The 56685-nt window shown below is 63.3% G+C and carries 56 protein-coding genes and 6 pseudogenes (2 of these 62 running past the window's edge); 24 read left to right on the top strand and 38 right to left on the bottom strand.

The genetic code is table 11. The features are described from left to right. Nucleotides 1–381, top strand: the final stretch of a protein-coding gene (mbtM, locus tag AC3A6P_RS03750) for a long-chain-fatty acid--ACP ligase MbtM (protein WP_487688552.1). Its footprint begins 1206 nt before the window's first position; the window shows 381 of its 1587 coding nt (coding positions 1207–1587); the start codon falls outside the window, past its left edge; its stop codon occupies nucleotides 379–381. After that, nucleotides 378–1553 carry a mycobactin biosynthesis acyl-ACP dehydrogenase MbtN gene (gene mbtN, locus AC3A6P_RS03745; protein WP_487688550.1) on the top strand — a complete coding sequence of 392 codons (1176 nt, stop codon included), beginning with the start codon at nucleotides 378–380 and terminating at the stop codon, nucleotides 1551–1553. Before mbtM ends, mbtN begins: the two co-directional genes overlap by 4 nt. A gap of 2 nt (nucleotides 1554–1555) precedes the next feature. Here the strand turns inward: mbtN and AC3A6P_RS03740 are convergent, their stop codons facing one another. Genes AC3A6P_RS03740 through AC3A6P_RS03730 form a run of 3 tightly spaced genes read right to left on the bottom strand, consistent with a single transcriptional unit; the run spans nucleotide 1556 to nucleotide 2944 of the window. Further along, entirely contained in the window at nucleotides 1556–2155 is a 600-nt protein-coding gene (locus AC3A6P_RS03740) for a GNAT family N-acetyltransferase (protein WP_487688547.1), read from the bottom strand. Nucleotides 2156–2197: 42 nt separating this feature from the next. After that, nucleotides 2198–2554, bottom strand: coding sequence for a cupin domain-containing protein (locus AC3A6P_RS03735; protein ID WP_487688544.1), 357 nt, complete (start codon nucleotides 2552–2554; stop codon nucleotides 2198–2200). 27 nt (nucleotides 2555–2581) lie between these two features. Beyond that, a complete protein-coding gene (locus AC3A6P_RS03730; protein ID WP_487689366.1) occupies nucleotides 2582–2944 on the bottom strand; it encodes a hypothetical protein in 363 nt (120 codons plus the stop codon). A 152-nt stretch (nucleotides 2945–3096) separates the two neighbouring features. On the opposite strand from AC3A6P_RS03730, the gene AC3A6P_RS03725 reads away from it, so the two are divergent. Further along, nucleotides 3097–3291, top strand: coding sequence for a hypothetical protein (locus AC3A6P_RS03725; RefSeq protein WP_487688542.1), 195 nt, complete (start codon nucleotides 3097–3099; stop codon nucleotides 3289–3291). A gap of 85 nt (nucleotides 3292–3376) precedes the next feature. Then, the gene (locus tag AC3A6P_RS03720) at nucleotides 3377–4474 is read left to right on the top strand and encodes a GGDEF domain-containing protein (protein ID WP_487688539.1); all 1098 of its coding nucleotides are present in this window, start codon (nucleotides 3377–3379) and stop codon (nucleotides 4472–4474) included. Between the two features lie 39 nt (nucleotides 4475–4513). Here the strand turns inward: AC3A6P_RS03720 and AC3A6P_RS03715 are convergent, their stop codons facing one another. Further along, nucleotides 4514–5071 carry a DUF998 domain-containing protein gene (locus AC3A6P_RS03715; protein ID WP_487688536.1) on the bottom strand — a complete coding sequence of 186 codons (558 nt, stop codon included), beginning with the start codon at nucleotides 5069–5071 and terminating at the stop codon, nucleotides 4514–4516. A 121-nt stretch (nucleotides 5072–5192) separates the two neighbouring features. On the opposite strand from AC3A6P_RS03715, the gene crtI reads away from it, so the two are divergent. The 3 genes from crtI to AC3A6P_RS03700 are packed head-to-tail and all read left to right on the top strand — an operon-like array spanning nucleotide 5193 to nucleotide 8694. Beyond that, nucleotides 5193–6692 (top strand): phytoene desaturase family protein, encoded by a 1500-nt coding sequence (gene crtI, locus AC3A6P_RS03710; protein WP_487688534.1) that lies wholly within the window; start codon nucleotides 5193–5195, stop codon nucleotides 6690–6692. After that, nucleotides 6692–7639, top strand: coding sequence for a phytoene/squalene synthase family protein (locus AC3A6P_RS03705; RefSeq protein WP_487688531.1), 948 nt, complete (start codon nucleotides 6692–6694; stop codon nucleotides 7637–7639). The genes crtI and AC3A6P_RS03705 overlap by 1 nt, the downstream gene beginning before the upstream one ends. Nucleotides 7640–7683: 44 nt before the next feature. Then, complete coding sequence (locus AC3A6P_RS03700; RefSeq protein WP_487688529.1) at nucleotides 7684–8694, top strand: Rieske (2Fe-2S) protein; 1011 nt, start codon at nucleotides 7684–7686, stop codon at nucleotides 8692–8694. A gap of 402 nt (nucleotides 8695–9096) precedes the next feature. Here AC3A6P_RS03700 and AC3A6P_RS03695 read toward each other — a convergent pair whose 3' ends face one another. Continuing rightward, complete coding sequence (locus tag AC3A6P_RS03695) at nucleotides 9097–9306, bottom strand: hypothetical protein (protein WP_487688526.1); 210 nt, start codon at nucleotides 9304–9306, stop codon at nucleotides 9097–9099. A 389-nt stretch (nucleotides 9307–9695) separates the two neighbouring features. On the opposite strand from AC3A6P_RS03695, the gene AC3A6P_RS03690 reads away from it, so the two are divergent. Then, complete coding sequence (locus tag AC3A6P_RS03690; RefSeq protein WP_487688525.1) at nucleotides 9696–10226, top strand: transposase; 531 nt, start codon at nucleotides 9696–9698, stop codon at nucleotides 10224–10226. Between the two features lie 21 nt (nucleotides 10227–10247). On the opposite strand, the gene AC3A6P_RS03685 is transcribed toward AC3A6P_RS03690, so the two are convergent. The 5 genes from AC3A6P_RS03685 to AC3A6P_RS03665 all read right to left on the bottom strand — a co-directional run bounded on the left by AC3A6P_RS03685 (nucleotide 10248) and on the right by AC3A6P_RS03665 (nucleotide 15499). After that, nucleotides 10248–10529 carry a nitroreductase family protein gene (locus tag AC3A6P_RS03685; RefSeq protein ID WP_487688522.1) on the bottom strand — a complete coding sequence of 94 codons (282 nt, stop codon included), beginning with the start codon at nucleotides 10527–10529 and terminating at the stop codon, nucleotides 10248–10250. Between the two features lie 448 nt (nucleotides 10530–10977). Beyond that, nucleotides 10978–11469, bottom strand: a complete 492-nt coding sequence (locus AC3A6P_RS03680; protein WP_487688520.1) for a GntR family transcriptional regulator — start codon at nucleotides 11467–11469, stop codon at nucleotides 10978–10980. 35 nt (nucleotides 11470–11504) lie between these two features. Then, nucleotides 11505–12566, bottom strand: a complete 1062-nt coding sequence (locus AC3A6P_RS03675; RefSeq protein WP_487688518.1) for an NtaA/DmoA family FMN-dependent monooxygenase — start codon at nucleotides 12564–12566, stop codon at nucleotides 11505–11507. Nucleotides 12567–12749: 183 nt separating this feature from the next. Beyond that, nucleotides 12750–13526, bottom strand: coding sequence for an SDR family NAD(P)-dependent oxidoreductase (locus tag AC3A6P_RS03670; protein ID WP_487688516.1), 777 nt, complete (start codon nucleotides 13524–13526; stop codon nucleotides 12750–12752). A gap of 728 nt (nucleotides 13527–14254) precedes the next feature. Beyond that, complete coding sequence (locus tag AC3A6P_RS03665; RefSeq protein WP_487689364.1) at nucleotides 14255–15499, bottom strand: MFS transporter; 1245 nt, start codon at nucleotides 15497–15499, stop codon at nucleotides 14255–14257. A gap of 230 nt (nucleotides 15500–15729) precedes the next feature. Here AC3A6P_RS03665 and AC3A6P_RS03660 point away from each other — a divergent pair, with 230 nt between their 5' ends. From AC3A6P_RS03660 to AC3A6P_RS03630, 7 genes are all read left to right on the top strand, one after another. Next, a complete protein-coding gene (locus AC3A6P_RS03660; protein WP_487688514.1) occupies nucleotides 15730–16476 on the top strand; it encodes an RraA family protein in 747 nt (248 codons plus the stop codon). Continuing rightward, entirely contained in the window at nucleotides 16476–17129 is a 654-nt protein-coding gene (locus AC3A6P_RS03655) for a bifunctional 4-hydroxy-2-oxoglutarate aldolase/2-dehydro-3-deoxy-phosphogluconate aldolase (protein WP_487688512.1), read from the top strand. The genes AC3A6P_RS03660 and AC3A6P_RS03655 overlap by 1 nt, the downstream gene beginning before the upstream one ends. After that, nucleotides 17126–18121 (top strand): sugar kinase, encoded by a 996-nt coding sequence (locus tag AC3A6P_RS03650; protein WP_487688510.1) that lies wholly within the window; start codon nucleotides 17126–17128, stop codon nucleotides 18119–18121. Before AC3A6P_RS03655 ends, AC3A6P_RS03650 begins: the two co-directional genes overlap by 4 nt. A gap of 543 nt (nucleotides 18122–18664) precedes the next feature. Beyond that, on the top strand, nucleotides 18665–19801 hold the full coding sequence (locus tag AC3A6P_RS03645) for an ABC transporter ATP-binding protein (RefSeq protein WP_487688508.1): 1137 nt from the start codon (nucleotides 18665–18667) through the stop codon (nucleotides 19799–19801). A 251-nt stretch (nucleotides 19802–20052) separates the two neighbouring features. After that, the gene (locus tag AC3A6P_RS03640; protein WP_487688505.1) at nucleotides 20053–21327 is read left to right on the top strand and encodes an ABC transporter substrate-binding protein; all 1275 of its coding nucleotides are present in this window, start codon (nucleotides 20053–20055) and stop codon (nucleotides 21325–21327) included. A 164-nt stretch (nucleotides 21328–21491) separates the two neighbouring features. Further along, nucleotides 21492–22331: a carbohydrate ABC transporter permease gene (locus AC3A6P_RS03635; RefSeq protein WP_487688503.1), complete on the top strand. Its 840-nt coding sequence runs from the start codon at nucleotides 21492–21494 to the stop codon at nucleotides 22329–22331. Continuing rightward, nucleotides 22328–23152 carry a carbohydrate ABC transporter permease gene (locus AC3A6P_RS03630; protein ID WP_487688500.1) on the top strand — a complete coding sequence of 275 codons (825 nt, stop codon included), beginning with the start codon at nucleotides 22328–22330 and terminating at the stop codon, nucleotides 23150–23152. Before AC3A6P_RS03635 ends, AC3A6P_RS03630 begins: the two co-directional genes overlap by 4 nt. Nucleotides 23153–24062: 910 nt before the next feature. On the opposite strand, the pseudogene AC3A6P_RS03625 reads toward AC3A6P_RS03630, so the two are convergent. Together AC3A6P_RS03625 and AC3A6P_RS03620 are read right to left on the bottom strand one after the other, a co-directional pair. Beyond that, nucleotides 24063–25133, bottom strand: a pseudogene (locus tag AC3A6P_RS03625) (IS110 family RNA-guided transposase); the annotation flags it as partial. A 114-nt stretch (nucleotides 25134–25247) separates the two neighbouring features. Next, nucleotides 25248–26687, bottom strand: a complete 1440-nt coding sequence (locus AC3A6P_RS03620) for a flavin monoamine oxidase family protein (protein WP_487688498.1) — start codon at nucleotides 26685–26687, stop codon at nucleotides 25248–25250. Nucleotides 26688–26829: 142 nt separating this feature from the next. Here AC3A6P_RS03620 and AC3A6P_RS03615 point away from each other — a divergent pair, with 142 nt between their 5' ends. Continuing rightward, entirely contained in the window at nucleotides 26830–27876 is a 1047-nt protein-coding gene (locus AC3A6P_RS03615) for a LacI family DNA-binding transcriptional regulator (RefSeq protein WP_487688496.1), read from the top strand. 262 nt (nucleotides 27877–28138) lie between these two features. Beyond that, a complete protein-coding gene (locus tag AC3A6P_RS03610) occupies nucleotides 28139–28294 on the top strand; it encodes a hypothetical protein (RefSeq protein ID WP_487688494.1) in 156 nt (51 codons plus the stop codon). Nucleotides 28295–28540: 246 nt separating this feature from the next. Here the strand turns inward: AC3A6P_RS03610 and AC3A6P_RS03605 are convergent. The 7 genes and pseudogenes from AC3A6P_RS03605 to AC3A6P_RS03575 form a co-directional block, all read right to left on the bottom strand. Beyond that, nucleotides 28541–29481 (bottom strand): annotated as a pseudogene (locus AC3A6P_RS03605) (TIGR03621 family F420-dependent LLM class oxidoreductase). Nucleotides 29482–29726: 245 nt separating this feature from the next. Further along, nucleotides 29727–30533: a PHP domain-containing protein gene (locus AC3A6P_RS03600; protein ID WP_487688491.1), complete on the bottom strand. Its 807-nt coding sequence runs from the start codon at nucleotides 30531–30533 to the stop codon at nucleotides 29727–29729. Further along, nucleotides 30530–31687 carry a Gfo/Idh/MocA family protein gene (locus AC3A6P_RS03595; protein ID WP_487688488.1) on the bottom strand — a complete coding sequence of 386 codons (1158 nt, stop codon included), beginning with the start codon at nucleotides 31685–31687 and terminating at the stop codon, nucleotides 30530–30532. The genes AC3A6P_RS03600 and AC3A6P_RS03595 overlap by 4 nt, the downstream gene beginning before the upstream one ends. Further along, complete coding sequence (locus AC3A6P_RS03590) at nucleotides 31684–32718, bottom strand: Gfo/Idh/MocA family protein (protein ID WP_487688485.1); 1035 nt, start codon at nucleotides 32716–32718, stop codon at nucleotides 31684–31686. Before AC3A6P_RS03590 ends, AC3A6P_RS03595 begins: the two co-directional genes overlap by 4 nt. Next, nucleotides 32715–33710 carry a sugar phosphate isomerase/epimerase family protein gene (locus AC3A6P_RS03585; RefSeq protein WP_487688483.1) on the bottom strand — a complete coding sequence of 332 codons (996 nt, stop codon included), beginning with the start codon at nucleotides 33708–33710 and terminating at the stop codon, nucleotides 32715–32717. Before AC3A6P_RS03585 ends, AC3A6P_RS03590 begins: the two co-directional genes overlap by 4 nt. A 79-nt stretch (nucleotides 33711–33789) precedes the next feature. Beyond that, a complete protein-coding gene (locus AC3A6P_RS03580; RefSeq protein WP_487688480.1) occupies nucleotides 33790–34686 on the bottom strand; it encodes a phosphotransferase in 897 nt (298 codons plus the stop codon). A 282-nt stretch (nucleotides 34687–34968) separates the two neighbouring features. After that, entirely contained in the window at nucleotides 34969–35703 is a 735-nt protein-coding gene (locus AC3A6P_RS03575; protein ID WP_487688477.1) for a FadR/GntR family transcriptional regulator, read from the bottom strand. Between the two features lie 194 nt (nucleotides 35704–35897). Between AC3A6P_RS03575 and AC3A6P_RS03570 the strand changes: the two genes are divergently transcribed. Beyond that, nucleotides 35898–37391, top strand: a complete 1494-nt coding sequence (locus AC3A6P_RS03570) for a M81 family metallopeptidase (protein ID WP_487688475.1) — start codon at nucleotides 35898–35900, stop codon at nucleotides 37389–37391. 289 nt (nucleotides 37392–37680) lie between these two features. Here AC3A6P_RS03570 and AC3A6P_RS03565 read toward each other — a convergent pair whose 3' ends face one another. The 8 genes from AC3A6P_RS03565 to AC3A6P_RS03530 form a co-directional block, all read right to left on the bottom strand. Next, nucleotides 37681–38442, bottom strand: coding sequence for an IclR family transcriptional regulator (locus tag AC3A6P_RS03565; RefSeq protein ID WP_487688472.1), 762 nt, complete (start codon nucleotides 38440–38442; stop codon nucleotides 37681–37683). 96 nt (nucleotides 38443–38538) lie between these two features. Next, entirely contained in the window at nucleotides 38539–40308 is a 1770-nt protein-coding gene (locus AC3A6P_RS03560; protein ID WP_487688469.1) for a dihydroxy-acid dehydratase, read from the bottom strand. Nucleotides 40309–40327: 19 nt separating this feature from the next. After that, nucleotides 40328–41116 carry an SDR family NAD(P)-dependent oxidoreductase gene (locus AC3A6P_RS03555; RefSeq protein WP_487688467.1) on the bottom strand — a complete coding sequence of 263 codons (789 nt, stop codon included), beginning with the start codon at nucleotides 41114–41116 and terminating at the stop codon, nucleotides 40328–40330. Next, nucleotides 41113–42042, bottom strand: a complete 930-nt coding sequence (locus AC3A6P_RS03550) for an SMP-30/gluconolactonase/LRE family protein (RefSeq protein ID WP_487688464.1) — start codon at nucleotides 42040–42042, stop codon at nucleotides 41113–41115. Before AC3A6P_RS03550 ends, AC3A6P_RS03555 begins: the two co-directional genes overlap by 4 nt. A gap of 79 nt (nucleotides 42043–42121) precedes the next feature. Next, nucleotides 42122–43201, bottom strand: a complete 1080-nt coding sequence (locus AC3A6P_RS03545) for an aldose epimerase family protein (protein ID WP_487688461.1) — start codon at nucleotides 43199–43201, stop codon at nucleotides 42122–42124. Nucleotides 43202–43799: 598 nt separating this feature from the next. Continuing rightward, entirely contained in the window at nucleotides 43800–44240 is a 441-nt protein-coding gene (locus AC3A6P_RS03540; protein ID WP_487689362.1) for an IS30 family transposase, read from the bottom strand. A 126-nt stretch (nucleotides 44241–44366) separates the two neighbouring features. Continuing rightward, nucleotides 44367–44807, bottom strand: coding sequence for a Mu transposase domain-containing protein (locus AC3A6P_RS03535; RefSeq protein ID WP_487688457.1), 441 nt, complete (start codon nucleotides 44805–44807; stop codon nucleotides 44367–44369). A gap of 207 nt (nucleotides 44808–45014) precedes the next feature. Then, nucleotides 45015–45329, bottom strand: a complete 315-nt coding sequence (locus AC3A6P_RS03530; protein WP_487688455.1) for a helix-turn-helix domain-containing protein — start codon at nucleotides 45327–45329, stop codon at nucleotides 45015–45017. A gap of 263 nt (nucleotides 45330–45592) precedes the next feature. On the opposite strand from AC3A6P_RS03530, the pseudogene AC3A6P_RS03525 reads away from it, so the two are divergent. Beyond that, nucleotides 45593–46284: pseudogene (locus tag AC3A6P_RS03525) on the top strand (helix-turn-helix domain-containing protein); the annotation flags it as partial. A 139-nt stretch (nucleotides 46285–46423) separates the two neighbouring features. Here the strand turns inward: AC3A6P_RS03525 and AC3A6P_RS03520 are convergent. Beyond that, nucleotides 46424–46927 carry a ClbS/DfsB family four-helix bundle protein gene (locus AC3A6P_RS03520; RefSeq protein ID WP_487688452.1) on the bottom strand — a complete coding sequence of 168 codons (504 nt, stop codon included), beginning with the start codon at nucleotides 46925–46927 and terminating at the stop codon, nucleotides 46424–46426. A 129-nt stretch (nucleotides 46928–47056) separates the two neighbouring features. After that, a complete protein-coding gene (locus AC3A6P_RS03515; protein ID WP_487688450.1) occupies nucleotides 47057–47749 on the bottom strand; it encodes a HEAT repeat domain-containing protein in 693 nt (230 codons plus the stop codon). A gap of 360 nt (nucleotides 47750–48109) precedes the next feature. Here AC3A6P_RS03515 and AC3A6P_RS03510 point away from each other — a divergent pair, with 360 nt between their 5' ends. The 4 genes and pseudogenes from AC3A6P_RS03510 (at nucleotide 48110) to AC3A6P_RS03495 (ending at nucleotide 50733) form a co-directional block, all read left to right on the top strand. Continuing rightward, nucleotides 48110–48562, top strand: coding sequence for an STAS domain-containing protein (locus tag AC3A6P_RS03510; protein WP_487688448.1), 453 nt, complete (start codon nucleotides 48110–48112; stop codon nucleotides 48560–48562). A 379-nt stretch (nucleotides 48563–48941) separates the two neighbouring features. Then, a pseudogene (locus AC3A6P_RS03505) lies at nucleotides 48942–49436 on the top strand (NAD(P)/FAD-dependent oxidoreductase); the annotation flags it as partial. Between the two features lie 56 nt (nucleotides 49437–49492). After that, nucleotides 49493–49936: an FAD-dependent oxidoreductase gene (locus AC3A6P_RS03500; protein WP_487688446.1), complete on the top strand. Its 444-nt coding sequence runs from the start codon at nucleotides 49493–49495 to the stop codon at nucleotides 49934–49936. 173 nt (nucleotides 49937–50109) lie between these two features. After that, the gene (locus AC3A6P_RS03495; RefSeq protein WP_487688443.1) at nucleotides 50110–50733 is read left to right on the top strand and encodes a DUF3887 domain-containing protein; all 624 of its coding nucleotides are present in this window, start codon (nucleotides 50110–50112) and stop codon (nucleotides 50731–50733) included. A 105-nt stretch (nucleotides 50734–50838) separates the two neighbouring features. Here the strand turns inward: AC3A6P_RS03495 and AC3A6P_RS03490 are convergent, their stop codons facing one another. The 9 genes and pseudogenes from AC3A6P_RS03490 to AC3A6P_RS03450 form a co-directional block, all read right to left on the bottom strand. After that, on the bottom strand, nucleotides 50839–51054 hold the full coding sequence (locus tag AC3A6P_RS03490; RefSeq protein ID WP_487688440.1) for a hypothetical protein: 216 nt from the start codon (nucleotides 51052–51054) through the stop codon (nucleotides 50839–50841). Continuing rightward, a complete protein-coding gene (locus tag AC3A6P_RS03485; RefSeq protein ID WP_487689360.1) occupies nucleotides 51023–51589 on the bottom strand; it encodes a class I SAM-dependent methyltransferase in 567 nt (188 codons plus the stop codon). Before AC3A6P_RS03485 ends, AC3A6P_RS03490 begins: the two co-directional genes overlap by 32 nt. A gap of 12 nt (nucleotides 51590–51601) precedes the next feature. Continuing rightward, nucleotides 51602–52577 (bottom strand): annotated as a pseudogene (locus AC3A6P_RS03480) (IS481 family transposase). 152 nt (nucleotides 52578–52729) lie between these two features. Next, the gene (locus tag AC3A6P_RS03475; RefSeq protein ID WP_487688438.1) at nucleotides 52730–53410 is read right to left on the bottom strand and encodes a CPBP family intramembrane glutamic endopeptidase; all 681 of its coding nucleotides are present in this window, start codon (nucleotides 53408–53410) and stop codon (nucleotides 52730–52732) included. Nucleotides 53411–53505: 95 nt separating this feature from the next. Continuing rightward, nucleotides 53506–54165 carry a MerR family transcriptional regulator gene (locus AC3A6P_RS03470; RefSeq protein ID WP_487688436.1) on the bottom strand — a complete coding sequence of 220 codons (660 nt, stop codon included), beginning with the start codon at nucleotides 54163–54165 and terminating at the stop codon, nucleotides 53506–53508. After that, nucleotides 54165–54344 (bottom strand): annotated as a pseudogene (locus tag AC3A6P_RS03465) (IS30 family transposase); the annotation flags it as partial. The pseudogene AC3A6P_RS03465 and the gene AC3A6P_RS03470, both read right to left, overlap by 1 nt. A 378-nt stretch (nucleotides 54345–54722) precedes the next feature. After that, nucleotides 54723–55043 carry a hypothetical protein gene (locus AC3A6P_RS03460; RefSeq protein WP_487688434.1) on the bottom strand — a complete coding sequence of 107 codons (321 nt, stop codon included), beginning with the start codon at nucleotides 55041–55043 and terminating at the stop codon, nucleotides 54723–54725. Then, the gene (locus AC3A6P_RS03455) at nucleotides 55043–55468 is read right to left on the bottom strand and encodes a hypothetical protein (RefSeq protein ID WP_487688432.1); all 426 of its coding nucleotides are present in this window, start codon (nucleotides 55466–55468) and stop codon (nucleotides 55043–55045) included. Before AC3A6P_RS03455 ends, AC3A6P_RS03460 begins: the two co-directional genes overlap by 1 nt. A 587-nt stretch (nucleotides 55469–56055) precedes the next feature. After that, on the bottom strand, nucleotides 56056–56289 hold the full coding sequence (locus AC3A6P_RS03450) for a hypothetical protein (RefSeq protein ID WP_487688429.1): 234 nt from the start codon (nucleotides 56287–56289) through the stop codon (nucleotides 56056–56058). On the opposite strand from AC3A6P_RS03450, the gene AC3A6P_RS03445 reads away from it, so the two are divergent. After that, a protein-coding gene (locus AC3A6P_RS03445) for a LysR substrate-binding domain-containing protein (protein WP_487688426.1) crosses the window boundary here: on the top strand, nucleotides 56276–56685 show its 5' portion. It continues 61 nt past the right edge of the window; only the first 410 of its 471 coding nucleotides appear in the window; the start codon lies at nucleotides 56276–56278; its stop codon lies beyond the right edge, outside the window. The two genes, AC3A6P_RS03450 and AC3A6P_RS03445, sit on opposite strands and share 14 nt — an antisense overlap.

Below are 56685 nucleotides of genomic sequence, written 5' to 3'. Positions count from 1 at the left end.
ACTGGGGATCTCGGTTACCTCACCGATTCCGGCCTGGTGGTGTGCGGCCGGGTCAAGGAACTCATCACGGTGGCGGGCCGCAACATCTTCCCCAGCGAGGTCGAGAGCGTCGCCGCACAGGTACGCGGTGTCCGCGAAGGCGCGGTCGCGGCGGTGGCCGCCGACGGCGACTCCGCCAGGCCCGGGCTGATCATCGTCGCGGAGTTCCGTGGACCCGACGAGTCCGGCGCCAGAAGCGATCTCGTGCAGCGGGTGGCCTCGCAGTGCGGCGTGGTACCCGCCGACGTGGTGTTCCTGGCGCCCGGGTCCCTGCCGCGGACGTCATCGGGAAAGCTGCGGCGCCTGGAGATCAAGCAGAACCTGGAGGCAGTACGCGTATGACCGTGGCCGTCAACGCCGGCGATATCAACGCCTTCCGCGCACTCCTCGATGAGGTGTTCGACGACAAGATCGTCACGTGGACTGCGGAAGCCGAGGCTTCCGAGCGCTTCCCGCGCAAACTGATCGAACACCTGGGCACCAGCGGGGTGTTCCGCAGCAAGTGGGGCCCCGCGGGTGAACAGCATCCCGATGTGGCGAAATTGAACGAACTGGCCTTCAAGCTGGGCCATCTCGGTTCCGCCGGTATCGGTGTCGGGGTCAGCCTGCACGACTCGGCGATCGCACTGTTGCGCCGCTTCGGCAGGTCCGACCACCTCAAGTCCATCTGCGAACAGGCCATCGACGGTGAGGCGGTGCTGTGCATCGCGGCCTCCGAGGAATCGGGCGGCTCCGACCTGCAGATCGTCGAGACCGAGGTCCGTTCGGCGCGTGACGGTTACGAGATCCGCGGTGTCAAGAAGTTCGTCTCACTGTCCCCCATCGCCGACCACATCATGGTGGTCGCCCGCAGCGTCGATCACGACGCGACGAGCAGGCACGGCAACGTGTTGGTGATCGCGGTGCCCACCACGCAGGTGGAGGTCCAGGAACCGTGGCGCAAGGTGGGTGCCGGCCCGCTGGACACGGCGGCGGTGCATATCGACACCTGGGTGCCCGCCGACCATCTGGTCGCGCGGGCGGGAACCGGGCTGGCGGCCATCTCGTGGGGGCTGGCGCATGAACGCATGTCCGTGGCGGGACAGGTCGCCTCGTCGTGCCAACGGGTTCTCGGTGTGACCCATGCCCGCATGGTGCAACGCCGCCAGTTCGGCGCCACCCTGTTCGAGCACCAGGCCCTGCGGCTGCGGATGGCAGATCTGCAGGCCCGGGTGGACCTGTTGCGCCACGGGCTCAATGGCATTGCGGCACAAGGGCGGCTGGATCTTCGGGCCGCGGCCGCGGTGAAGGTGACGGCGGCCCGGCTCGGTGAGGAAGTGCTCTCGGAGTGCATGCACATCTTCGGCGGCTCGGGGTATCTGGTCGACGAGACCCCGCTGGGCCGGTGGTGGCGCGACATGAAGCTGGCGCGCGTAGGTGGCGGCACCGATGAGGTGTTGTGGGAGCTGGTGGCCGCGGCCATGAAACCGGACTTCGACGGCTACCACGAAATGATCGGCGGCGCAGCCCCGTAACGTCAGGCCGGACGGTTCATCGCGTAGAGCGCCATGCGCCGGTTCGACATCTGGTGCTCACCCAGGAAATCGCATTTCGCGAACTCGCACAGCCGCCGTGCGCCGCTGTTGCGGTGGTCGGGGTCGAACATGATGCGCCGGCACTGCGGCTCGATCTTGAACAGGCTTGCCGCCAAGCGCGGCAACAGGATCGGGCCGAATCCACGGTTGACGACGTTCAGATCCGCGATCGCCGCGTGCAGACCCAGATCCCAGGGGTCGGCGTCGTAGCGCGGGGCGATGGAATCCTTGGCCGCGCGGTAGACCTCGACGTAACCGTGGTCCTCGCCTTTGAAGCTGCCGATCAACGGTCGTGAGTACTCGCCGGCCAACTGCGCGCGCAGGTAGCCGTGCCACCAGTGCACCGGCCGGTCGTACTCCCATGCCTCCGCCAGATGGGGGCGGTTCATCCACTCCGAGATCATGGCGGCGTCGCGGTCAGGATCGACGAGCCGGATCGAGTAGGGCTCGGGCAGTTCCGGAATCGGTGGCGGCGGTACCGCACGAACCGCGTCTGAGATGTCCGTGAGCTCACGGGGCAGGATCGGCAGCACGTCAGTCATGGTGACCGCAGAGCCTACCGGAGCTGGTGAGGCTAGGGTTACCTAAACCCGGGCGTCAACCGCTTTGTCACGGTCGGCGAGCACCGTCAGCAGCACCACGGAATCCTCGTCGGCCGACAGCGCATGCCGCGCCGGCGGGATCACCACGAAATCGCCGGCCACGCCTTCACAACTGGTGTCGCCGACCCGCAGCCGGACACGCCCCTGCAGTACCTGCAGGGTGGCTTCACCGGGACTCTCGTGCTCACCCAGTTCCCGGCCCTGGATCAGCGCGATGACCGTCTGCCTCAGAAAGTGTTCCTGCCCGCCGTGGATCGTGCGCGCCGCGCGGCCCGATCCGGTACTGCGCGCAGCGGCCAGCAGTTCGTCGATGACGAGGTTGAGCGGTATCGACTGCATAGCGCCTCCTTGATTCGGGTGCTTGATCTACGTCGCTTCTGCCAGCAACAGGATGCCCGCTAGGAGCAGGGCTACCACCTTCACCACCTCGACACCGACGTAGCCGTGGTGGGCGCGGGAGCGGGGGCGTTCACCTCCGGCCAGGACGACATCCGACCTGCGCGTGAGCGCGGGCCGGATGAACACCAGCTGAACCGCCAGCGCTGCGGCGGCGACCAGCACCGGCACGGAGTTCGCCCGCGTCGCCGCCAGCACCAGCACTGCCAGAACCACCTCGCACCCATTGAGCGCGCGGAACACCAACCGCCCGATGCCCAGCCCCAGCGCCAGTGTCACCCCCGGCGCCCGGAACTTCAGCGGTGCTTCCAGGAACGAGATCGCCAGCACCATGCCCACCCACACGAACACGGCCGCGACAGCTACCGCCCACGCTGTGTCCACGGCGCCAGTCCAGCACCGGCCCGCATCCCGCGGCAAGGGCCCTCGGTCACCGTCGAAAAGGAAGGTCGTCCCCGTCGTGAGCAGCGGGTGACACTGTTTGCATGACCGATGACGCGGTGGCGACATTGCAACGCTGGCAGGACTGCGGCGGTGTGTGGCGGGTCCTCGACCGGAGCGGCGACCGGGTGACCGTAGGGCTGTACCGATGTGACGGGGGCGAGGAGATGGACCGGGTGATCTCCTCGGACCCGACGTTGCTCGAGTTCCTCGGTGGTCGAAATGGCAGTGATCTGTGACCTGAGCAAACGGATACACAGTTTGCGCAAACTGTTGATAGCCTGACCCCGGGAGCCACAGACTCGAGAAAGCGGGGACGTCTTGGTGCCCTTGATCCGCCGGTGGTGGAATCAGCCCGACCACTACGGATGGTTGTCCACCTACCTGACCGGCCTCGGCGCGCTTCCTGCCGCGCGGGTGGTCATGGTTCTCACCGTCGTGAGCCTGGGCGCGCTGCCGGTGACGCTGACGCTGAGCCCAGCCGGGCCACAGGGCGCCGTGAGCCGGGTGACCGCGGTAGCCATCGCGGTGTGCTGCGCGGCCCTGGCGTCGTTGTGGGTGACGCGCACCTGGCCGAGCAAACGCAGGTCCTCGCTGTTCGTCATCGTGTCGGCGTTGTGCATCTCGGCGGCGTGCCTGATCGTGGCCCCGCAGCCCGGGCTCACGTCGTGCACGGTGTTCGCCGCCATCGGCGGTTACATCGCCTTCTTCCACACCGCGCGGGTGATGATGGTCAACTTCCTGGTGGCGTTCGCGACGGCCGCGGTACTGGCCGCGCGCCTGGCCGGCACCGATGCGGTACTGGCCGTCGCGATGCTGGTGCTGGTCCTCGTCGCCAACATCTCGGTGCCGTTCACCTGCCAGGCCCTGATCCAGGTGCTGGGCATCGACGCGCTCAACTCACGTACCGATCCGCTGACCGGGCTGCTCAATCGCCGCGCGTTCTACCGGCAGGCCGGTGAGTTGGTGGATCACACGTCTGCCGGCGACACCCGGTTCCTGATGATCGCGATGGTCGATCTGGACAAGTTCAAAGTCCTCAACGACACCAAGGGCCACGCCGTGGGCGACCGCGCTCTGGTCTCGGTGGGCCGTGCGCTGCGTGACAGCACCCGCCGCTCGGCTGTGGTGGCCCGCGCCGGTGGTGAGGAATTCCTGATCGCCGATCTCATCACCGACGCCGACGCGGCGGCGCTGGCCGAACGGCTGCGGTTGGCAGTGGTGCGCACACCGTGGCGTCTGTCGGCGAGTATCGGCACGGTCACCGTCGCGGCGGCAGAGGTGCCGGCGCACGCGAGACCGGACGCGCTGGACAACCTGATCGCGGTCGCAGACGACGCGATGTACGAAGCCAAGCGCGCGGGGGGAAATCAGAGCCGCCACCGGACACTGGACGACATCGCCGAGGCGGATGTCGCCTGACCCCGCGCGGCCATCCCCTGGCGCTTCCCGGACAACCCCTCACCTTCGGCCGCAGCGCAGCAGCATCACGGCGCTGACGAACTGCCAGGCGATGATCGGGTACACCGACGCCCGCTCGACGAGACCCACGGGCTGGACTCCGCCGCCCACCGCGGCCAGACAGGCGATGCCCACCGCTCCCAACACCACACTCGTCCATCGGTACCCGCGGTGACAGGTCGAACGTCCCCCGAGAATGACGGCGGCATTTCCGCCGAGGATCGCCAGCGCGGCGCCGATCCCATGCCACGGCACCGCGGTGTGGAGGTGGCTGGGAAAGACGGCGATCATCACGTTGCCCACGGCGTTGACAGCGGCCGCGGCGACGAAGCCTCGCGAAGGCAGCGCCTCCCGGCCGGCGAACACCGCACCGAGCAGGAACAGCATCCCGTGAACCGCGAAGGCGCCGATGTTCATGACGGCGGCGGTGCCGAGGTCGCTGATGTAGTTCCCGGTATAGCTGTAGCCCGGCGAACGGGCGGCCGCCACCGCCTCACACACCAGGTACACGGTGGCGCCGACAAGCCAGCTGACGGCGGCGGCGCGTGCGGATGTCACCCACGTCTGGTACCCCATGAGCACCGTGGTTTCGTCATGACGAAAATGGGAACAGTCCCCGCACAGCCTGCACCATCGAAGGGATCCGTGTGACTCAGTCCGCCCGCCAGACCGGTTCACTGTGAGCAGCCGCCATCCCGACAAAGTAGTGGTGGTGGGCGCCGGCTTGTCCGGTTTGTCGGCAGCCATGCACCTGGCCGGCCGCGGCGTCGACGTCACCGTCGTCGAACGCGGCGACCATCCCGGCGGGCGGATGGGCCGCGCCGACATCAAGGGGTACCGGATCGACACGGGCCCGACAGTGCTCACCATGCCGGAGATCCTCGACGACGCCTTCGCCGCGCTGGGCGAGTCCACCGCCGACAGACTCGACTTGATGCGGGTGGCGCCCGCCTACCGAGCCTCGTTCGCCGACGGCACCGAACTCGACGTCCACAGCGACGCGCGTGCCATGACAGCCGAGATCGAGCGCTTCGCCGGTCACCGCGAAGCACAGGGTTATCTGCAGCTGCGTGAGTGGCTGACCCGGCTCTACCGCGTGGAGTTCGACGGGTTCATCGGCTCCAACTTCGAATCGCCGTTGTCCCTGGTGAACACGGATCTTGCTCGCCTGCTCGCCATCGGGGGATTCCGGCGCTGGGACAGCGTGGTCCGCCGGTTCATCGCCGACGAGCGCCTGCAGCGGGTGTTCACCTTCCAGGCGCTCTACGCGGGGGTGCCTCCTCAGCGCGCGCTGGCCGTCTACGCGGTGATCGCCTACATGGACACCGTGGCCGGGGTGTACTTCCCCCGCGGCGGCATGCGGGCGGTTCCCGACGCCATGGCGGCGGCGGCCACCGAAGCCGGGGTGAAGTTCCGCTACGGCGCCGCGGTGACGACACTGGCGCGGCACGGCGGCACGGTGACCTCGGTGGGCACCGACGACGGCGACCAGATCCCCGCGGACGCGGTGGTGCTGACCACGGAGCTGCCGGACACCTACCGGCTGCTCGGGCGCACACCGCGGCGGGTGCTGCCGCTGCGACCTGCGCCATCCGCGGTGGTGGCGCACATCGGTTGTCGCGCAAGCGATTCGACGCTGCCCCATCACAACATCCTGTTCGGTGGCGCATGGCGGAACACCTTCCGCGAGATCATCGAAGACGGACGCGTGATGTCCGACCCGTCGTTGCTGGTGACCCGCCCCACCGTCGGCGATCCGACACTGGCCCCGGAAGGTCGCGACCTGCTCTACGTCCTGGCGCCGGCACCCAATACCGAGGTCGGCACCGTCGACTGGGCCAAGATCGGCCCGTCCTACACCGAGCAGATGCTCGAGAAGGTGGCCGCTCGCCTGCCCGAGCTCGCCGACGACACCGAGGTCCTCGACGTCGTCGACCCCACCGACTGGGCTCGGCAGGGCATGGCAGCGGGGACGCCGTTCGCGCTGGCCCACACTTTCAGCCAGACGGGCCCGTTCCGGCCGGCCAACCGGGTGCGTGGTGTCGACAACGTGGTGCTGGCCGGATCATCGACGGTTCCCGGCGTTGGCGTGCCGACTGCCGTCATCTCTGGCAGGCTGGCTGCAGAACGCCTCACCGGCGCCCCCGTGCGCCGCAGACACACGGTGGTGGTGCGCTGATGATCGGTTCCGAACTCGACGCCGCCGGCGTCCGAGACCCGGTGCTGCGTGACGCCTACCGGTCGTGTCGCACCCTCAACGCCGAGCACGGTCGCACCTTCTTCCTCGCCACCCGGCTGCTGGCACCCGATCAGCGCCCCGCGGTACACGCGCTGTACGGCTTCGCCCGCCGCGCCGACGACATCCTCGACGATCTGGACTCACCGCTGAGTGTCGCCGAACGCGAAGACCGCCTGGAAAGCTTGCGATCTCAACTGTTCAACCGGCTGGTCAATGACGAGGCAGACGGCGACGACCCCGCTCTGTCGGCGGTGGTGCACTGCGCGCGCCGGTACCGCATCGGCTGGGACCTGTTCGACGATTTCCTCACCTCGATGAGGATGGACCTGACGATCACCGACTATCCGGACCGGCCTGCGCTCAAGCGCTACATGTACGGCTCCGCCGAGGTCATTGGTCTGCAGATGCTGCCGGTGCTCGGCACCGTCGGCCCGCGCGAGGAGGCCGCGCCCTACGCCGCCGCCCTCGGCGAAGCGTTCCAGCTCACCAATTTCATCCGCGATGTCGATGAAGACCTCGAGCGCGGGCGGGTTTACCTGCCCGCCGACGAACTCGCCGCCCACGGTGTGGACCGCGACCTGCTGCAGTGGTGTCACGACAACCGCGTCACGGACCCGCGGGTCCGGCGCGCGCTGGTGGAACAACTCGCGACCACCCGGGCGGTCTATGCCAAGGCCCGCGCCGGAATTCCGTTGTTGGCGGCCCGTTCTCGTCCCTGCATCACGGCGGCGCTGACGCTGTACTCGGAGATCTTGGACCGGGTGGAACAGCTGGATTTCACGGTCTTCAGTCAACGCGCCACGGTCGGCAACCGCAGACGTCTGCAGGTTGCGGGCGTGGGGCTACTCGACGCATGGCGGAGCCGGCGGCGCACCGGAAAGGTGTGAGCGAAGGTGCTGCATCGTATTGCTGGCGAAAGGCGGCAACCATCGTGAAACCTCGCACCAGCCTGCTCCGTCGCGCCTCCAAAGTGACGCCGTTCCAAGTACTTCCGCGTGCACGGTGGGCCGAGCAGCGGGCAACGTGGCGCGAAGCCGACCCGGCCCTCATCGACTCGGCACTGCAACGGGCGTTGCGCCGGCCCAGCGGCAACTGGTACGTGCTGGCGGCCAGCGCCGACATCCGGAACCGGCCGTTCAGCGCGACCGTCGGCGGGCGCGAACTCGTCGCGTGGCGCGATGATCACCAGCAGCTCCACGTCGCACCCGCGGCCTGTCCTCACCTCGGTGCCGACCTGTGCACCGCCGCCGTCGACCGCGGTGCACTGGTGTGCCCGTGGCACGGGTTACGGCTCACCGGTCACGCCCGGCCGGGCTGGACTCCGTATCCCGCACACGACGACGGTGTGCTCACCTGGGTCCGGCTCGATGATGTGGGTGGCGAAACCCCTACCGATGCACCGATTCTGCCGACGCGGCCGGCCGAACCCCGGATCTCTGCGGTCACGCGGCTCACCGGGGTGTGCGAACCGCGGGACGTGATCAGCAACCGTCTGGACCCGTGGCACGGGTCGTGGTTCCACCCGTATTCGTTCGCGGCGCTGGAGGTGCTCGACGCTCCCCCCGCCGAGGAGGACGTCGCCGAACATCTCGACCGCTTCGTCGTCTCGGTGACGTTCCACATCGGCCGGGTCGGTGTTCCGGTGATCGCTGAATTCACCTGTCCGGAGCCGCGCACCATCGTCATGCACATCGTCGAGGGCGAAGGCACCGGCAGCGTCGTGGAAACCCACGCCACGCCATTGGGCCCGGCCCCAGACGGGCGACCCCGCACCGCCGTCATCGAGGCCGTAATCGCGCACTCCGACCGGTCCGGATTCAAATACGCGCCCAAGGCATCGGCGGTCATGACGCCGTTCATGCGCTTGGCGGCCAACCGATTGTGGCGCGACGACCTGGTGTACGCCGAACGGGTGTACGCGTTGCGCACCCGCACCACCTGAGCGTCACCCGATCAGCGCCCCCTCCTCCAGAGCCCACGTCGCCGGCCCACACCATCAGAGAATCGCACGACTTGGCAAGAGCCGACCGGCCTGCTCTGCGGCCCACTTATCGGTATCCAGACTACCTACCTACTCTGGCTCTACCTCGCCCTCTACGCCCCCCTTATCCTCGCCCAACCCGCCTTCGCACTCACACTTTCCCCCCGCACCCGCTCCTTCGCCAACGGCCTCCTCGCCGCCGCGGCCGGCGCCACCACCCTCCTCACCGCCTACTACGTGTTGCTCAGCATCTTCGGTTAAACCACCACCACTCCCACCACCGCGACGCACCCCAAAACATCAACGGGGCCACCCACACGGCCCAACGAATCCAACTACCGCACAACACATCAACCCGCTCCATCACTTCACCCCGACACCGCCAAACCCACCACAGCGACCGAATCCAACCGACACCGCACCTTGGGACACCAAACCCACGAGGTACTCGACCTCACCCAGATCCCGACCACGCCGCCACCCGGACGACAGCCCGCCACGCAACCACACCACCATCACGATCACCACTGAACCCACTGCGAGCACCGAGACACGCACCAAAACGCGCCGCACCCGCAGCACCAATCCACCGTGGGCCCGGCTAAACGCAGCACGGCGGCCACAAACCGCATCCCCTACGCCTTCCCAACGGTCCCAACGCATCACACCTCACGCAGCACCCCTAGACACCCACAACGCAGCCTGACTACCGACCTATCTGCCGCCCCTTGATGCAGGCTGCATCAACGCCTTCGACACCCCCGCCATACATACGCCCCTGAGCGTCACCTCGCCGTTGGCACACGACGTCAAGAGTTCTCATCGTCGAGGTTGCTGCCGCGTCGTGTGGTCCCGGCGGTGGCGATCTGCAAACCTCGAATCCCCAATCGGCAGGCCGCCGTTCCGGGCGACGACAGCGACTGCACCGAGCAGTCGGACCGAACCGCCGACCTCCCAGTTAGATGACGCACAGCAGCAGCCCCCTGCAAAGCGCGGCCGCCGTCACTCGGGACGCCAGGCCGCAACGGACTACCGCAATCGCGTATCACCACCGACAATTGGCGCCGATCCCAACTGGCGGCACCGCCGTCGAAGCCATCAAACCGACTTACACCGCGGTCAACGCCGAAGCTGCCGCGGCGGCGTTGGATGCCTTCGAGGCCGAGTGGGGCAACCGGTATCCGGCTGCAATTCGGTTGTGGCGCAACGCCTGGAGCGTGTTCATCCCGTTCCTGGACTACGACACCGAGATCAGGAAGGTGATCTGTTCGACTAACGCTATCGAATCATTGAACGCCCGCTACCGCCCCGCGATCCGTGCTCGCGGGCACTTTCCCACCGAACAGGCCGCTCTGAAGTGCCTATACTTGGTCACCCGGTCGCTAGACCCGACCGGGACCGGCCAGAAGCGATGGACGATGCGCTGGAAACCAGCACTGAATGCCTTCGCGATCACCTTCGCCGACCGCATGCCGGGCAGCGCAACCATCTAGTCGAAGACGCCGCTGACACCGTTAATCGGGCAGTCCCTCGTGGAACACCGTCGTGTCCTCGATCGACTTGCGCGGGACGTCGAGGTTGTTGGCGGCAAAGTCGTCGACGGCGTATCCAATCGCGAGACCCCACAGGATTTCGTAGTGGTCCGGGATGTGGAGAGCTTGGTGCACGATGTCGGGGAATCCGGCGATGAGCATTTGGACGCAGGTGCCCAGCCCCCGAGCAGTAAGTCCAAGGATGAACGTCTGCAGGTACATGCCGACGCCGAGACTGTCGACATGGTGAAGGCCCCGGGGCATACATACAATTCCGGCAAGTGGGGCGTTGTAGAACCGCCAATTGAGTCTGACGGCCTTCCGACGCCCTTCTTCATCATCTCGGGCGATGCCAAGACTCCGTAAAGTTGTGCTCTCAGTTCATATTTGAACGTCTCGAAGTCAAGAGGGAGTCGGGGTAGTTCGGGCCCGCGTCTCCGGGACGCGCCGTCGCCGGGCACCGCCACCGCGCGGACGAACAGGCCCGTCATGGCGATACCGCCGTGAGCCGACCACCAGCACGACGTGACCTGCCCGCCGAATCCACCCTCACTCACGCGCAGGCATCCAGCATCTAACCCACCACACTCCGTTGCCGGGGTGCGCCACGGTGGCGGTAGCCCGGGCCGACGTCGACGTTTCTCTGAGGCACGACCTCGATCTCTAGTACAGACGCCGGCTCCTCCCACTGCCCGAGCGCGACAGTCATTACCTAAGCTAAGAACCAAATTGACACGGTATTACCGGGACAGTTCGGAGCGTCACCGGTGAAACCGGCACAATGCGGGCACTGGTTGTCAAGGTCGTCCAGGTATCGCGCGATCGTCGCGTTGTGGGCCGCCTGGATGACGGTGACGTGCCACTGCCTGTTCAGTTGGGATTGATCGGAGGAGTCCAACGAGGCTTCGCGGTTTGCCAGGTTGTGTTCGATCAGGGCCAGGTCAGTCGATATCCGTCGTTCGGCTGCCAGCTCAGCAGCAGTACTTTCCAAGGCGATCCTGGCGTCGTAGAGGTCGACGATCTCGTCGACATTGCGGACCCGCACCTGGTACCCGCGCTGGGACCGAACGACCCAGCCGTCCTGCGTCAGTCGGGTCAACGCTTCGCGCGCCGGGGTTCGGGAAACACCGAATTCCTTACTAATCGCGGTCTCCAACAGCACGGTGCCTGGCGCGTAGGTTCCGTCGATGATGCCCGCGCGCAACCTCCGATACTGCTTGTCGACAGCGCTGTCACCAGTTAATTGGGGCACCCGCTGACCTCTGTTCTGTTGAGACGGAAGAGATCTCGCAGTGTCTTCTCACTGTAGTCACGTCGGAACACGCCCCACGTCTGCAGCTGGGGAATGACCAGTTCGGCGAAAGCGGTCAACCCTGCGGGTAACTGGGCAGGCATGATGACGAACCCGTCCACGCCGTGTCCTTCGAACCAGTGCCGCATGGTGGTCGCGACCCGCGCCGCCGATCCCACCATGGTCAGATGCGCGCGTGCGGTTGCCAGCCCGGACAGTAGCTCGCGCAACGTCGGTTGCTCGCGGCGAACCTGATCGGCGAGAAGCAGCAACCGGCTCTTGGAGAGGTTATTCGCATCGGCGGTGTCGCTGAACCAGCGTGCGTCTGCGCGATCATCGAGGCCGGCGCCGCGAAGGTCGATTCCGAAAGCTGATCGCAGATGGGCCAACCCGGCCTCTGCGGGTGCCAGCGAGTCAAGTTCGGCGCGGATGGCGTGCGCTTGCGCGTCGGTCTCGGCGACTATCGGGCACAATCCGGTGACGATCTTCGGTGCGGGTCTGCCAGCCTGCGCTGCGAGTCGGTGTATCGCGGACCGGAATGCGGCAGCGGCGCGCAGATCCTGTTGCGCAGTGAAGATCACCTCGGCGTGCTGCGCGGCGAACCGGCGACCCGCCACGGAGGCTCCGGCTTGCACCAGAACCGGCTGCCCCTGCGGCGACCGCGGAACGTTGAGCGGCCCGCTTACCTCAAAATACTTGCCCCGGTGGTGTAAAGGGCGAATTCGGGCCGGATCAACGTATCTGCCCATCGCTGTGTCGGCAATAATGGCGTCCGGCTCCCAGCTTCGCCGCAAACCGGTCACGACGTCGACGAACTCGGCTGCCCGACGGTACCGGTCTTCCGGGTCCGGGTGGGGGCGGTTGCCGAAGTTGGCTGCGGCGGCGGCGTTGACATGCCCCGGGGAGAACTGATGCGACTGCGCAGAGCCCGATTTGCTGCCCCAGGTGGCCTTCAAGCACTCCGGATGATGTGGTGTCCTACCGGCGCGAGTTGCGGGGGCGCGGCTCACGACTGCGGCAGATCACGCCGGCGGTGGGGTCGGTACCGCGACCCCACCGCGAACGGCAAACCGTCGACCACCCGTCAGCCGTGCCTCTTGCGGCCGGCGGGCGATGCGGCGTTGAATCAGGCTGGACTACTCGCGCTGAACGCGATATTCGAGTCATGCTTAGACAACTCGCTGGCACAGACATCAGCGCATCACCCACCCGCCGTCGACGACCATCAACTGTCCGGTGATAAAACTGGAGTCGCGGCCGGCCAGGAAACTCACCGCTGAGGCGACGTCACTTGGGAGGCCGCGACGGCTTAGGGCCTGTACGTCGAACAACATGTCAGCGATTTCTTCCGGGGAGCCATATGTCGCTGCCTCGCTGGGTGTTTCGATTGCTCCCGGCGCGATCGCATTGACACGCACTCCGTCTGCGCCGACCTCCCGCGCCAGCGAGCGAGTCATACCCACGAGTGCGGCTTTTGAAGTGCTGTAGTGCAGAACGCCGGCACGGCCCAGAAGTGGTGTCACCGAGGAGAGTATGACCACACTCGCGTCTTCAGATGCGGCAAGCCCGTCGTAAAGAGCAGCGATGCAGTTATAGCTTCCGACTACATTGACCTCAAACACACGCCGCCAGTTGTCCGCGGACAGTTCCCGCCATGGGAGATGCTCGGTTACCGCAGTCGCGGCGTTCGCCACCACGACTGAGGTCGGGCCGAGTTCGGCCATAACGGTATCGGCCATGGCGTCGACCGCGTGGCGGTCGGATACGTCTGCCGCAACGGGGATCGCTGTTCCGCCATCGGCTTGAATGGCGGCGACAATACGCTGTGCGGCGGCAGCCGCGCCTGGTTCAGGGATGTGGTTGACCGCGACTTTGGCGCCGTCGGCGGCGAGGCGCCGCGCTACAGCCTCTCCGATCCCACCTGTTGCTCCGGTCACGACAGCGACGCGACCGGACAGTGTCTGACTCATTTGGAACCTCGGGTACCTAATCGCGACTCTCCCGTTGCTGGGATCGATGGACGCTGTTGAGCTACAGCTATTTGGGTATCCCTTTCGTCGGAGGCGAATCGCATATTGGTCGAGCTGACGACAAGCGAAGAGCCCGTAGGTACCTGCAGACAGCTAATTTTGACGACCTTGAATGTCGTCGCAATGCACTCGTTGACCGACGCGCCGTCGCGGCTGCCTATGTCGCCGTTGAGCATGGTCACGCGCTGGTCCGAAAAATGACGGTCTTCAAGAGTTGCCTCCCTCGTCTTGAGCGCGAACGGTAAATTCGGCTGACATCGTTAGTCGCTGGACAGCAGGTGGGACCAGGCTGTGTCCAGCGAGCGAGACGGACCGAGTTCTGAAGCCGCATGTACAACTTTAACGATAAATCACTAGGTACATCTAAGGGTGCACGGTCGCACCATGTCAACGGGTATTTGCGTCGATGTGCGCTGCCGAACTGTTGTTGGCGTCGACATTGCTGGTCGCTAGCACCATCGGAATGACGGTCTGGGTCGCTCGACATAGAGGGCGCCTACCAGCAACACCACGTTGTTCGCCCTACCACCAGGGCTGTCTAAAAGACGGTCCTTCCTATGTGTCAGTGAGGATTCGGAGCTGGATTGGTATCACAAGGTCTACTGCTGCTCGGCGGAACGCGATGTAGCGCTCGGCGTCGCGCTGATCCTGTCGGGAGTCTTCATGATTCAGTTCGAAGCCTGTCGGGACGGGATTCGAGGATCGGGTACGCACAGTCGTCGTCCGGGCAGCGCCGCGGTCAGTGCGATGGCTATGATCCCGGCGAGCGGTACGGCCAGCAGTCCGGACCGCAAACCGGCGGCGTCGGCGACCAGTCCGACGAGTAGTGGCGCACCGAAGAATCCCACCCGCATCAGGCAGGTGACCACGGTCAGGCCGGTGCCGGGTCGCAAGCCCGGCAGCCGATCGGCAGCGTGCATGGCGATCGGTATAAGGGTGGCTGCCCCAAGGCCGGCGAGTGCGAACCCGGCGATAGTGGTCGCGATCGTCGGGATGACCAAGGCAAAGCCCATTCCCGCGGCTGCGATGAAGCCGCTTGCCCGGACTACGGTGGCTTCGCCGAACCGGTTTACCAGGCGATCGCCGATCAGTCTGCCGACGAACATGAACCCCACGAGTGCGATGTACCCAGAGACCGCCAATGCGGGCGGCGTGTGCAGGCCGTCGCGGAGATACAGCGTGGCCCATGAGCTTCCGGCGTCTTCGACCGTGGCGCCGGCGATCGCAATCAACACCAGGGCCAGTAGGCTCAGATACACGCGTGGCCCGGCTCGGGTGCCGATCGTGGCGTTCGCTGCCGGATGGTCACCGTGGTCGGGCCCAGGCAGCAGGTACTGGTAGGCGATTAGCGCCACCACGCTTAACAGGACCGCGACTGCGCTGAGGTGGACGCCGCGAGATATCCCGAGGCCGATTGCCCCGGCGCCGGTGAGACCGCCAAGGATCGCCCCGGCGGCCCATGCTGCGTGCAGTGAGTTGATGATCGAGCGGCCGTGTTCGCGTTGCACCCGGAGCCCGTGGACGTTCTGTGCGACGTCGAGCACCGAGTCGCAGGCCCCGGCCAGAAACAGGGTGGAGGCCAGAATCAGCGGTGTGCTTGCCACGCCGGCGAGCATGACGAAAGAAGCCAGCAGCACGGTGCCCAGGACTGCCACCCGTGCGCTGTGAAATCGCCGAATCAGCGTCGCCGCAGTCAATCCCGCGACGAGCGCACCGCCGGAGAACGAGGTTATTGCCGCGCCGTACACCGCGTTGCTGAGGTGCAGATCGGCCTTGATCTCCGGATAGCGCGGCAGCAGATTGGCGAAGATCGCGCCGTTGATCAGAAACAGGGCTCCGATCGCGATCCGGGCCCGGCGCAGAATGACTGCAGGACAAACCGCTCGCGCGGGTTGTCGACTCGGTAGGAACATGCGACAGATGAGTCCCATTAGATGATCACGTCCTTATTGCTCGTGTGCGCGTAGAAATGTCCTTCTGGCCCCGTCGGTGGGCCTGGATCCAATGGAATCTGCTGCCTGGTGGATTATCTGGCGTTCTGCGCGCTGGGCTGTAGAGAGGTCCGCGGCCGCAAGGCTACGCTATTAATCTCGTCAGACGAGACTTCTATGCGGTACATTATGCGACGCGTGTTGCTTCAGTCGTGCTTGTCGGTGATACTGAGGGCGCCCGTTCAGCAAGCTCACCCCTGGCCCGCGCGGCCATCGACAGAACGAAGGTCAATGTGACACAGAAGGATTCAGCTGGTGAAGTCCTCGACATCCACCGGCTGACCAGTGCCCTGGCTGCGGATGCGCTAGACGGTTTGGGGCGGCGCAAGCAATGCCTCAGTCCTGACATCCGTCCGCTACGTCTAGATCAGAAGATGGTGGGGCGCGCGTTCACTGTCACTTCCCGGCCCGCTGTGAACGAGTATCCTGAGCGCCCTTATGAGGGCCTGCTTAGAGCTCTCGATGCGCTGCCACCGGACGCAATCTTCGTGTTCCACACCGAACGTTCGGATGCGGCTGGGGTCTGGGGAGAACTCATTACGACCGCTTGCCAGGCTGGCGGGGTTCTCGGTGCGTTAACCGACGGACTCATCCGCGACGTGCCGCGTCTGCTCGAACTGGACTTCCCCGTGTTCAGCCGCGGAGCCACTCCTTATGACAGCAAGGGTCGCATCGACGTCACCGCCCACAACATTCCAGTAACTGTCGACGGCGTAGAGATCTGTAGCGGCGATCTCATCGTCGGCGACGCCGACGGCGTATGCATCATCCCAGCTGCCCTCGAAAAGCAGGTCCTCGAGAGTGTGCGAATCAAAGACTTTGGTGAGGGACAGTTCCGCACCGCAGTGGCCTCAGGCACCAGCGTTTCAGCGGCGTTTCGTCGCTTCGGGATCCTCTAGTGACTGTCACAGAGTCGTTACTCGACGTGATCGGGCGGTCACCGCTGATCCCCGTGTTGCGTGCCCCCACCCCTGATTTTGTCCTGCCTACCGTGCGGGCATTATTCGACGCTGGAATCTCGATTATCGAGCTGACGTACACGACAGCCGATGCAATTCCGCTGCTCGTCAAGGCTAGGGCGGAGCTATCTGCTGATTTTTACCTCGGCATGGGCACCGTCTTCACCGCCGAGCAAGCGGCCACCGCCATCGAAGCCGGGGCCAAATTCATAGTGACCCCGACAGTGGTGCCTGAGGTGGCAGCTGTCGCAGCCGAGCAATCAATTCCGCTGATCATCGGAGCGATGACGCCGTCAGAAGTCTCCACAGCGTTGACCCTTGGCGCCACGGCGGTCAAGGTATTCCCCGCAGGGCTGCTGGGACCCGCCTACATCAGCAACCTGCTCGACATCCTGCCTGGCGCTCATATCGTTCCTACTGGCGGAGTCACCGCCGTGCGTGCAGGGGATTTTCTGCGCGCTGGCGCAATCGGTGTCGGCGTCGGTGGCGCGCTGCTCTCGCCCGCTTTGCGTGGTGATGATGTGAGCGGCGTCGCCCAAGCGGTGCAGCAGCTGCTGCAACAGCTACAGACTCAGAAGACGTCGCTGCGGTGAACGCCAATCACCCCGCCGACCAGCCTCACCTGATAACCATCGGTGAGGCCATGGTGCTGCTGGTCAACGACACCCTGGGCCCGTGGCAGCTGGGCTCACACATGCAAACCATGGCTGCAGGCGCGGAGCTCAATGTAGCGCTGACTGTCGCAGGTCTGGGAGGGCTGGCTCGGTGGGTCGGCGTGCTCGGTGACGACATTGCTGCCGATATCCTGCTCGCGCGGATGGGCGCCGGCGGGGTAGAACACCAGGCTCGCCGCATCAGCCAACCTACGGGCTTGATCGTCCGCGAGCGGCGCACAGCACTGGGTAGCCGTGTGCATTACTGGCGGCGCCACTGCGCTGGTGCCCAGCTCGACGCTCGTGATGTGGAGGCAGTGTCGTTCACCCGCAGTTCCTTCCTGCATCTGACCGGCATTACTCCGGCGCTCAGCGACACCGCAGCCTCTGCCGCGCAGCTGGCATTCCAACGTGCGCGTGACGCTGGCTCTGTCATTAGCTTCGACGTCAACTACCGCCAGCGACTGTGGCTACCCGAGCAGGCGCGACAATCCCTGAGGCTATTTGCAACAGCCGATGTAGTGATCGCCACACAACAGGAGGCGCGGATGTTACTTGGCCAGGCGCCGGCAGCCACCCATGAGTCATCTCCCATTGACGACGCCGCGTCGCTGGCACGTGGCCTCCAGGCCCTCGGTGCAGCCGAGGTCATCGTCAAACTCGGCGGACACGGCGCAATGATGCTTAGCAACTCTGGCGATCTGCTGCACGTATCAGCACCCGCCGTCCCGGTCATCGACACCGTGGGAGCTGGCGACGCCTTCGCCGGTGGACTGCTGGCGTCGTGGATGTGCGGACAGCCGGCCGCAGCACGACTGCGATGCGCGGTCGAATGCGGGTCCTGGGCTGTTACCGTGCCAGGGGACTCCCAGGCGGTGCCCTCGCGTGCTGACCTGAGGGACCTCAGCGCCGAGGACGCCGACCGACGTTGAGAACTACTGCGACGCACTGCCCCCCCCTTGGGGCGCGTCGCAGTTCATCTCGGCGACGATATCTACGCTGCGGCGATGTCAATCCGTGAGCGTGATGCGGTGTCTTTTTTTCAGTTCGGGTGTAACCGGTTTTCCGGCGGCTTCAAAAGTATGAGCAATCATGCTGTCTGCACGAATGGCGCTGTACTGCAGTGCATTTCGAACGTGGTGGCAATGAACGAAAGCTGCCGGGACTTTGATCCGCGGCACCTCTTGACAGCGCCAAGCCTCGAGATCTACGTTGTGTAACGTTAAAGTAATTCTTTCTAGGCACCGCCAGGCGATCACTTCTGACAGTCCGCGGAGGAGTTGCATCGTGGTGAAAGCCGTCTGCGAGCCGATCGCGCCGGCCCGCCCCGACGGATTGCATTGGCTTCCCAATTGTCGACCATCGGCGCCGACTGCGCCGCCGCTTCCCGCTACTGGAGGGACTACTCATGCTCTACAGCAACCATTTCTGCGACGGTCTGTCGATGCGGCAGTCGACGGAAGGTCTTGACTGACATGGCTGCCATCACACTTGAGAAGGTCACAAAGCGCTACGGCCCCGAGACCTGTGTAGTGGACGAGGTCACGCTCCAGATAGAGGACGGCGAATTCCTCGTCCTCGTAGGTCCGTCGGGCTGCGGGAAGACAACCCTGCTCCGGATGATCGCAGGCCTAGAGACACCGTCCAGTGGCGACATCTTCATCGGTGATCGCCGCGTCACGAAGATGCCCCCAGGCAAGCGCGATGTATCGATGGTCTTCCAGGATTACGCCCTCTTCCCGCAGATGTCCGTGCGGCGCAACATCGGGTTCGGGCTCACCATGCGCAAGACACCGAAGGCTGACATCGAACGCCGCGTAGACGAGGTTGCAGCCGTACTCGAACTCACGCGGCTCCTGGATAGGAAGCCGAGCGAATTGTCGGGCGGTCAGCGCCAGCGCGTCGCCATGGGCCGCGCAATGGTGCGCGAACCCGCGGTCTTCCTGATGGACGAGCCGCTGTCCAACCTTGACGCCAAGCTGCGTGTACAGATGCGAGCTGAGCTGGCGGGCCTACGCCAGCGACTCAAGCGAACAACGGTTTACGTGACGCATGACCAAGTCGAGGCAATGACACTCGGCGATCGTGTCGTGGTGCTACGCAACGGGCTGATCCAGCAGGTCGACACACCACAGCGGATGTTTCGCAAGCCCGCCAACCTATTCGTCGCAGCCTTTATGGGGTCACCGGGAATGAACCTCTTCGAGGCGCCCGTGCTTGATGGTCGCGTCTCGCTCGCAGGTACGGAAATACCGCTTGCACCAGACTCGCCCGTACGCGCACTCGATGGGAAGACGGTCGTAGTCGGTGTCCGGCCGACCGATCTGCGCGCCGCCTCGTCAGAGGGGCCTCGCTCTGAGAGCGTTGTCATGCGGATCGTACCCGAGGTTATCGAAGACCTCGGCAGCGAGACTCAAATTCGGTTTGCCCCCGGAACAGACGTGGTCGACGGCGCCGACCTCGGGGACGCCGACATCACAGAGCATGCGCGGAGGCAGTTCACGGCGTGCCTCGACCCGAACACACAGGTGGCGATTGGGTCACCGCTCGATCTGCTGCTCTCCCCTTCCGACATCCACTACTTCGATCCGGCGAGCGGCGAGAGGATCTGACAACGACGGACGAGAACAAGCGGTGACGGTAACTCACCGCAAGACAACTTGAGAATGTGAACGAGGAAGTGACCTCTGGCCCACTTCGTAAAAGCCCAAGTCACTATGGAGGAGCTGTCGTGCTGAACGTTTCATTTCGTGCCCGTGGCGTAGCCGCCGTCGCCGTCGTACTGAGTGCATCCCTAGTCGTTACTGCCTGCGGAGGTCCGGGCTCTACCACACCGCCCTCGTCATCAGGTTCGTCTGGGCCGGTGGACACGAGCATTCCGACCCAGCAGGTCACAATCACAATGTGGGACCAGGAAGCGGTCAACCCGATCAACCCAGGGCTGGAAGCCGCGATCTCACAATTCACCGACCTGCACCCGAACATCACGATCAAACGCGTGGCCCCTCCGGGGATCGGCAATGAGACCACGGTCGAATCCACAACAAAGACGAAATTGGCTGCGTCGGGATCGAACCCGCCCACCCTCATCGAGGGTGACACGCTGCCCGGTGGCGTACTCGCGCCGCTGATTCAATCCGGGCTCATGCGTGACATGGGGCCGTACGTCGACACCTACAAGTGGAACCAGCGCTTCGACTCGATAGGCGGACTGACTCTCGACCGATACTCCAACGATACAAATCGCTGGGGCGAGGGTCCGACCTACGGGGTGCCGTGGTATGGATCCCAAATCGGCGTCTTCTACAACCGCAGACTGCTCGAACAACTCGGCCTCCCGCAGCCGAAGACATTCGCGGACTTCGAGGCCTCGCTGACCGCCGCCAAGACCGCAGGGATCACCCCAATCGTGCTCGGCAACTCCGACCGCGACGGCGGCGGCTGGCTCTTCAACGAGCTGCTCGCCGACTACCTCGGCGGCCCAGCAATGCTCAAGTGGGTACTCAACCAGCCCGAGACCACGATCACCGGAGCCGAAGGAGTCCAAGCAGCCCAGACAATGAAGGACTGGGCCGCCGCGGGCTACTTCACCAAGGGCTTCGAGGGCATCAGCAGCACTGAGCAGGCGGCGCGGTTCGCCCGCGGCGAAGGCCTATACATGGTCGGGCTGCACGTCTTGGCACCGACGAGCGACACAGACAATTTCGGCTTCTTTTTCATACCGGACCCGAACGACACCGGCAAGACGCCTGGCACCGTGAACAATGCGATGTGGAGCTTCGGGATTACCGCTTCTGCGCCCCAAGCGGAGGCTAACGCCGCCGCCGCGTTCCTGGACTACCTCTCCTCCCCTGAGATGCAACGACAGCTCGCACTTAGTTACGGGTCGCTCCCAGTAGTGCCGGTCGATGGGCATGTCGAGCGCGGCGCGGTATACGACGATCTGTTGCAGTCATGGAACGAGCAGCGGACACACGGCACGGCACTTCCCTTCCTCGGAAGCGGAACACTGCTGAACTACACCTACAACACCATGCTCCAAGGTGTGCAGGATCTACTGGCCAGCCGCGTGAGCCCGGCGGACCTGCTAACCAGAATCGAGGAGCAGCGGCAGGCTTACCTAAAGGGAAGCAAGTGATGCGCGCGGCCCCCGGGATCGACGAGCGATTGGTCCCGATCTCCCCCGCACGGGTCAGAGCCGACCGTGCGGCGACTAATGCCAGGCCACGAAAGTCTCTGCGGGATCGGCTACGCGCCCCCGCTGCGCGGAGAAGCGAATCAACGCCTGGCGAGCCACGACGTGTGGCATATCTTTACCTGCTGCCCGCGTTCGCGCTGTTCATTCCGATGGTGTTATTCCCACTCGGCGAGACCGTTTGGTTCTCCTTTTACTCGTGGACCGGGGTTGGCGAAAGTCGGCCCGTCGGCCTCGCGAACTACCGGGCAATACTCGAGGATCCTCAGATAAGCAGCGCCTTCATCCATGCTGGGGTGTTGATCTTGTTCTTCTCGTTCATGCCGATCGTCTGGGGCCTGGTGCTGTCGGCCGCACTGTCACGCTTCCAGGTCCGTGGCCTCACCTTCTTGCGCGCAGTCCTATTCCTGCCGCAGGTGCTCGCTACAGTCGTCGTGGCCACGAGCTGGCAGTGGATCCTCGCCTATGACGGCCCCCTCAATGCCACCCTCAGATTCCTTGGGTTCGGCAGTCTCGCGCGCCCGTGGCTCGGTGACTATGAGACCGCACTTCCTGCCGTCGGCATGATCGGCAGCTGGGTGATGTTCGGCTTTTGCATGGTGCTGTTCCTGGCGGCAATTCAGGAAATCCCGCGTTCGCTGTACGAAGCCGCGCGCGTAGACGGTGCCAGTCCGGTGCGTGAGTTCATCACGGTGACGCTGCCTGGCGTTCGCAATCAACTCGCCGTTGCCCTAACGGTAACGGTGATCGGCGCGCTCAATACGTTCGACCTCGTCTATGTCCTTACACAGGGCGGACCCGGTACAGAGACTGTTGTGCCCGGCTATCTCGTCTATCAGCAGGCGTTCGCGAACGGCAACGTCGGCTCTGGCAGTGCGATCGCTGTTGTACTCACCCTGGTGATCTTCCTCGTCGGCGTCGCCATCAACCGAACGGCTGAGAAATGAACGTATCCCGCACCGAACGCTTCCTCACCTACGCCCTACTGTGGGTCTTCGCCGGCTTCGCTGTCGCGCCGATCCTGCTCGTTCTGTCGGCGGCACTACAGCGACATGATGCGCTACTCACTGGAGTGCCGATCCCGACAGGGCTGCATCTGGAGACCTTCGAACGAGCCTGGTCAGTCGGTCACTTTCAGCAGTACCTTGTATCCAGCGCGATCGTGACAGTGTGCGTCGTGGTGATCACGTGCGTTCTGTCGGTGCTTGCAGGCTACGCATTTGGCACCATGCGGTTTCGCGGCTCGGACGCACTTTTCTACGTGTTCATTCTGGGACTGATTATCCCGCACGAGGCGCTCGTGATCCCGCTGTACTTCCGCATGCGCGATGTAGGCCTAGTTGATACATACTGGTCCCTGATTTTGCCGCAGTCAGCTATCTCGCTTGCGTTCGGCATCTTCTGGATGCGCGCCTACTTTCGGTCGTCGTCGCGCACGCTGATCGAGGCGGCGCGTTTGGAGGGTGCCTCGAGTCTTACGGTGCTGCGGCAAGTGCTCCTGCCCCTTGCGAAGCCGGCGCTTACCACGCTGGTGGTGCTGACGTTCATGTGGAACTGGAACGAGTTCCTATTACCGCTAATCATGATCAACAGTGATAGTCATCGCACGGCGCCGCTTGGGCTCGCGTTCTTCACTGTCGGGCACCGTACGAACGTCGTAGAAATCGCGGCCGCCAGCGTGCTGATCGCCGCCCCCGTCGTCGCGGTCTACGTCTTTATGCAACGCCGGTTCATCTCGGGGATGCTGAACGGTGCGGTGAAGGGGTAGATATTACTCAATGTCAGCATCAGCACCCCGCGTTGCTAAAAGTTCAGGAGTCATGGGGATTCGTCGTAATCGCCACTGACATCGTTGCGAGGAAACGATGCTGACAACTCTATGATTCGTCCCAGATGTGGGGACAATCGCACCGTAGTTCGAGCTCTGCAACCTGCAATCCGATGAACGGACTGTACGACTTCGCACTTAACTCCACAAATGGCCACTCTCCTCGCTCGCCGTTAAGACAATGGAAGATTGCAAGGCATATTACCGGCAATCGGTCACTACACTTATGCGTGCATGGTAATTGCGAAAGAACCACTGGTTCGGGCTTGGAGATATCCCCTGCTATTCTCCTCACCGCGGTTTCCTCATGGACAGCTTCGAACGCGCTCTCGTCGGATTCGTCTCGTCGTGGGCTCTTTCGGCGCAGCTCGCGTAGCACGAGACATTTCGTTGTTTCGGCACGGACGACTTCGATCTTCATGCGTAGTTCCGCAGCGTCGTAACCGAACACCATCCCGTCAGATATCTACTCGGCATCGAAGATCAGGCCCTGCTGCGGCGAGGTTACGAATGGACGGTCGCGCTAACCAAGACAGATCTTGTAGGCACCATTTGTCAAGAAGCAGGTGAAAGCCGTCCCGGTTTTGGTGCCAGGGCGGCTTTCGTTTGATCGGGGTCAGTCGGTGCATCGACGGTCGTTGGTCAACGACGGTGGTTCAGATCGATATGCGCGGGTTGGTTACCGCAAGACGATGGTTTGGCGCGAACGGTGGCAGCCTCTAGAGACACGGGCGTCGCACCAGCAATCGGTGAATCCTGTTGCTGCTGATAGCTGTAACGCAGGTCCAGTTCGCCTACCTGGCGGCCGACCGGGCTGGTTCCGATCAAGTTTGGTTGTCTGCTCTAACGTCAGCGTGGCCAAGGACCAGCACCACCCGGCCAGTTCGCGGGCGACCGCGACGTTGGCCACAACATGAGGTTTCTTGCGCTCGTAGAACCGACACCACTGCTGGTGCAATCGCCGATTGCCGGCATGTCCACGGGCCTTAGGCGCCGGGTCGGCCCTGGCGCAGCGGGCCCGCATCCCCGGTCCAGGATTGCGGTGCGCCGCTCGGTGATGCCGGGCCGAATCAATCAGCAGTCTGCGGACGTGAGCGTGCGGGCCTTGGTGATCGAACCCTGCACCCGGGAGCCGCCCGAGGAGTTCGATGGGTAACAGGCCGACGTAGGCGCCGATCGAGGCCCCGGCGAATCGGGTCCAGTCCCCGATCCCGACGCTCAGTGCCAGACCGGTCAGCGCGGAGATCTCCCGCAGGCAGCCCAGCCGGTTGACTGGGTCAGCCCACCGTGGTGTAGTAGGCCGCGACTGCCACGATCTGCGCATCGAGGCGGTCACGGGCCGCGGTGGCGGTGAGCACCGCATCGAAGTGGTGATCGAAGGCCGCCGTGGTGTGAGAATCGTCGAATCGTTGGCGCTGAAGCCACATTCCATGCACACCGATCCAGGCCTGCCCGCCCGAACACCCGCCCCTGGCGCAACAGCAGCTTCGACAGCCGGTGTCGGACCCGCATCAGATCCGCCCGGGCGTCCACGCGAGCACGAACCAGATCCCGCACCGCCTCGACCTTAGCCTCGGGCACCGTGACCGCAGTGGTCTCGCCCAACCGCAGCAACCTTTGGTCAAATGCGCGGCACGGGCGTCGGTTTTGAGTCGGTCTCCGCTCGGACGGATCAGCTTCGACGGCGCGCCGACCGCGCAGTCCACCTGGGCATCAGTCAGCGCCGCTCGAAGCCAAACCCTGTTGGGACGGCCTCAAAGGCCACCCGCACCGGACCGCGCAGCCGGTGCAACCAATCGAGGATCTCCTCGTTGTCAAGACACAACCGTGCCCGCTCGACGCGGCCCGCATCCTCATCGACGGCATGCGCCACCGAAAGCGCATGCACGTCCAACCCCACACTCGTACCGTTGGAACTCACCGGAGGTCCCTGATCAGCAGTTGTGGCTCTACCGGTGCGAGTGTTCACTCGACGCCGGAACCCACGTCCGATTGCAGTCCGAGGCCTTCGGCGTCGAGTCAGCCTCCATACCGGCTAACCCAGCGCTTTCAGTACCTCCTTCGCGGCGCGCATGCCCTCGCTCGCGGCTCCCTCCATGAAGCGTTGGAACTGCGGCGAGAGCTGTTCGCCGGCGAAATGGAACGGCCCCTCTGGTGTTCCTTCGCGGCCATCGAAGCCAGTATGTTGACCGACGAGCCGGCAGGAGTAGCTAGCGCCGAGGAAGGGACTCGACGTCGGACTGGTTAGGGTCGCGCGGCCGGTGTACGCCTCGGCCGTGCCGGGCCACAGCGCGTCCAGCTGAGCGACGATCTGCCGCGCGCGTCGCTCCACTTCCGGCAGTGCATTCGATGCGTACGGTTCTCTAATCTGCGCGTCCTCCGCCAGCCCTCCGCCGAGATAGGACACGAGCACTGAAGTTTCACCACCATCGCCCAGCGTGGACTCCCAGGTCGCGCCGATGTCAAGGTCCGTGAATGTCGAGCCGTTGCAGCGATAGGGCTCCGGCGCGTCCAGCCACGGCCGCCCCGTGAACTCGAGCTGAAGTTTGGAATGCGTACCATAGCCAAACTCGTGGATCGCAGCCGCCTTGCGCTCATCGAGGGCAGCGTCAGCGATGTTCACCCGTCGCAGCGAGGTGTACGGCAGCGTGAGGATCGCATGATCGAACTCGGCTTCCTGCTGTTCGCCGTTGACGGACAGCGAGAGCACAGCGTGGTCGTCTGCGGTGCGCGCGATCCGCATTAGCTGCGCGTTCAGTCGCAGCGCCTCGGTCGGCAATAGGCGCGCGAGGCCGCGCGGCACCTGATCGATGCCGCCGAGGACTCGATAGCGTTCGTCAGATGTGCCCAGCGGACCGAACGCGCTAAGGGCCAAACCGGAGAGTTGCCGGATAAGGTTGATTGCGCTCTGCTGGCGTGAGTCGACGCCGCACTCGATCGTGTAACCGAGGTCCAACAGCGCTCCAAGGCGCGAGTCGTGTCCGCCCGGGACGTGCAGCTCAATCCACTCGTAAACGCTGAGTGCATCTAGTTCGCGCGCAGCATCGCCTGTTGGCACCCAACTGTCCGGCATGCCGATCGCGGCAGATTGCGACTCCACGATCGTACGGACGCCGGCATCGTAATCACGCAGAGCATCGGCGATCGCGTAGCACTCACCACGCAACATCCATAGCTCGCCGAGCCTTGGCTCCACGCGGTCGCGGTCGCGGGTCGGGATCCCGAGGCGACGGATGTGCCCGAGCATCGTCGTATGGTCCGAATTGACAAGCTCCGCGCACCATTCGGTGCGGTGCGCACCGAGCCACGGTTCGTCAGTCGAACGCGTGCGACCGCCTACATAGTCGGCGGCCTCGAAGACGGTAGGCACTATGCCTGCGTCGAGCAGCGCGACGGCTGCGGTGAGGCCGGCGACACCTGCCCCGACAATTGCGACCGTGGGAGCGCTATCGGACTGGGCTTTTGAACGGGGCAACGGATTCTCCTCGTGAGGCTAGTAGCTCGACTTTAACGTTACACTAGCGACCCGCGCTCTTGGGTTTGAAAAAACTCTCCACGACTGTTTCGCCCATCTAACTTGACAGACGGGGACATTTGCTTTTACGTTCAAGTTGTCTATGTCTGCGAACTCGAACGGTCGTCGGCAGCGGCCCACCCTGCGCGAGGTCGCCGCCGAGGCAGAGGTATCGATGCAGACAGTTTCCAATGTTCTGCGCAACCGCTTCGACCTAATGCGGCCGGAGACGCGCCAGCGCGTCGAGCACGCAATGGCCCGCCTTGGTTATTTCCCCAATGTGTCAGCGCGTGGCTTGCGTTTGCATCGGACGAGAACGTTCGCGTTTCTTGTCCTCGACGAGGCTCCGAGCTTCCTTGCCGATCCGCTGACCGATCTTCTGATCGCAGGTGTCGCTGATGTCGCGCGCGATTGCGACTATGAAATCCTGTTGAAGGGCCAGCGGCCGCTAGCGAACGATCGCACCATGCTCAGACCGCTGCTCGAAGGTCGCGTCGACGGTGCTTTCGTGCTGCTGTCGGGTGAGCCTGCATTGCGGCATGGTTACATCGAGCAGCTAAAGACGCTCAACGTGCCGTTCGTAGTCTTCGACGAAGTGATTGACGATCCAGAGGTTCTGGTCGTCCGAACCGACGAGCGTGAGACGGCACGCCAGCTCACCAAACACCTGATCTCGCGCGGCCATGACGCGATTGGCTTCATCGGCGCACGCCTTCCCTGGCCAGTCGTCGAGCAACGTTACCTCGGCTACCGCGACGAGCTCATTGCAGCAGGACTCCCAGAGCGGCCTGATCTAGAGATCTTCGACGCTACTTGGCAGGCTTCTGGCGGGGAGGCAATGGCGGACCGCCTGCTATCCGCAAGCTCACGGCCGACCGCAATAATCTGTGGCTCGGATGCGCTGGCGGTAGGGGCGATCCACGCGGTGAAAACTACCGGGCTACGAGTGCCTGACGACGTTGCCGTGGCGGGGTTCGACGACTTTGAGTTTTCGCGCTTCGTAGACCCGCCGCTGACGACTGTGCGTGTCGGTGCCTACGACATGGGTCGTACCGCCGCAGACATGCTCGTGCGCGCAGTCGCCGGCGAGCAGCTCGGTGTGCCCCACGTAGTCCTTGCCAACGAGCTGATCGTGCGCAACTCGACGTGAGTCCCTCTGTTTGGTTTGAGATTTACTCCACTGTCATGACGCGCTCGCGCTCTTGCGGCGTACGGAATTGACACTGCCATCCGGGCGCCCCTCGCATTTGTCAACTGCAACGTCCGATCCCACGCGCGAGGATACGGGCAGATTTGTTTTGCGTCGGAATCAGCTCATATCTCGCGCCCCTCGACTGAGGGAACGCCGCAGGAAGCGGGGAATTGGCGAGTTACGTTATTGTGACTCTGGCAGCTTCATTTGGGACCGGGGGGTGACCCGTTGGGTCGGCACCAACCGCCGAGCGATGGTGCGCAGCACGCGGGCGCTGATCACCGACTCCGGGCAGGTCACCGACGCGTTGATAGACGCGGTCGTGGCCGCCGCCGGCCAACTGGAGATTCTGGGCGTTCGAGCAGTGGCAGCGTGACCAGGTCGGATGCAATCGGCTATACAGGGACTACACGGGACGATTGTCGTCGTTTCGCCGCCCGGCGCTGATCGTCCACGGGTGACCGTGATCTGGGCGTACCGCCTGCGCGTGCCCTGGTGGCCGCCGAGCTAATCCCTAACGCGGAGCTCCAAAGTTGTTGTGGAGCCCCAATTGAGTGCAGCGCGATCGTCCGGACGCTCTGCTCGAGGCGATGACCGGGTTTCTCGCCGGCGTCGTCAGCCGTTAGCGCAGCAGCTTGATGATTTCGGCCAGATGCGGAAGCACCGACTCGCGGCCCGTGCACGCGTCGAACGCAGGCCAATACCTGATTCCGAACCGAAGCTGTCGCTCCGCCAGAGACTCGGCCATCTACTCGTAGCTGTCGAACAACGCAAACGGCGATTCCAGCAGCAGCTCCGCCGGGGCTCCCAACGGCCCGGCTACCTCCGCTGCCGCAGCAACGGGATCGTCGGTATGGACCACAAACTGCAGCAACCCGTTGAGCTCGATGGCTTCGAACCGGTTGCCGGCGGCGTCGCGCACAACAGCGATCCGGTCCAGCAGGCCCTTCGCGTCGAAGTGGGTCAGCCGGACCTCCGTGGCGTCGTGGTTGTGGCTGAAGCCCGCCAGTCCGGCGATATCAGCGATGCGACCGGCAACTGGCAGCACGCGCGTGCCGCTGCCACCGATTAGCAGCGGCACGTCGACTCCCGCGACCAGAGCGCCGGTCCGTACGCAGTAATACGCGCCGTCCACCTCCACGGGCTCTCCGGCCAGTAGTGGGCGACCAGACCGATTAGATCAGCCGGTCGACCCTGGCGGCGCCGTTGTCGAGCGTCAGTCTGTCCGCGTGATATTCGGACTTCATATGGTCAGCGCCCAGACCCAGCTCACACCGTTCACCGGACTGCACTGCCACGCTTACGGTTTCACGCGCGGCATAGACCGGACGATGCACATCGTTGTTGAACACGAGTGTGCCGTTGCGCAGATGTGAGGTGACGGCACAGGCGGTCGCCGCTCCCCCGCTGAAGAGCGCCAGCGTCGGTGACAGATGGTCGGGGATCGTCATGACGTCGAACCCGGACTGTGACGGTGACGGCGAATTCCTTATTACCGGATAAGGCTGTGTGCAGGCCAAATCGCATCGGCCTGTCGCGTTGGAAGTGCGACGCGACCGTGATATTCCGACAAAGGCGTACTCACCGTGGAGTGAGCGCGCGCAATCTCTCTTGTCGGTCGTCGTTGCGCTGTCCGCGGCTTCGCGCTTGAAGTACAGGTGCGAAGTAACCGAGCCAAATGCGAACAGGACGACCCGAACGACAGCATCCCGCCGAAACGGGCCAGATGGGAGCCTTCATCCCAATTGCGCAACCGCTGCTGTTGCGCGAAGAACAGCGTGCCAGGTCGAGGCCTGACGCTATCAGCATCAGCTGGCATCTCGTACTCCCAGCGACACCATGTGGCGGTTGCCGTGGCGGAAGTAGGCCACCTCGGACACACCCTCCTCTAGGAGTACCGCGGGCGCCGCTAGCGCCGCCCCGGCATGGTCGGGTGCGTGTGCGTCGGAGCCCAAGCTGATCATTGCGCCACGCGCGGCGCAGCGCGAGATTAGGCGCCGCACCAGTGCCGGTTGCGCCCGCAAGTCGACAGCATTAACTTCCAACGCTATGTCGTGACGCGCTGCTGCGAGGGCAAGCTGGTCCATCAGCGTATGGGCGCGCTCGGGTATAGGCGCGCCCACTACGGCCAGCCGCGTCGGATGGCCGATGACGTCGTAGGCCTCACTGCGAATGCTCGCGAGTAGGCGCTCACCGTAGTCGTGCCATGCACCGTCGGGATCGGCGCCGCCAACATCCTCGAGGTATACCCCATCGCTGAGTTCATGGACCGAGCCGATCACGACGTCCAACGCATCGCGCGAATCGGTGAGGAAGGCCGCGAGGGCTCTGGCCGTCGCCTCATCGTCGGGCATGAACTCCATCTCCATGCCTACGCGGATAGGAATGTCGACCTCGGCTTGCGCCCGGGCAACTTGGGCCAAGTAGGCCTCCCACGACAGCGGCGGTCCCTCGGGCGGAATGCGCCGTAGCAACGGGATGCGCTCAAGCGCGTCGGTCATGTGGTGCACATGCTCGGTCAACGCCATTTCAGTGAGGCCTGACCGTTCCCCGGCACGCACTATTGCAACGATGTCTCCACATTCCACGAAATGGTTATGGTTGTCCGCGATCATGCGAGTGGACCCCTCCGCGAGGAGTCCACAGATTCACGCAGACCAGAGGTGTGGGAGCGACGCATCGCTTCAGCCACCTCGACCGCGCGTAGTCCGTCAGAGAATGTGGCGGCCCAGGGCGCCACCGATTGGCCCGTCGCGATCGCCTCGACGAATGCAGCGATGAGGTTCGCGTGCAAATGCTCCCATCCGAGCACATGTCCCGGCGGCCACCAATTGCCGACGTAGGGATCATCGGTATCCGTCACAAGCAGGCGACGAGTCCCGCCCGGGTCCGCCGACCCAGATTGAACACGGTTGAAGTGCAGGTAGTTGAGGTCCTCGAGGTTCCACGACACAGAACCCTCGGATCCGTTGACCTCAAATTGGAGGGCGTTCTTCTTTCCAGCGTAGATCCAGGCGGCCTCCAAGATCCCCATGGCCCCTCCGGAGAACACGACCTGAGCGTTGAATGCGTCGTCCTCGGTCATCACAACACGCTCCTCGCAGAATGCGCTCACGCCCCGCTCAGGAATAAATGTTCTGATGTCCGCCGTCACGGTCTCAATCTCACCGACAAGGAAACGCGCTAAGTCGATCACATGCGAACCGAGCCCGTCCAGCACCCCCGTCTGGCTGCGGGCCCCCCAGGGGCTCGGGAGAGACGCGTCCGCTTGATGGTCCTGGAAGTATGCGACGTGGATGCGCCGGACTTCGCCAAGCTGGCCAGCTGCAATGAACTCGCGCGCACGGCGTACGGCGGGTGCATAGCGGTAGTTAAACGCGACGGCGTGCTGCACCCCTGCCTGCTCGGCCGCTGCCAACATCCGTCGAGCCGCGGCGGAATCGAGCGCGAGCGGCTTTTCGCAAAGCAGGTGCTTGCCCGCATGTGCGGCGGCAACACAGGGCTCCTCGTGGGCGTCATGCCAGGCGCAGTTGTCAAACAACTGCACAGCCGGGTCCGCGATGATCTCGCGCCAGTCATGCGTGTGCCGGGCGAATCCGTACGTCGCGGAAGCCTGTCGCGCCGCCTCTCCGTTGCGGCCGCCGATTACAACTTGTTCCGGCCGAACACGTATCCCCGGTAGATGACGTACGTGCCGATAGGCGTTGGCATGTGCGCGGCCCATGAAGCCGTAACCCCACATGCCAACGCCAATTTCAGTCGCCGTCATCGCTGCGGCAGCGTAATGACGCGGCCTTCACGCTCAGCGTCGTAGGCGGCCAACGCGACCTCGATTGCTGCGCGACCTTCGGCTCCGGTGACGAGTGGTTGTGTGCCATTGACCACGCTGTCGACAAAGTCGATGATCGCGCGCTGATGCCCCGTCAGGTTGCTCTTCGCGGGAATGAACTCGAATGGGTCGCCTTCCTCGCCGTAGCGCATGTAGCGCACGCCGCCAAAAGAGTGCCGCTCACCGTCGTTGAAGGTGTAGAGAGTCCCTTCAGTGCCAGAGATCCACACCATCTCGTACCAGGTACCGTTGGTGCTCTTGCGACCCTTGACGTTCCAGTTGATCGAAAGATCCCCGATCGCGCCGGAGGCGAAGCGCATCGGGACCACGCCGATAATCTCGCCTTCCATTTTCTCTGGCAGCGTTACAGACCAGCAACCGACGTCTGCCACGTCCCCGGCGTAGTGACGTGCAAGGTCGATGATATGCGTCAGGCAGCTCATGATGGCGCCGCCACCAAGGCGCTCACGGGAGCGCGCCCAACTGCCCTCCGGGAAACTCGGCGCCTGGTTGTGGTCCAGTCTGTACAGCAAGGGACGCCCGATTACACCGTCATCGAGCAACTGTTTCGCGAGCTCGTAGGAGGGTGAGAATCGACGGTCGTGCAGCACTGCCAGGGTCACACCAGCGCTCTCGGCCGCGGCGAGCATCCGATCGGCGTCCTCTAGCGTGGTTGCGATCGGCTTCTCCACGAGGATGTGTTTGCCAACCTCGGCTGCCGCCACGGCGACATCAGCGTGTAGGTCGTGCGGCAGGCTGATATCGATGGCGTCGATTGTGTCGTCGTCGATCAGATCCTGCCAGTGCCTGTAGATTCGCTCGGCGCCAGCGTCCTTCGCAAACGAACGCGCTGCGTCTTCATTGATGTCAGCTACCGCAGCGATCCGCGCGCGGTCAGCGCACTCGTCGAAGCCGGCAAGGTGGTATGAGGCAATTCCGCCCGTACCTAACATTCCGACGTTCAAGCTCACTGTTCCTCCTCGGTTTGTTTGACAGCCCGCTCGCCGACCGCGCGGATGGCGCCGATACCGGCCCGTAGACGTTCCGGAGCACGCAACTCCCAGGGAATGGCATCGACCGCGTGCGGATCCGGCAGCCGGTGTTCGCGCAGCATCTGGCCGCCACGCGCGGTGAGTTCGGCGCTCGCCGCGATATCTATGGCTGACAGTTCGGGCAGACGCTCAAGCCACCCACGGTCGAAGAAGGGTACTGGCAGGACATCGCCGTGGTCCTCGATCGTGAGATTCAGCTCAGGGTTAGCGCGCAGCAGTGTTCCGATCACCGCGTCGAAATCGATTTGGCCGGTACCGGGAGCAGCGACGGCTCGCTGAGCTCCGTTCGGGTGCGGAAACAGCAGCGCATCCTTCAGATGTACCGAGTGGACGAGTGGGGCGACTCGCTCGGTCGCGGTCTGAACGTCCTCAGCCAGGTACAAAAGGTTGCCGGTGTCTAGACCCACCCCAACGTGAGCCGAGCCGCTCGCATCCGCAAGCTGCAGTAACTCGCGTGTCGTGAAGTCGCCGTGGTTCTCGATGCCCAGCCGCAGTCCGCACTCTTCCAACCGCGGCGCCAACCGGCGCACCACAGTCGCAACTTGCTGCTTGTACTCTTGCCAGCGCGCGAAGTCCTCGAATCGTTCGCCGTAGCCGATCGAGCAGTGGAGGGTGCGTGCGCCCAGCTCAGAAGCGAGTCGGGTCACGAACTGGAATTCCAGCTCCCGGGCGTCGAGAAGCTCGGGGTTGTTGCTCCAGTGGACGGGCAGCTTGACGTAGGGCTCGACGTACATCCCCCAGTCCGCAGCCGCGGCGAAGAGTTCACGCGTCTGTCCCTCGCAGCTCGGCAGAGTTGCTTGCAGCCCGTCAGCACCAAGCGAGCGCACCCGTTCGAGAACGTCGACGGCCGCACCGTCGACGATGTTGCCGAGCAAGCTATAGGCGTCTATGCCGACACGGGGTGTAATCATCTTTCGCTCATTTCGGGTCGGTATTTAACGTTTAAGTTTCGAGAAGGCGGGATACGAACTCGGCAAATGGAGAGCGTTGTCATGCTTCTTCAGCCAGCAGCGCGGCAAGTCCATCGCGGCTCTCCGCAAGGATCGCCTCGTCATTCAGATCAGCGCCGGCCAGCAGGCCGATAAACGGAATTACGTAGGCGTAAAAAGCGACCCGCCGCTCCCAACCCGCCCCCAACCCGCGGCGGTAAGCCGCCGCGGTAGCGCGGGTGAAGTCGCAGCCGCATTCGGCATAAAGGCCCACGAAATCGAATGCCGGGTCGCCCAATCCGGCGTCGCCCCAATCAATTACGCCCGTGACCGTGCCTTGCTCCGCGTCGCAAAGAATGTGTTCACAGGCGAGGTCGCCATGGATGAGCGTCGGGGTGAACCTGAAGTTCGACGGGTCGTCGAGGAACGTGCGCCATGTCCGCTCGACACTGGCCTGATCCTTCGGTTCTAGGGTCGGCAGAATAGATTCCCCGACACGCTCGTACAGCTTGACATATTTGGCGCGCCAGTCGGCGGGGCTGGTCTGCGGTATCTGGAACCCGACGGTCATTGCCTCATCGATCCCGTGCACCACAGTGAGCAAACCCCCGATCTCTTTTGCGAGAGCTGGGCCTTGTGGGCCGCCCGCCAGCTCTGGGGTGAGCTCCACACCGTGGAGCTTCTTGTACATCAGGAATCGACCGGGGTCGTTGGCTGCCCCCACGCGTATTGGGGCCGGCACGCGACCCGGCAGCTGCCGATCCAGCTCGGCGAGCAGCGGCAGTTCCTTTTCCAGCTGGACGAGCACCTCAGTGCGTTTAGGGAAGCGCGCGATCAGCTCGCCGTTTACGTCAAGGACCACGGAGTCCCAGCCGTTCAGCATCTCGCTAACGCTATGGACCTCCAGCTCGGGCAGGTACTCGACCAAGCGAGCCCGCAGGCTGGCGACATCGGTCACGGGAAGGCTCCTTCAAGTCTGAATCTACTGCTTGTGGAACGTTAAAGTAACCCATTCTGGTCTCGACCACAAGCGATTTCTGGTTTCGGCTCGTGCGACTGAGGCTCGACGGCTATAGGAAGCGCGCTAACCGCCGTCGGCATGATCAGTAGCTGACTCATGTTCGACTTCCGCCCCAAGTCTGTTGGGCGTAGAAGAAGTTCGCCCACCGCCGCGTCCGTCAACCCGAGTTGGCCTCGGCTAGGCTCAGTTGGGACGACCTGCAATGCTGTCGGCGATGGCCTATGACGGGTTCGTTGAAGGCGGAATCGGGCTACTACGCATGAGCTTCACCTCGGCAGCCACCTGTTCGAGGTGTCGTCGCATCGCTGCCTTAGCGCTTTCCGGTTCTCGCGTTTCTAAGCAGTCCACAATGGCGGTGTGCGCCTCGATCGACCTGTCGAGCACTCCGGGATTGCGGATTGTGGCCTCGCGGTGCGCTTCGAGGAGCCCGGCGACTGGGTCCATCAGCAGGGGAAGTAGGGCGTTGCCGGTGGATACCGCCAGCAACGCGTGGAACTGTGTGTCCAAGTGCATTGCTTCCCTGGGGTCGGTAGCCATTCGAGTTCGCTTGATGACATCGCGCATCGCTGCGATCTGGTCGGCGTTGGCCCGCTTGGCCGCCAGTCCGGCGGAGGCAACTTCGACGATGCTGCGCATTTCGAACAGGTCTCGCGGCAACTGGGGGTCTTGCTGGACAAGCATTATGCGGTCCGACAGGCTCCAGCGATCCGGGGTAAGGACCCGAGTGCCTCGGCCATGGATAGTTTCGGCTAGGCCTCGCGCAGCAACCAGCTTCAACGCCTCGCGAACGACGTTGCGGCTCGCACCGTAGTGGGTTACAAGGTCATGCTCAGCGGGCAGGAATTCTCCGGGTTTGGGCCGACCGTGAATGATCGCTTCAGCGAGGTTGCGGGCAATCTCTTCATAAAGTCGACCGGGCTTACGCCAGCCGGACTGCTCGGGGACCACAGTCATTACTTGACCCACCGCCTGCCGCGCTGATCGGCGCAGGTCAACGACAGCATGAGACACGCATCGCCGGACACCGCGTCACTCTAACGCCAACCTCGCCACTTGATTGAAAGCGTCGCCCCGCGGGGGATGCGATCTCATTCGACCCGCATGTTCCGAGCATGTTGTAGGATCACTGGACAACACAGGAGGTAGTTGTGCGATTGCTCGTCGGCAGTTTGATCCAGGAGTCAAATACGTTCTCGCCATTGACAACTGATATCGGTATGTTCCGCGCCGGAGTTCTGGCCGAGGGGGCTGACGGGATCGACTCGGCGGGACGCGGCACTGAGCTGGCAGGGATGCGTGACGCGTGCCAGAAAGCTGGCGTAGACATCGTTGGTTCCCTATCCGCTTGGGCCAACAGCGGTGGACCGCTTCAGCGCGATGACTTTGAGTTGCTGTCATCGATGCTCATCGAGCCGATCGAGAACAACAGTGATATCGACGGCGTCGTGTTGGCCTTGCACGGCTCACTGGTAGTCGATGGGATTCCAGACGCGGACGGCGAGCTTCTTCGAAGGGCGCGTCACGCCGCAGGGCCTTCGGTACCACTTGTGTGCACGCTGGACCTGCATGCAAACTTGACTACTCAGATGGCAACTTCGGCGGACGCGCTGGTGGGGTATGAAACCTACCCCCACGTGGATATGTACGAGACCGGGCAGCGGGGTGCCGAATTGGCGATCGATCTCGTGCGTCGTGGCAGTCGGGCACAGACTCTAACTCGCAAGATTCCCATGATTATTCCGCCTGAGAATTCCAGCACGTTCGACGGTCCGCTGAAGGCAGTTGTTGACGAGGTGGTCCGACTGCGATTGTGTGACAACATTCTGTCCGCCTCACTGCTTACTGTGCAGCCGTGGCTGGACGTTCCCGAACTTGGGTGCGCTGTGATTGCAGCTGTGGACCGAGCACTGCCATCGGATGCGCTGTCCAAGGTGGCAGCAGAGATCGACCGGATAGCCATGATGCTGTGGGAGCGTCGGCATGAGTTCACGGTCGAACTGAACACTCCAGCCGAAGCGGTGCGCCGAGCCTTTTCTTCGGATGCTCAGGCACCGGTGCTTCTCGTCGATTCAGCGGATTCGGTCAGCTCAGGGGCCCCCGGCGACGGGACAGCGATCTTGCGTGCACTGCTTGACGCCACGCCCGACCGGCCGACATTGATCACGGTGACCGACCCGGTTGCAGCACGGCAGGCCGCTGATGCTGATGGCCAGTTCGTTTGTCTGCGCGTCGGCGGGCTCCTCGATCCCACACGCAACGAACCCGTCGAGTTGTCGGGAATGGCGCGGCGGGTGTCGACCGAGTATGTCACCTTTTCCGCCGGTGTCGGAGATGGACTGACCGCTCACCTGGGCCGCGCGGCTGTGGTCAGCGTCGACAACGTTAATGTGCTGCTAATGGAGCGCCCGGTCAACTGTTGGGATCCGCAGCTTTACCGGCTTGCCGGCCTGGAGCCGATGCAGGCACACGCGGTGGTAGTGAAGAGTCCTCACAATTTTCGGCATACGTTCCGAGATATCGCGGCCAGCTGGCTTTACGTCGACGCCCCAGGCTGCAGTACCCCCCGTCTGGACAGCCTCGAGTTCCGAAATGCCCCCAAACCGCTGTTCCCCATAGACAATCTGAGCTGGGCTCCGAATTAGTCCGACCGGGAATCACCCCTCTAGCGCCGGATTGGAATTGGCGGTGGGAGGGTGATTTCAGTGGAGATGGCGGAGATCCGCCGGCTGCATCGGGCTGAAGGAGTGCCCAATCAAGGAGACTGCGCGCGACGCAGGTGCCGTCGGCGCTGCGCGATGAGTAATGCCCAGCGTGACAGCGGCCCAAGCTGTCCGATTCTCGTTGAGACTACCCAACTCAGCTGAATCCGACATTTCGGGGTCTTGCGCAGGAACGGAACGGTATTTGAAGCGGGTCCAAGTTCAGTGAGAGCTAGAACTCAGATAGCTGGGACGCCGGACGCAACTGCACAGAGATCTGATCACACCATTTGGCGACCGCTTCACCGCGGAGTGGGCGTAATTCAGCGGGCATTCGGCCTGCCACCGAGGCGATGGAAATCGCCCCAACTGGGCGGTTTTCCTGCCCCAAGATGGGAGCGGCTACGCAGACGCCGCTGAGCTCGGATTCCTCCATGTCAGTTGCCCAACCCCGCCGCTGGGCGGCTTCGATATCCACGCGCAGTTCGCTGAGCCGTCGATGTGTGTGCGCAGTGATCTGTGGGAAAGGCTCGGGAGGGAGCAGACGTGGCCATTCCGACTCAGCCATGACTGATAGAATTGCTTTGCCAACGGCGGTGGCATGAGCTGGAGCAGCCTCTCCAACAGTCGTCGAAAGCCGTAGCGCATGGGAGCCTTCTCGCCAGGCAGCCCAGATGATCCGGTTACGCTGCAGCACAGCGAGGTTGACGGTCTCCCCTGTCTCCTGATGCAATTGCTCCAGTGCCGGGTTTGCCAACTGCACCAGTGAAGATGCGTCCACTGATGATGCCAGGGCGCTTACTCCCGGACCGAGCCGCCAGACGTGCTCGCCCCGAACATGCTCGACATAACCTCGGCTCTCCAAAGCCGTCATGAGCCGGAAGGCAGTTGCCCGAGAGACCTCAAGCGCCGCCATCACCTCCCTGACCCTTGCGTTGGGATGCGCAGCAAGGTATTCCAGAACGTCGAGGCCACGCTCCAGAGCGTTTGACACGTTAGGGACCCTCCAGCTTGCTCAGATCTTGTGACGGCGGCACTAATACTACCTTGCTCTCGCTCTGTGAGACTGAAGGTGTCTCACAGAGCGAAGTCACCATCCTCCTTGCCATCCGTGCAGCAGTCCCGTGGGCAGGGAATCAGCATCGGCAGCGCCGATCAGGAAGTCCAGATCGCAGCCTTGATCGGCTTGAGTGACGGTGTGACTCCACAATTGGCGATATCCACGACCCGCAGCCGAGCCGTGGCCGGTGCACGCAGGACGCGAAAGCAGTTCCGCGTCCGACAGCTCCACCCTGAGTCGACGGCCGGCGGTGTCGAGCGTGATCTGGTCCCCGGTACGAATGCGACTGAGCGGACCACCGACAGCGGACTCTGGGGCAACGTGCAGCACCACTGCGCCAAACGCCGTACCTGACATGCGGGCGTCGCTGATACGGACCATGTCGGTGATTCCCTGGCGCAGTAGCTTTTCCGGCAGTGGCAATTGCCCCCACTCTGGCATGCCCGGGCCCCCAACCGGGCCAACATTGCGTAACACCAGAACCGAGTCGGCTGTGACGTCGAGAGTGGGGTCATCAATACGGAGATGCAAATCACCGATGCCATCGAAGACAACCGCGCGACCACGGTGCTGCAGCAGACGGGGGTCGGCGGCCGAGGTTTTAATGATGGCCCCGCGTGGGGCTAGGTTACCGTGCAGCACTGCTAGAGCCCCCGGTGCGCCGAACGGCCTCGAAATGGAAGCGACAACCTGGCGGATGTCATTGGTTGCGGTGCCGTCGTTCTGGATGGCATCGTCGAGTAGATCGCCGAGCTTTCGGCCGCTAACTCCGACGGTGCTGAGCGTGAGCAGATCCCGCAGTTCGTGCATGATACGGGGCACACCGCCACGCTGGTGCAAGTCCTCGAACAAGTGCTCCCCGCTCGGCCGGATATTGACGATCAGTGGTGTGCGTCTACTGATCTCGTCGAAGCGGTCCAGAACGAGCGGGTCCTTAGTGCGTCCGGCCAGGGCGAGCAGGTGGACTACGGCGTTAGTGGATCCGCCCATTGCCATGAGCACCGTTATCGCGTTGTCGAACGCGGCGGCGGTCAGAATCTGTGAGGGACGGCGATCCTCGAGCGCTAATGTCACTGCGCGGCGGCCGGCGTGTTGGGCAGCATGCAGGCGCCCGGCGTTTGTTGCGGGGATTGTGGCCGAGCCAGGCAAACTCATGCCGAGGGCCTCGGTGACGGCAGCCATAGTAGACGCAGTGCCGAGCTCCGGGCAGTGTCCGATCGACGGCATTGACGCGGCCTCAAGTTCGTCGAACTCATCGGCCGTCATGTTCCCCGCTCGCAGGTCCTCGACATAGTGCCAGAGGTCGGTGCCGACTCCGAGGCGGCGGCCGCGGAACACCGCCGGGTTCGCAGGCCCGCCGGTGACCATGATGGCAGGAACGTCGGCGCTTGCGGCGCCCATCAGTTGGGCTGGACCCGTCTTGTCACAACCGCCTAGTAGCACCACGGAGTCAAACGGGTACCCACGAATGGACTCTTCGACGTCCATGGCCATCAAGTTGCGGTACAGCATGGCGGTCGGTTTGAGCAGGTTCTCCCCCAGTGTCATGGTGGGAAATTCGACTGCCACGCCGCCTGCTTCGGCGACGCCGCGGCGCACCGCCTCAGTGAGTGTCCGGAAATGTGCATTGCAGCTGACCATCTCGCTCCATGAACTGCATATGCCCACGATTGGGCGGCCGTCGAGCGAGGCTCGACTCAGCCCGCTGGCGGTCAGCGCCGCGCGATGTAGGAAGCCTGGAAGATCATGTTCTGCGAACCAGTGGGAGCTGCGCAGCCGAGGGCTAGGATGACTTGGCATTTTCGTTCCGTATCTCTCGTCAGTAGATCCGAGCTAGCAGACCGCCGTCGATGACGATGTCGGTTCCAGTTATGTACGACGACTCGTCGGACGCCAGAAATAGCGCAGCATTGGCGACGTCCTCAGGCTCGGCGATGCGCCGGAGCGGATACTTCTGCTCGATGTCGCGCCGTGCAGCTGCGGGGTCTGGTTGAAAGGCGAAAAACTCACGGACCATCTCGGTGTCAACATCGCCGGGACACAACGTGTTACAGCGGATGTTATAGGGTCCAACCGCAGTCGCAACCGACCGCGACAGCGCCCGCAAGGCACCCTTCGTCGCGCCGTACATTGCGAGATCTGGATCGCCGGTTAGCGCCAGCAAAGAGGCCGTGATAACGATCGACCCGCCGCCCTGAGCACGCATGTGCGGCAGAACCGCACGAATCGAGTCTGCGACGGCGCGCTGGTTGACGGCATACATGCGGTCCCAATCCTGCGGCGTGGTGTGTAGCAGATCGCCCATCACTTGAGCGGCGGCGTTGGCGTGTAGCACGTCGAGGCGACCAGTCACCGCAAGCGCGGCGTTGATGAGCGAGGTGGCATCGCAGACGTCGGCGACCAGTTCGTGCGCCTCGCCGCCTGCCTGCGTGATGGTAGTGACTGTGTCTCGGAGTCCGACCTCGTCGAGATCGGCGCAGACGACCACCGCCGATTCCTCGGCGAAACGCTGCGCTGTGGCTCGCCCGATTCCGCGCGCTGCACCGGTTACCAACGCGGTCTTGCCATGCATACGGCCGTAGGAGGGGTGTACGGACACACTGGTCATATCGTTTGCTTTCTCGCTCGATGCGGATGACGGTCGTCGATGCCGCCGCCGAGTCCGCGCCATGGGGTAGCGGCAGGACCGCCGGTCGGGACCTCTGCCACGAACAAATGCCCTGATAACGGGTATGTTTCGCGCTGCTCTGGGCTGAGGCCTTCATACGCGGTGGTGATCAATAAGGTCGTCAGGTTTGCGCCAATGAACGCCGCCGCAGTGACGTGCGGCGCGGGAACGGAAATCGTTGCCGACAGCTGCCCATGGGGAGAGTATCGGCGAACCTGGCCGGTACCCCAGACCGCCAGCCACAGATATCCTTCGTCGTCGACACATAGGCCGTCGGGTGCTCCGTCAGAAACGGTGAAAAGCAACCGGCGTGGGCCCATGACCCCAGACGCCGAGTCGTACGCACGCGCCCACACGGTGCCAGGGATCGAGTCCACGCTATACAGCACATCACCGCCCGGGGACCAACCGAGTCCGTTCGACAAGGTGAGGTCGTCATCGATGACCGTGAGCGCATGGGAGTCCAGGCGCCACAGCACTTCCTGTCCGCGACAGCCGTCCAGCGCGAGGCTGCCTACCAGCAAGCGACCGGCAGGGTCACAGCAGCCATCATTGAGCCGGCGGGCACGTTCGGCCGGCAATATCCGGATCCGCGCACGAAGTCGCCCCTCGGGGCCGAGAACAAGCAGCGACTTATTGCCGGCCACCACGAGGTCATCGTTGTGAGATACAAAGACCGAGCCGACCGTGGCGTCGACGCAAAGTCTGTTTCGCACGTTCAGCATGCCGCGGCAATATTCACCTATGAGAACCTCACCGTGAGCGACGTCAATCCAGATGGGACGCTGCTCGCGTTCATTCCATCGTGGACTTTCGCCGAGCCTGAAGGCTTCCGATGACGCCACCGTGGCCTCGTACTCGATCATGAAGTCCTTTCTTCCGTGACTCTTGCTCTCACCGAGGCACGGGACGGTTGGCGCCGCACACGCTGCCCGGTTACGAGTCCTAGCTGCACGAAAAACGCAACGTCATCGTGTTGCGATAAACCTGTCCTGGGTGGAGGACGGCCTGAGGAAAGTTCGGGTGGTTGATGCTGTCGGGCGGCGTTTGGGTCTCAAGCGTGAGACCGGCATAGGCCGGATAGGTGCTCAGCGGAGCCTTGGCCGAAACACCGTTGAGGTATCCACCCGTGTACAGGTGTAGACCGGGCTGGTTGGTGTGCAGCTGCAGCGAGCGCCCACTGACAGGATCAGTGACGATGGCAACTTCGCGGTGCCCTTCACCGTCGAGCACCCAGTTGTGGTCATAGCCTCCGCGGTTGCCGTCGACACGCCCAGCTCCTGAGTTGTGCACTTGGTCTTGTCTGTCGCGGATCGCGTGGGGACTGCGGAAGTCAAATGGTGTATCCGCCACTGTGGCAACGGTTCCTAGGGGCAACAGCTCCTCGTCAACTGGTGTGTAGTGGCTGGCCTTGATTTGTACGACGTGGTCCAAGACTGTGCCCCTGTCGTGTCCGCCTAGGTTCCAGTAGGAATGGTGCACCAAGTTGACCAACGTCGTCTCCGATGTGGTGGCCGTCATCTCAATGTGCAGCGTGGCCCCGTCCAGCCTGTACGTGGTGCGGGTCTGCACCTCACCGGGGAAACCCTCCTCTCCAGCAGGAGAGATACGGCTGAACTCAACGGTGCACAGTTGCGGGTCGACACGGCTCGACCACGCGAAACGGTCAAACCCGCGCACCCCGCCGTGAAGGTGGTTGCGCCCTTCGTTGACCGAAACCTGGTACGGGCGGCCTTCAAGGGTGAACTGGCCGCGCCGGATCCGGTTCGCGAACCGGCCTGCTGTTGCGCCCATGTAGTTGGGGTCCTGCAGGGCGTCTTGCAAGGTGGGGCGTCCGGTAACCACGTCGGCGAGCTCGCCATTCCGGTCAGGCACATGCATTTCCAGCAATCGAGCGCCGAGGTTTGTAAGCACTGCGCGACAGGTGGCGCTCCGCAGTTCCACGACGGTGGCTGGGTAATCGACCTCAACAGTGCGGGCACTGACCGTCTCTTGACCGAACCGGTCGGGACTCTGTGCGGACAATGTGGACCCCCTCAATCTCGCTGTGCGCGACTAGTAAGTATCAGCAGACAATACTCTATAAGCCGGAGGTCCACATCCCTGGCAAGCTGCCTGGTTTCGGTCGGCCGCATCGCTGGCAGCGTCGAATCACCGCCCAGGTGAGCCGGGTGCTGGGCTCCGAGCCGATGCTGCACCACGAAGCGCGCCAGATTCGGGCCCGCCACCTCCAAGTGACCCGGCGTATGGCCCCCGGCTTCGAGTTCGGCCCCCACGGGCCGAACGGTCCGCACGCTCGTCGAGCAGCTCGCCAAACTGAGGCTCGCGCGGCCCGATGACCGGCGTCAGAAGTCGGACTATGAGACTGCATTGACCCTTTCGAAGATCAGCGTGGCTCGAGTAGGTGGCTGCACGATGCCGGAGCATCGTTAGCACCTATCTGGACTCCCGGACCTCAAGTCGGCGACTGCCGCCCGGCAATAGGCCCGAGAGAGCGTTGGGCGCGCCATCTCGCGACAGAGGTGCCTGAGTCCACCCTGATCGACGCGGCGGTTGCTGGCCCGCCCATCTCGGGTCCGATCAACATGCACTGGGGTCTCTCGCTGAAGCGCGGCGCGGAGGTCTATACTGCCGCAGAGTGATTCGACAGGTTGTGCGCCATCTCGGTGCCCTGATCCCATGTGATCGACCGCATCAGCGCCCGTGGCGGATCCTGCATGCGAGCAACCAAGGCGGCGTGCAAGGAGTCGGAGTCAGCGCGAGACAGATGCACCAGGCGCAGCAGCATCCGCACCTGCCGCTCGACCAGCGTGCCGATCGCTGACAGGTGGTTATCGCCGATGATGAGATCGCCCTCCCAATGCCGGGCTTCTGACCGGTCGACGGGCGGGAAGGGCCTGTCTTGGATGGTCAGCATCGGCTGCGCAAACCGTGGACGCCGGCGCTGCTGGCACCGGTGGGCTCGGCGATGGTCCCGGCCAGTGCGCAGAGGTGAGCGGCGGTGTGGCCCCAGCCGCGACGGTCGTAGGAACCGCGAATTTGGTTGATAGACAGCTTGATAGATCCTCTCATGACGCCCACGTGGATATCTGAATTCTGTCCACGACTGGAATCGCCGGCGGTGCGTCGGTCGTCGGCTGTGACGTGTGCGGTCTCAGGACATAGGTGACGAAACGTTACCGGGACATGGTTACCGTTTCCGGGGGCGGTGGGCGTTGAAGTTGCGGATGGGTTTGGTCGACGTTCGCGCATGGAGTGACAGCTCCTTGATGCCGTCGAGCACGCGGAAGTGATGATCTTCGACCACGATGGTGACGATGGTGCCGGCGTGTGTTCGTCCCACTCGGAATCGCTGTCCAGCGACCATCACGACGCCATTGTTGGGAACTCGCCGTTGTACGCTCTGGGGTCCTGCCGGTGGCGGTGCGGGCAGTGGTGACGTCGCAGGCCGGGCGCCTTTGATTGTTCGGAATTCATTAATAGAGAACGGGTTTGGCATTGTCTTGAGCAGCATGTTGCCTGCCGAGGCGTGGATGAGGCCGACGTCAAATCGCAGCGTCACCCGAGTTCCGGCGACACCGGTGCCCAACGCCGGTTCCTGGCCGCGGACAACGAACCCGAGAATGGTCATCGATGGCGGTCAGTATCTTGTGCTCGCGACCGTTGAGCAAAAACACTCCGCCGACGAGGTCGAGTTGCCACAGGTGCATCGGCGCTTCCCGTGCCCACCGCTTGTAGACTCGTTTATGTTGCTGCTCTTGGCTATTCACCAGACCATTGCGCACCAGACCGCGGTGGGTGGTGGATCGCGACGGCGCTTGTTGACCAATCTCGCGCTTCAGTTCGTGCGCGATGCGCCGGGCTCCCCAACGTCGATGGTGGCGACGCATTCGCAGATCAACGCTTCGACATCGCGAGAGATCCGGCCTGAGCTGGAATGCGGGCGACGCGACTGATCGGACAAGGCGTCCAGGCCGCCGGCTTCATAGCGTTTACGCCAGGCCGTGACCGTCTGCCGCGTGACGCCATATCGTTCGGCTACCTCACCAACGGGCGCGCCGTCGTTGACTTCGGTGACCGCACGCAGACGGATCTCGATCGTGACACGTGCCGCAACATCGGCATCTGATTCAGAGAGCTCTGGATTGACCACCACGAGACCGTCGCAAGCGTGGGTTGCTCGTCAATCATCTCCCGATGACGAACGGTCAAAGATGTCCTGAACCCATACACGTCAGTCGAGCGCAAAGCGGCGATGTCTTTCGCCAGCTCCTTGTTAGCCGAGTTACCAGGGCCTAGCTGTACTGACCACGGACGTTGGGTACGGATTACGGCCGTGGCGTGGTGACATGAAGGAGACTTCCGAGTGAAGTGCGAGCTGTCTAAGGAACGCACTGCTCAATCTCGGAGGTCTTCGTGTCCCACCGTAATGCCCCTTTGTCAGAGACCGGGCGTCGGCGCCTGGCCTTATTGCATCGTTGAGGACGGCTGGTCGCTGCGACGAGCTGCCGAGCGGTTTCAGGTCGCGGTCACCACCGCCCAGCGATGGGCGCGGCGCTACCGCGAGGAGAGCCCAGCCGGCATGGCGGACCGCAGCGTACGGCCCCACCGCAGCCCGAACCAGACCTCGACCCGGACCGAACATCGCATCATCAAAATCCGGGTGCTCCGGCGCTGGGGCCCAGCCCGGATCGCCTACCGCCTGGGTTTGACTATCTCGACCGTGCACCGCGTTCTGACCCGCTACAAGCCGGCCGGCGCTGCTGGCTGGACCGACCCACCGGGCGGATCATTCGGCGGATGGAGTCCGCTGCTCCAGGCGATCTGGTGCATGGTCAATGTCAAGAAGCTCGGCAAGATCCCGGCCGGCGGCGGCTGGCGCATACTGGGCGAAGCGCAGGTCGCCGCCACTGTCGGGCGGACAAACGCAACGGCACCGGACGTGACAACGACGCGCGGTCTGGCTATCACTTTCTGCACACTGCCCTCGACGCGCACTCCCGGCTGGCCTACTCGGAGCTGCTCGACGACGAACGCAAGAGACGGCGGCGGAATTCTGGCTACGTGCCAATTCGTATGTCAACAAATGCGGCTTCACCGTACGAAAGTACTGACCGAAACGAGACCGGGTTCTGAACATGCAGGGTGAGCCTGCGGGCGAGAGGTGGTATGTGGGTAAGGCACACACCACCCCACATGCCCTGCGGCTGACGCTTGGAGTTCAGGTCCGACTGGTATCTCTGGTATCTAGAGCGTGCGTAACCATGCTCGGATCCGGCGCCGGGCGTTGGCGTACGGCGCCGACGTATTGAGCGAGATCATGCGGCCCATTGTCCATTTGCCGTACCACGGTGAACCGTAAAGGTCGGTGTCTGAGCAGCTCTGGATAAGGGTGATGATCTGCTCCTTGGACTCGGCGAGCTGAGCCCGCAGATGTGACCAGGTGCCGTCCTGGTGATCGGCGTAGTAACGCTGTGCCAGTTTTCCCAGCTCGTTCCATTTCACCCCCGGGGCGGGAAATTGGTCGGGCTGTCCGGCGACTCGACGTTGGTGCCAGATCAGTACCTGCTGATTCCATCCGATGAGGTATGCCACCAGATCGGCGGGGCTGATTACGGTGTTCTTGGCGTGACCTGGAAGAAGCGGCTCTCTCACCAGTTCGTGCGGCACCCGATCGAGGTCAGCGTCGAGTTGAACAAAGGTCTTGTTCACTGCATCAATCAGCTCATCCTTGGAGGAGGGAACGCCCATTCGTCATTGCTCCGTCACGTGAAGACAATCAACAGGTGCCGCCAGAACATCTGGAGAAAGCAGCACTTTCAGCCCGGATCGCTCGAAATAGGCTGTGATCAAAGGCGTTTGACAGGTCCGTCCTGGTGATCATAGAAGGTTTGCAAGTCTCTTTTTCCGAAGATTTTGTGTGACGATCCACGTAACGTCGGCATCGGCGTGGTCCAGTTCTCGAAAGGCGGGCAATCCCTTTTCCGGAGCCGCAGCGACCGCGACGCTCCAGCAGTAACCCAGGGCCTGCCGAAGTGACCTCAGCGAAGGATCTCGTCGCGAGCCTGTTGGCCATTGTGTGATGGTGGTGGTCGCGCTGGCGCAGATGTCGGCAGCGACCGCAGCAGCATCGCGGTTCTTGAGCAGACGGGGCTCGCAAATTGCGGCTACGGCTGCGCGTTGGACAAGCGGATCAGGGTCGTCGACCCAGATTTTTACGATTCGCTCGAGTTCGTCAAAGTTGACGTCGCCCAGCAGTTGTAGACCAATGACCACTGCTTCTCGGACTCGCCATCGTGAATCCGAGGCCAATTGATGCAGCTTTGCCAACGCACGGGGATCGGCCGCACGTGCGCCGAGTGCGACGGTGCCGCACATTGCGAGGTACTCGTCGAGTTCGTTGGCAGCCGTGTTGACTTGGTTCTGGTCGGCTAGCTCGGCGAAGGCAATTGCGAGTTCAGTGTTAGCTCGCGGACCGGGTAAACCGGAGTGCTCACCCAGGAAGCGGTTCCACCCCGATGGACTCAACGAGCGCAGCTCTGCACACCACCGTGCTCGTGGTTTCACGCGCACAGAACTTACCTTGACTCGAACAGTTTCAGACTGAGACAGGGTGTGATCGACCTCGAATCTTTGAAGTGAGACAGAAGAAGGACGGCAAAATTAACGGGGCGACGCCAGCGCTCCAAGATCGAAGGGTACCGAGATCGGCTCATGCAATGAGATTCTCCGGGGTGGTTGCAGCGGCGCGTCGACCCCGCAGGTTAGTCGGTTTCGCCCAATCTCGCCCCGGCGAGACGGTGCGCAGCCCGATCACTTGTCCAACCCTTTCTTTAGGGGAGACCCAGGCGGCATCCCGCTAGTGCACGGCTGTGCGGGCGAACCGCAGCGGGGCGAGCCAGGTCGAAATTGCAACGCCGGGTTGGAGGCTAGATGAGTCAGCAACGAACGACGGTCTGGGGGCCGGTGGACTCGCTGAGGCTGCACGTACAACGACTGCCGGGCGACACCTGTGTCGTCCAGGTTGACGGCCCGTTGGTGGCCGATACCGCTGCACCTATGCGACGCACGCTATCCGACGAACACCTGCGAGCACCGGAGCTGCTGGCGCTCGACCTCACCGGGGTCACCACCATCGACATCGCCGGAGTCCATGCGCTCACATCAGCGGCGATGCAGGCCGGTGAATCTGATATCGGTATCTGCCTGTTGGGTACCCACCAGTCGCCCGTCGGCGCGGCTCTTTCACAAGCCAATCTGACCGAGCTGTTCGAAATGTTCAACGGCCTCGACGACATCGGCATCCCCGCTGCGCCACCGCATAAGGAGAGCGACGAATCGCATCGCGCCGCATGTTTGGACGCCGCCGAAACTCACCGTATGTAGGCTCGCCGCGACCGCAACCTCGCCCATCGGTACCGCCAGTGCCGCGAAATCGACACGCTGAGACAGGATCTGAGTCGCCTCTTTTCTCTACAAACGAGACAGGTAGCGAATTTGACGGCGATGTCCCTTGAAACCGGGACTAGGGTTCCATGGATCTGTACCCGGGGAAGCCAGACCTTGGGACGCCACTCGTGCGCTGCTTGTCTTTGCTGAGGTCTGGGCACCCAGGATTGCCGGCCGTGGACTTCGCGGCTGACAATGGGCTTGCGCATCCCTATGGTTTAAGCGAGCGTTTCAGGCGGCTTCGGGGCGGGAGACCCGCCTTGAGGTCTGGGGTCGCCGAGGCCTCGTCAGCCCGCCTGGCCGGTCGGTACTTGTCGTGGGCGCTGGAGTTACAGGTGCATCCATTGCGTATCACGCTGCTAGCAGGGGTTTCGCAGTCACCTTCATCGACCGAGAGTTGCCCGGTATGGGGGCTATCCGGCACTCGTTCGGCTGGATTGGCCGCTCCACCAATTCCGGGCCAGCTGCAGAACTGCGGCAGTTGGCCCGGGGTGACTTTCTGCGGTTGCAACGCGAGATACCCACATTGCCAATCAGTTGGTGTGGCGCGCTGACTTGGGGTGGCTACTTTTCCTGTACCGAAGACTCGATGCTGGAGAATGCTTCAAGCGTCGAACCGCAATTGATTTCGGTGCCAGATCGGGTCTGGTTCAGCGGTGGTGACGGATCCGTAGAACCCGTGGCACTGGCCGAGAGCCTCGTGGAGGCGGCGCGAATGCACGGCGCGAAGGTCGTCGTCGGACAATCGGCGGTCAGCCTCACGTGTACAGATGGTGTGGTCGTGGGAGTCCAACCACCCACTCGGACCTTCGAAGCAACCCATACGGTCGTTGCGGCCGGGACCGACTCAGCACTTCTGTGCGCACGGTGGGCGCGCGTCTGCCGGTCTACGGCAGTCCGGCGGTCATGGTGCGCCTCCAAACCCAACCGGGCCTCGTGCGCCACATCGTGGCCAACGACGGCATCGAAGTGCGCCAGCTGCCCGACGGCACCCTGCTATTGCCTCTGGACTACTGCGGCCAGACAACTCAGAGCGACCTGAACGACACCGGCGAGCAGGCGCGAGCCGAACTCCTTCGAACCTTCAACGCGCTGGCGAGTGTTTACGTCGTCAGCACCACAATCGGCTGGCGTCCGATGCCAGCCGACGACGAACCGATCATTGGTCCCGTTCCAAGGAAGCCCGGACTGTACGTGGCAGTGGTGCACCCGGGCATAACTCTCGCTGCGACCGTCGGCCGCCTGGTCGCACAAGAGCTCGCCGAAAGCAGCTCGGAAGCCGAGCAACTTGCTAGATGTCGAGTCACCTGATTCGCCCCGCTGGCCGACCTAAACGCAGACAACCGAGACAAGATTTGATCGATCTCGTTTTCTTAGAAAAGAGACAACGCCTTCAGCTCGCAAGTAGTCAATTGACCCGGCAGCCCATGAATCGACGTCAATAAAAAATTGACATAATCGAGCTTGTCAAGTGTAGTTGACGCATGTTCGATTCGGTGGCGCTAGCTGGTCGGCAACTTCATCGCCAAGTCGCCCAGGTCCTTGCGGCCCCGGTTCTGACTACCGCCAATGATCCGATCGATCTTGTGCGCGCGGCGCATCAGATCCAGGACGGGGCTGATGCGTTGATGGTTGCGGCTGTTCGGCAGGCCCGAGAGGCGGGCCGGACGTGGCAGGAAATTGGCCAAGTGCTCGGCATCTCACGGCAGGCCGCTTTCCAGAGATATGGCAGGCCTATTGATCCTCGAAACGGAGAAGTCATGAACACCCGTCCGCTTCCTGAAGCCATCGAGCTGGCCCGATCGGTCATCGATGATCATGCTCACGGCCGGTGGGCTGATATCACCGAGGGTTTTGACGAGACGATGAGCGCCGGGCTCACCGAGGAGGGGCTTGCCGAGGCTTGGGCCTATCTTGCGGGTTTGGCTGGGGCCTATGAGAGCCACGGAGACACTGACGCTGTGCGCGCCGGTGACTTCACCATCACCAACACACCATTGGCCTTCGAGGCCGGTGATTTCGTCGCTCGCATCACCTTTCGCGACGATCGAACGATTGCCGGGCTGTACATCCTCAACTCCGATGCGGCCAACGACACGGCACAGTAGCCTCCACCTGAATTGGTAACCACGGAAACGTGTTTGGGCCTTCTGGGGTGGCAACACCGGGCCGAAACCGTTGAACAGTCAGAGTCCCCTCGATGGAAGAGGGTCTCAACCGCCGCCTTGGGTAGCAGTGATATACGCGAGCACAACTGTTGCAACAAACAGCCCGACCGTCGACAAGGCAAGAACCCATGTGCCGATCGCAACTTGGCGACCGGCCCGCTCAGCACTATTGACCTGAAACATTGCGAGGTAGTAGTCAAGTTCGGCTTGAGCCTTGAGTGTGTCGGCGTTACCCGCACCTTCGTAGATCGCGTTGAACAACGCGTCCCGCTTCTCGCGGGTGAATTCCTCGCGGAGCCGTTGAGCATCGCGGCGAAGGATCTCGCCTTCGTACGTCAGCGACACCATGGGCACGTCGAGCCTCGCTGTAAATCTCCGGGGCCCAGGCTTGGTCAGCTATGTCACAACCCACATTATTCAAGGTGGGGCCTGGCCCGACCCCTTCATCGATCTTTGGTGCGAGCACATCGAGGTTCATCCAGTGAAAGGAAGTCGCGGCAACGACAAGATCGAACACTGACTCGCCGAAATCGACGTCCACAGCTCGCGAGGTCAGCAGTTGAGCATCGGGGTGGGCAGCGGCAAGAGCGGAAGCGAGCTGGCGACCCGGTTCGACCGCGACGACCTCCATGCCTTCGGCCAGTAACCGGCCGGTGGCTTCGCCGGTTCCGGCACCCAGGTCGAGGGCGCGGCGACCATGCCCCACCAAACCGGTGTCCTGTACCCGCTGCCAGAGATCAGCGGGGTACGGCGGCCTGGATCTCCGGTAGAGATCGGACCGATCGTTGAAATGCATCGGGTCGGGCACCTAGGTGTTCTTCACAGGCAGGTTGTGAACGCGTAGGCGGTCGATCGGTGTCCTGCTGTTGATGCCGGTGTGGGGTCGGTGATGATTGTAGTGATGCAGCCAGCTCTGGTAGGTCGCTGCGCGGGCTTCATCGGAGAAGTAGGTTTTGGCGTAGGCCCATTCCTGGTTGAGGGTGCGGTTGAATCGCTCGACCTTTCCATTGGTTTGCGGTCGGTAGGGACGGGTCTTCTTGTGAGCGATGACGGCGCCCAGGGTTTGGGCGAAACGCTTTGACCGGTAACATGATCCGTTATCGGTAAGGGCCCGTTTGACCACAATGTCATGCTCGCCGAAGAAGGCCTTGGCGCGCACCCAGAACGCTGATGCGGTCTCTTTGCGTTCATCGCTAAGGATCTCTGAGTAGGCCAGCCGGGAGTGGTCGTCGACCGCGTGGTGCAGATAGGCGTAACCGCGGCCCTGCTTGTTGTTGTTGCGATTGCCGACCGTACGACCCAGCATCCGATGCCCACCCCCTCGGGGATACGACCAAGCTTTTTGATATCGACATGGATCAGTTCGCCAGGGGCAGCGTGTTCGTAGCGACGCGCTTTGGGTCGGCGCACCGGCAGACCGCTGGCCTGGTCCACGTCGCACAGCAGCGGCATCCGGTAGCGGCGCAGCACCGCCTCGACCGTCGAGCGTGGTAGCCCCAGGAACGCAGCGATGCGGTGCGGGCCCCAACGACGCGTGAAGCGCACCTTGGTGATCCGGCGTTCCCGACGCTGCGCCAGCTGGCGTGGGCTGCGGCGCGGTCGGCTGGACCGATCGTTCATCGCCTCTTAGCCGCCGGTGCGGTACCGGTCAGCCCACTTCTTGGCCGTGGCGCTCGAACACTGAATCGTTCCGCGGCCCGGGCGTAGGTCCATCCGTCCTCAACGACACAGCGAGCCACCCGCAACCGGCCTTTCGGAGTCAAACAAGCATTAGCGTGGACCATGAGGACCCCTCGGTAATCGATGTGCGTGTGGTAACCACACCGATACCGGAGGTCCTCACCTATTCGCGCTCACCACGCCGTTCACAACCTGCCGAAGAGTTACACCTAGGCGAACGACTGCCCCACGCGACAGTCCCTGCGCGCCAACGGGATCAGAAGCCAAGGCCTTGGAGGACGAACGAGGAGGAGTTGTACGTGGCATGCACGATGAGGCTTGGCCAGATCGATCCGGTGTGCCAGTAGAGGTAGGTGCTGCCGAGTGACATGAAGACGGCGGAGAAGAAGACCACGTTGAGCCCATGGGCCAGGGCGAAAACCAGAGTGGTGCCGACGATCATGACCCAGGGTCCCCAGCGGCGCAGGAAGCTCGCGATCACCCCGCGAAAAAAGAGTTCCTCGCCGATCGGCTCGATGATGCCACCGATCAGCATGACGCCGAGGAAGGAAGCCATGCCCCCAGTGACCGCCGCGTGGTAGTCGGCCTGCGTGTTGTCGTCCGGGAACAAGGGAGTGAGCACGAATATCGAGAGCAGCGATGCCATGCCCATGGCCGCCGGTCCGACCCCGGCCGCGACGAGCAGCCAGACGGGGCGCACCCGCCGGAACCCGAACGTGCTCAATGGTATACGCCGAACGAGGAGCGCGGCGACGAGGGCCAACGTCGGGACGACGGCCGACAGGGCGAGCTGAGCCAGACCTGAAGTCTTCGGCGGGAGGTCGAGCAGGTAGAGGCCGAGGCCGCCGGCGAGGTAAAGCACGACGGCGGTGATCCCGGCGGCGATGAGTTCAGGCCAGCCGACGGTCCGAGTGCCGCATACGGCGGTGGTGGTCATGGTCCGTTCCTGTCGTCTTGGGCGGTGTTGCGTTCTTGCGGTCGCAGACCCAGTGAACGACCTGCCCCTGGGGCAGGGTCAAGGCCAGAATCCTCTCAGGACTCGTCGCCGGCAGCGTCGCGACGCTGGATCATCAAGTGGGCGAGGGCAAGCGCTCGGAGCTGCCCACGGTTGAACACCTCAACGGCGGTGGAACGGAGCGCCTCCTGGGCGAGGTTGCCTTTCGTCCGCGTGCTCGCGAGGGGCTCCGCGGTCCAGGGGAAGCGGTCACGGTGTACGGCCATGGACACGGCGAGAAGTTGAGCGACGTGATCAACGGTGGCGTCGTCGGACTCGTCTGAAAGCGCTTCGAACGGTTCGCTCGCCTCGTCCGGCTCGGACATCAGCTCTCTGATGTCGTCGAGCGCGTCGTCATTGAGCACACGTGAGTAGACGGTCAGCAGTCCGCGGTAGTTTTTGGATAGGCCCTCCGCAACCGCCTCGAACGGTGAGGGCGTGTCGAGCGGCACGCGATGCTTCAGGATCAGCGCGAGCTGTGCTCGGACTCGTTGCAGCCGTTCAATGGTGGCCACGAGTTCGGCATCGAGCACCCTGATCGCCGCATCCGTATCCGCGGTTCTAGTCGTCGCCAGGGCCCGGATCTGCGCGAGTGAGATGCCGAGGTCGCTCATCCGCTTGACCTGCAGCAGCCGCACCAGATCAGCCGTCCCGTACTGCTTGTATCCGTTCGGCTTCCGTTCGGGCTCGTCGAGCAATCCCAGGCGATGCCGCGACGCAGGTGATCGGGCAAACCGCCCATGGCCTTGATCATGGCGGTGGCCACTGCTTTTGAGTCATGGCCGGCGGCCAGGTGCAGCAAGATCGTGAATCGCGTGCTGTGTTCGACCAGGGTGCCGATCGCGCTGTTGTTTGGTCCGACGATCAGGTCGCCTTCCGTAAGACTGAAGCCGGCCCAGGAGGGTCGGGGGTGGCTGAGATCGCCTTGCGCTTTGGTCACTTATTGGGAATGTTCGCCCGGCGCTTCGGGGTGCCCTGGCCTACAGCACTATGGTCGTGGTCCTCGGGCGCGAACAGCGCCACGATCGCGCAACGCTCCAGGGTCAATGTTCAACCGCCGCAGGTGATTACCGCTTCAAGCGCGGCGGCTCTACGCTGACCGAGCGGCCTCTCCAAGGAAGCAGTTTCCGTAATCCCCCCCACCTTTGCGAGGTGGGGGGCATTCTCGTCGTTTTCGTGGCGCCTACGGCGAGGACGCGAGTGGGAGCCTTTCCCCAAGGGGGGTATCCAGGTTAAAGAGAGGCTGAGTGTGCACCTAGATTGATCGGAGGTGGCGCGGCTGAGGGTTCTCCTCAGTCTCCTGCAACTCGGCTTCACACCCGATGCGGTCAGCCATGGCGCTAATCACGTCTTTCGTGACAAAGACCTTCGCAGCCAGCCAGCCCGAGTTCATCATCTTCGCCACCCTCCCGACATGCCGAGCAACCTCCGCGCGCGCGACATCCACGGTCAACGTCAAGCCGTAACGCTCGTCGACAAGCGTCACAAGTAGCGCTGCGCGTTCGTCGAGCCACGGGCAACTGAAAGCAGTCGTACCGGGCCGGACAACCTCGGGGCGCGGCTGGTCGTCGGTCATTAATCGGCCCGCCGCCACGAACCGCAACCGTAACTGTGAAACTGCATCCGAAAACCGCCGTTGAATTCACCGGTGTCCGACGGTTCGCCGGGAGGCGTGAGGTTGACTCTCACGCCTTCTTGACCCGGATCCAAGCGCGTTGAGTCCATCACCTCAACGGTATCGGACTCGGTGACAGCACGAATTGACCACTCGCAGAGGCTGTCTGGCAACGGTGTGGAGATCCAGACGCCCCAATCTTGGCCGTCAACTCCGCCAATGTCGCAGATGCCGTCGCTCGGGAGCGTCAGACGGGCGCGTTGCGGGGTGTTCGCATTGTCCGCGATGACACCCGTCGCGCCACTGCCGGCATCATCGGCGGTTTGGCCGCAGACCGAGATGACCAAGCCAGACAGAACCGCCACCACAGCCAGGCGTTCCCCCATCCGCCGGATGGTAGTGGATCGCCACGGCAGTAGCCAGGAAGGATCCAGGCGGGCAGCGGTTCGCTCACCTAGCCTTTCACGCAGTCGATGAGCTAGCTGCCTACTCATCGCCGGCCGAACCGAGATCCCGACCACCTGGGAAGTGTCCGGTCACGAGCGTCGGAAGACAGCGAGTAAATGTTGCCGCCGCGGACGATCCGCACATCATCAGGTGAGATGGGCTCGCTGCCTCGCAGAATGTTCCCCGCAACGTACGTGTTGCCCCGGGCAGTGGTGATCTGCTGGGTCATATCGACGAACTCGCCATCGGTGAACGCGGAGTCGATCCGATCTGCCAGCACCAGGAGGACCTCCGAGCGACGGCACCGGCGGGTGTGGCAGGCAGCAGGACGCCGGCAGGTGACCTTGGTCTTGACTCACGGTTACTTCGTCGACGAAACACCCTCGGGGACCGCCGCTGAAAGCTACTGCGATGATCGCACCAACCCCGATTACCAGTATCAGTCCGATAGCCACTGCACCCGCAACGTTGCCGCTATCTCCTATAGGCCGGGAGATAGCGAATCGGCTGGGAATCGTTGCTGACATTAGTCCACCGCGCGAAGAAGCCGCGGTCTACCCCGCCGCGTTTGCTCACGGCGAACGTGCGCGCCGATGCGGTCAGCCATCTCGCTGATCGTGTCCTCGGTGACGTAGAACTTCGCGGCCTGGCGACCAAGCCGCATTCGCTCAGCCACTAGGGCGACGTGATCGGAGATGTCCTCGCGGAGCACCGCCTCGTCGACCTCGAGTCCGTAGCGTTCGTGGGTGTCCTCACCCATCCATGCCTTCTCCGCTAGGTACCCCGACGTGCAGATCGACGTCTTTCAGGTCAGGTGGTGGGACCAAGACGCACCATTGCGAGACGGACGCGCCGACGTGGGATACCTGCGTCGCCCGTTCGACGACAGCGGAATGCACGTCGTCGACATCGGCTACGAGCCCACGGTCGCCGTGCTACCTGCGGGGCACCGCCTCTCCGGCCAACGACAACTGCGGTTGGCTGACCTCGCTGCCGAAAAGATCCTCAATCCGGGAACACATCGCTCATGCATCACCGAGGCGAAAGCTGAGCAGATCGTGGTGGGGAATTCTGTAGCTGCTGCCGCTCACAGCAGCAGCGTCCATGGCGCATCCCGGACTCACCTGGGTACGCGTAGAGGACATCCAACCAACCC

The organism is Mycobacterium sp. Soil_C_30 (assembly GCF_057656995.1).
This window is presented reverse-complemented; position numbering and strand designations above follow the sequence as displayed.

Coding starts and splice junctions, on each gene's coding strand:
- AC3A6P_RS03475 (WP_487688438.1), bottom strand. CDS start 53,410: ATGACCACCACCGCCGTATGCGGCACTCGGACCGTCGGCTGGCCTGAA.
- AC3A6P_RS03645 (WP_487688508.1), top strand. CDS start 18,665: ATGGCTGCCATCACACTTGAGAAGGTCACAAAGCGCTACGGCCCCGAG.
- AC3A6P_RS03665 (WP_487689364.1), bottom strand. CDS start 15,499: ATGTTCCTACCGAGTCGACAACCCGCGCGAGCGGTTTGTCCTGCAGTC.
- AC3A6P_RS03560 (WP_487688469.1), bottom strand. CDS start 40,308: ATGCCAAGTCATCCTAGCCCTCGGCTGCGCAGCTCCCACTGGTTCGCA.
- AC3A6P_RS03575 (WP_487688477.1), bottom strand. CDS start 35,703: ATGACTGTGGTCCCCGAGCAGTCCGGCTGGCGTAAGCCCGGTCGACTT.
- AC3A6P_RS03630 (WP_487688500.1), top strand. CDS start 22,328: ATGAACGTATCCCGCACCGAACGCTTCCTCACCTACGCCCTACTGTGG.
- AC3A6P_RS03535 (WP_487688457.1), bottom strand. CDS start 44,807: ATGACCATTCTCGGGTTCGTTGTCCGCGGCCAGGAACCGGCGTTGGGC.
- mbtN (WP_487688550.1), top strand. CDS start 378: ATGACCGTGGCCGTCAACGCCGGCGATATCAACGCCTTCCGCGCACTC.
- AC3A6P_RS03585 (WP_487688483.1), bottom strand. CDS start 33,710: ATGATTACACCCCGTGTCGGCATAGACGCCTATAGCTTGCTCGGCAAC.
- AC3A6P_RS03455 (WP_487688432.1), bottom strand. CDS start 55,468: ATGGGGGAACGCCTGGCTGTGGTGGCGGTTCTGTCTGGCTTGGTCATC.
- AC3A6P_RS03495 (WP_487688443.1), top strand. CDS start 50,110: ATGTTCGATTCGGTGGCGCTAGCTGGTCGGCAACTTCATCGCCAAGTC.
- AC3A6P_RS03730 (WP_487689366.1), bottom strand. CDS start 2,944: ATGGTGCTGGCGATCTCGTTCCTGGAAGCACCGCTGAAGTTCCGGGCG.
- AC3A6P_RS03595 (WP_487688488.1), bottom strand. CDS start 31,687: ATGACGGCGACTGAAATTGGCGTTGGCATGTGGGGTTACGGCTTCATG.
- AC3A6P_RS03725 (WP_487688542.1), top strand. CDS start 3,097: ATGACCGATGACGCGGTGGCGACATTGCAACGCTGGCAGGACTGCGGC.
- AC3A6P_RS03520 (WP_487688452.1), bottom strand. CDS start 46,927: ATGGGCGTTCCCTCCTCCAAGGATGAGCTGATTGATGCAGTGAACAAG.
- AC3A6P_RS03460 (WP_487688434.1), bottom strand. CDS start 55,043: ATGACCGACGACCAGCCGCGCCCCGAGGTTGTCCGGCCCGGTACGACT.
- AC3A6P_RS03485 (WP_487689360.1), bottom strand. CDS start 51,589: ATGCATTTCAACGATCGGTCCGATCTCTACCGGAGATCCAGGCCGCCG.
- AC3A6P_RS03670 (WP_487688516.1), bottom strand. CDS start 13,526: ATGAGTCAGACACTGTCCGGTCGCGTCGCTGTCGTGACCGGAGCAACA.
- AC3A6P_RS03735 (WP_487688544.1), bottom strand. CDS start 2,554: ATGCAGTCGATACCGCTCAACCTCGTCATCGACGAACTGCTGGCCGCT.
- AC3A6P_RS03510 (WP_487688448.1), top strand. CDS start 48,110: ATGAGTCAGCAACGAACGACGGTCTGGGGGCCGGTGGACTCGCTGAGG.
- AC3A6P_RS03740 (WP_487688547.1), bottom strand. CDS start 2,155: ATGACTGACGTGCTGCCGATCCTGCCCCGTGAGCTCACGGACATCTCA.
- AC3A6P_RS03615 (WP_487688496.1), top strand. CDS start 26,830: ATGTCTGCGAACTCGAACGGTCGTCGGCAGCGGCCCACCCTGCGCGAG.
- AC3A6P_RS03600 (WP_487688491.1), bottom strand. CDS start 30,533: ATGATCGCGGACAACCATAACCATTTCGTGGAATGTGGAGACATCGTT.
- AC3A6P_RS03555 (WP_487688467.1), bottom strand. CDS start 41,116: ATGACCAGTGTGTCCGTACACCCCTCCTACGGCCGTATGCATGGCAAG.
- AC3A6P_RS03705 (WP_487688531.1), top strand. CDS start 6,692: ATGATCGGTTCCGAACTCGACGCCGCCGGCGTCCGAGACCCGGTGCTG.
- AC3A6P_RS03550 (WP_487688464.1), bottom strand. CDS start 42,042: ATGATCGAGTACGAGGCCACGGTGGCGTCATCGGAAGCCTTCAGGCTC.
- AC3A6P_RS03690 (WP_487688525.1), top strand. CDS start 9,696: ATGACGCACAGCAGCAGCCCCCTGCAAAGCGCGGCCGCCGTCACTCGG.
- AC3A6P_RS03450 (WP_487688429.1), bottom strand. CDS start 56,289: ATGGGTGAGGACACCCACGAACGCTACGGACTCGAGGTCGACGAGGCG.
- AC3A6P_RS03685 (WP_487688522.1), bottom strand. CDS start 10,529: ATGCCCCGGGGCCTTCACCATGTCGACAGTCTCGGCGTCGGCATGTAC.